The following is a 56,492-nucleotide window of genomic DNA, read 5'->3' on the forward strand; positions in this document are numbered from 1 at the left end:
GGTTTGAGGTGAAAACCGGTACCAGCCAGCAGAATCAGCACGCGTTTCGCCAGGCCAGATTCACGGCGAAGGGGGTTGAATGGGTTGCCGGGCTGTGGGCTGGCTATTTGCGACAGAAACAGGAGAGCCATGCGTGAAGGTATTACTGAAACCTTACCCCCAGAAGGAACTGGGGATCATTCTCTTCCGCCCAGCGCCGGATGCGCTGCAACTGTTCAGCGGGAAACGGCTATTGATCACCGACGAGCCCGCCGACTTGCAGAGCGCGCCCGACGGCCTTATTACTGGCGCACACCAGAAAGTCCTCGATAACCCGGTGATTAGTAATTTCCTTTCTTCGGATCTCGTTATCAGGCGCATGTTGGGCGGCTGGGAGGGGTTAACACGTTGGGTGAAACAGAACCGAGGTTGTCAGTGCGATGACCCCGGCTATCACCATCACGAAATGACCCATGCGCGGCGGGAGCGTGGCGTGGTTGCGCTTTGCTGGCACCACGACACTCAATACCGGGATAAAGCATCAGCTCAGCTGGACGCCGCCGCGCTGGCGAACACGTTGGAATATGTCTCGGAACGGATCCGGTACTGGTTGGGGGAACGGGAAGGGCATCAGATTACAGTAGCGGAAATTTGCTGGTTTGCAGTAGCCAGAGGATTTGTAGACAAACTTCCGCGCGTCATTCTTTATGACATTTTTGGCATTCGTAGCCAAGAGCACTTCGGCCAAACGAAGGAGTCGGATACAAACCCGTTTGAACGAAAGCCGGAAGACATTATCGCTGAGGGTCTTAAGCCTGTTCTTGCGCTGGCCATCGACCCTGAGACGCCAGAGTCTTATGCCCTGATCCCGAAGCGCCGCCGGTATGAGAACTCGAAATACACCCAATGGGTAAAGCGCCAGCCATGCTGTGCCTGCGGCAACGGTTCTGATGATCCGCACCACATCACCGGCAATGGGTTTGGCGGTATGGCAACAAAAGCGCATGACCTGTTTGTGATCCCGCTGTGCAGACGGTGTCACGACTCACTTCATGCGAATACCCAGGCTTGGGAAGAAGAACATGGTGATCAGATGTATCTGGTCATGAAGACATTAGACCGCGCGCTGGCGACGGGTGTTATCGCTACCGGCAAAGCAAAATAAGTGTGGAGAGAATAATGCGTGATATTCATGAGACTTTAGAACTTTGGGGGGCATGGGCTGCCAGCGACAATAGTGGTGTGGATTTTTCACCTATTGCAGCAGGCTTTAAGGGTCTATTGCCACAAACATCAAAGTCGCGGTCACAATGCAGCGATGACGTTGGTATCATGATAGATGGTTGTGTTGCCCGGCTTAAAAAGTACAGAATGGAGGAATATGAATTAGTGATATTGCATTACGTTTACGCTGTGTCTCTTAGGGCAATCGCGAAAAGACGTAAGTGCTCAGATGGAACAATCAGAAAGGATATGCAAACTGCGCAAGGTTTTGTACTTGGCTGCATGGCTATGGGAACAATGCTTTTGTAGATTAAAAGAGGTAATAGGCCATTAAGTAATGGTCTATTATCTTGTAGTGCTTTTCCCCAGATCGCTCAAAATCATGTTTAAACCAGAGATATTTCCAGGTAAAGGCCATTTTGAAATTATTTCACCAGAGTCAATGTGACTTACCAGCCAATATATGAATAGGATACTTGGTTGGTTGAATAAGTTATCATACTCGGCACGTTGAACAATAAACCGTTTAATAAATTTTTTCTTTTCAAATATTTCATGAATGTTCCGCATGGAACTATCATTGATAAATTCTTTGAATTCATCAAGAATTGCGTAATTCATATTTAAATCAATTTTAAGTAAATGGGAGCCTATTTCATTTTTAAAATATGAGGTAAGGTGTTCGAGAAAATCATTTCTTTCCCTGCTTGTTTCTTCAAGAAGTTCCATAGTCTTACAAAACAAGTCATCAGTTGTTTCCATAAGAGCCATGCTGCGAGCAATTTGCCTTTCAGCAGATTTAGGAACTTGTCCTACTGGTTTGTAAACACTGTCATGAACCAATTCTGCATATGCATGTTGCAAGAGTGTTCTTATTTGAACCTCGCAGCACATATTGCAAGTTAAGCTTTGGCCTTGAAACGTTATTTCTGATTTAGGGCGAACTTCATAGTGAATGGATTGATAATCGAAAATTTTAGGATTTGCGTCTCTTTCAGCCAAATAGTCTTTAGATAGCGACGACACCCAATGTTCACTATTTGTTACTATTTTACTAACTCGTTCAATATCAATAGACAATAGCACAACAAATCGGATGCCAACCAAATCAGTCATTTCTATAACGGGATTTTTATAGCCTTTTCTGCTGATCTTGCCTAACGCTGATTCGACTCCCTTCACCCTGGGTTTTGTATGGATTTTAACAAAAGAATCAGCTCTTTCTGCGCCGATTTCAGATATCAGAACTCTGTTAATCTCTTCTGTAACGTAAAGCCCCCAGGCAGCATATGCAGCCCGGGTTGAAAGAAGATATTCTCTGAATTCATTGATTTCCATCATTTTTGGCTTTGTAGCTTACCCTGAATCTTCAACATCGTGCTTTCATTGTCGTCTGTGGGTATGATTTCCACAAGATTTTTTAGCTGGTCTGGGGGGACTGACAGCCAAACATCACTAGAGAATACTAATTTATTTCTTTGCTTTAATTTTGCTTGAATATATCCATTATCTTTAGTGATTGCAGCGGTAGGGAATTTTTTTAGAGACATGAATTCAATATATGATGCTTGTAAATTAGGGGGAATATGTTCTTCAGAGAAATCCGCTGTGCTAATTGTTCTTTTTTGAGACCTCATTTCAGAGCGAAGGGCTTCAAATAGCTCAAATTTTTCAGACTCTTCGATTTGTGCGTTATTTATAAAGTCTCGAGTGTTCTCAAAGAAATCCTGTGTTAGTTTTTTTGAAGATTTATTGATATCCATCCCAAGAAAACGAAGGTAAAAATAACTAGCGGCATTTTTTGTTTCAGTGGATGTCATCAGGTGGTCGAACAAAAATGCCCTGTAATTGTTGCTATCATAATTCCCTTCGGCATCAGGTGGTAATGCTAATGTTTGAACTAAGAAGCCAATCTTATACAAACGCTGTGCTGGGGTTAATAGAAGTTCTGTAATAAAATCCATTGAAACTTGATCATCATCTTCACGTGCCCGAAATCCACTCTGAGTTTCGGCTTTTATAACTGCTAGAAATGGCAGCGAGTCATTACCTATAAAACCAGAGATTACCGCTAGAATTCCCCCTGGAGCAGCACTCCCATACTGTGCTTCAGTTAGTTTGTTGGCGAGACGATGTGTCGTATTTATAAAATGGGGCGTATCTCCGGCAAACGTTGATGCTGCAAGGTTTAGAAATGAATCATTCCCCATGCCAGTTATCGACATTTCAATGCCATGCGATTTGTTAGCTAATGCCTCTGTTATTCTCACTTGGAAAGCATCCAGAGCCTCATATCCAAATGGTAGTATTGCCTTACTTAATTTTGCCGGGGTCATCTGTTTATCCGGACTTCTAGGAAAAATTCTGTGTGCGATGATTTTATCAATCATCAAACCTTCAAAAATAAATTCTTCACTGGACATTTTTATCCTTTGCTCAGTTGAGTTGTTATGAGAACAGCATACGAAATAGCTAACGCGTACGCAAAAACTATCTTAATCTGTTAAGAGTGGTCACGTAGTCACAAAGCTTAGAGAATCTCAGAGCCTCGCTCCGGCGGGGTTTCGTCGTTTCTGGAGGATAGTAAAATGCACCACTAAACGGATAGACCGGAGGCGTCAGCCAATGCAGCAGTTATGATGCTGTCCCGAGTCCTACAGGGAGCCAGATGCAGGTCCGAACTGCAATATGCGCTGGTGAGGGTTATTAAAGAAGAAGGCATACCGGTAGAGCAGCGCGCCAGCCAAACGCGCACCGGTTATCAGCGGCGATGATGCGACAGCAACTCAAGGGCATGGGCGCGGCCACTGCGAAAAGTGGTGAATTAATTATTAAGCGTATGCATAATTCTTAGCCTGCTTAAGCCGCCATTGAGATATGGCTTTATAGATCAGACCGAGGGAATTATGAACGTCCGTCAATTTGCAGCAGCATTATTTTTTATTCCGCTTCTTTCAGTGGCAAATGTGTCCCCGATAGAAAACATTGTTGCCCCTGGAGGTAACATTGTATTTTACATCAATGGCACACCCGAAGATGTTAAAAACGGTGGCGGTGGCTCAGAAATTGAAATGAGAAATATGAAAACTTCTCAATCTGATATTTTGCTGAAAGCAACACCCAGCGATGAGCCAAAAGATAATTTATGGGGTTTTTCTCGCTTGAGGTTATCGCCAGACTCGAAAACTCTTTTCTTTCAATCAATTGCTTGGGCAACATCTGACGCAATACATTCTTTAGACATTGCCTCTAAGAAGACTCAATTCGTTACTGACGGCACTCTTGTTTGTATTGTGGGTGCGGGCGAGTATCAAGGGCACTTGATCGTGCAACAGCATCGGTATTTCGTTCAAGGCGGTGCTTACGATTTTTTATATTTATATGATGTAAATGGAAAGAAAGAAGGTCTGGTGGCTACAGATACTATTGAACAGGTGGATTTGTTAAAGCTTTGCCAATCCATGACCCTTTGAATGCACACCATTTGAAGCATAAAAGATAATTAATTCAGTTTAAAAATTTGAAAGGCTGCCAATTGGCAGCCTTTTTCCGTTTCGGCGGCCAGTCAATCAGCCAACCACTCCACTTTCGCAAAGTGACTGAGCCGCTAATTCCTTCTTTTATCACGACTACGCACCCAACCGGATGACCGGAGGGCGAGACCATGAAAATGAACCCACATTCTGACAACTTGACGGGCGGCGGGGCGCTGTTAACTCTGCTTTCTTCGATCGCTGGTTTTATAACTTTAGAACGTGTCTACATGGCGTCGGCTCTTGTGGGCATCGTAATCATGCTTCTTGGTTATCTTGATAAACGCAGCGCGATAAAGGCGGCGAAAAAAAACGACGCAGAACGCCTTAAGCTCGACAGAGAATTAACGCAGGCGACAATTGACTCACTGAAATATCGCACGGATACCCCAGCAGTCGCTAAATATCCGCAGATATCCGAGGGCATAAAAAGCGTTCTCGAAGCGGCTAAGGACGATTGACCATGGCAATTATCAAGAAAGCTGGTGCTACAGGTGGTATCTGCTCGGTAATGGCGATCATCGCCATTGTAGTTTCAAGCGGTCAGGTTCGAACAAACGAACAGGGACTTGAGATTATGGGTAACGCCGAAGCATGCCGCCGAGAACCGTATGTATGCCCTGCCGGATATCTGACGGACGGGATCGGCAACACTCACGATGTGAAACCCGGCACGCGAAAAACTGATCAGCAGATAGCCGCCGACTGGCAGAAAAATATTTTGGACGCGGAAAAATGCATAAACACGTATTTCCGTGGTCGGGACATGAACGATAACCAGTTCAGCGCCATGACATCCGCGGCGTTCAATATGGGGTGCTCCAGTTTGCGGACGTACTACAGCATCGCACGAAAGGCCCGTTTTGAAACATCAATCCACAAGTACGCGCAGGCCGGCAACTGGCCGATGATGTGCAATCACCTGCCTGACTTCGTGAATGGTGGCGGTAAAAAACTGCCTGGCCTGGTTATCCGACGCGATAAAGAAAAAGCGCTCTGTCTGGAGGGCTAATCATGATCAATTGGTTCCGCATCAGCGTAACCGCGTTTACAGCTGTTTTTATCGCGCTGATGATTTTTTTGGCATTTCATTTTTACGGGAAATCCGTAGAGGCAAAAGGGCAGGTGAGCCAGCTCCAGTCTGATAACGCCCTCCAGTCCGAAACCATTTCAACCCAGGCGTTTAATTTCCAGCGAGCAAATCAGATTGCCGGCGCCGCGCAGCTGTACGCGGTGCAAATCGTCGGAAAGAGCCAGGAGAGAGAAATTGAATACCGAACGATTATCAAAAGTGACCCGGCCAGCGGCAAGTGTGTTGATTCTTCTGTTGCTGACCGCCTGCTCGGGTACACGAAAAGTTTACGTACCAGCGCAATGCACTCCGATACCGGCCAGCCTTCTGCAGAAAGTAGCGCCACCACTTCCACCGGCTGCCGATTGACATACGGGCAGGTTGTTTACTGGATTGACCCGTTGCTAACGGCGATTGACCAGCTAAATAACCAGCTCGACGGCATTAAACAGGCAGAAGAGGCCAGACAGAAATGACAAAGCTAAAGAGCATATTTCTATGGCTAATCAGCTTCTTTTACACACCAGTCACTCAGACTGAAACCCAGACACAAGAGGAAAGTGCAATGTCCGATATCCCGGTAGTAGATGTAGCAACACAGACAGCAGCAGTTACCCTTCAGGCATCAGGTGACGTGACCATCACTTCCCCTGGATTGAGTGGCGCTGGAGTTCTACTGCAAACAGCCGCAACTGAAGCAAAAGTAGGTGTAGCTGACCTTGATGCAGCACTGAACTTTATCGAAAGCGGCGTTGCACAGTTGGGCGATGCAGCAAAAGACGAGCTGAAAACGCTGGCGAGGAAATACCTCTGATAAATACACATCCTGAAATATTTATTGCTGATTAGGTTGAAAAATGCTCTGAGAGCAACAATAGATTTTGTGCACCCAATTTTGAGTGCGCCGAACTTTTAAGGGATGAATATGAAAGACGGTATTTACTTTGTTGTATTCAGCAGCAATCAGAATGACGTGGGAAATGGGACCGTAGTTGTGAGGGATGGCTCCGTGAACGGTGGAGACTTTGGCTTTACCTACCAGGGTAAAGTTGATGGTGCAAAATTGGATCTACATGTTTTCCAGCACAACCCTAATGCCCAGAATATCTTTCATGGCGTTAAGGAGTACACCATCAATCTCAGTATTGCAGAAGTGTCTGGCGGGTACAGCCTATCCGGTTCTGTAAACGGTATTGCTGGTGCCATACTAACAGTGAAAGCCAAGAAAATTGGCGACCTGGTATAAAATATAAACCTCCTTCGGGAGGTTTTTTATTGGAGCCATTATGGCTGATATAAAAGACCTTTCTGCCAAGCTCCAGTCTCTGAAAAAGCAAATCCCGTTTGCAACAGCTAAGGCACTAACCAGCGTTGCCCGACAGATCGCCGCGGCAGAGAAAACTGCATTTCAGCGGAAATTGGAGAACCCAACGCCTTTTACTGTTAACTCGGTTGGTTCTGCGGGGGCACGCCGCGATAACCTGATCGCTAAAGTATTTGTTCGCGATATTGCTGCCGGGTATTTGGAGCCTTTGGAGTTTGGTGGTGTGCATAAACTTAACGGGCAGGCTCTGCTCAATCCTAAAAACGTCAAACTAAACAAGTACGGCAACCTGTCACGCAACAAACTCTCCCAACTCAAAGCCAAACCTGATGTGTTCATTGGTGATATCGATGGCATTAATGGGGTATGGCAGCGCGTGAAAGTGAAGAAGGGTAAAAAAGGCAAAAAGCGTCAGAAGCGTTCAGCTAATGGCACGCACCGCGCACGGGTGAAGAACCCAATGCCCAAACTCCTGATCCGGTTTGGTGATGCGCTCCCTGTTAAACCCACATTGGGATACATGGACAGAGCCGAGAAGATGGCGGCGGGTCTGATGCCCGGCGCGTTGAGTAAGGCGATCGACGAAGCACTCCGCACTGCACGATGATAATGGCTCCTAATAAAAAATGGGTCCTTCCCAGGACCTTTTTAATACACGGGCATTGCGCGCGGCACAGTTTCACCAGCTATAAATTTTTCATTTTGTGTCCCATGTCCCACGTGCATATTTATGCACTGACTATTGCCAGCCCTTACGCCCCGCGGCTTTGTTGATTTTTTATGTGGGACATTGGCGTGGGACATTTTGGTGGGACATAAAAAAATGTCCCATCTGAATGTCCCATTGTCCCATCGAGGAAAATGTCCCATGTCAACGATGACCCAAATTGAATATGCGAAGCACGCTGGCGTCGATCGCAAGACGATTGGCCGCTGGGTTAAAGCGGGAAAATATATCGTACTCGAGGGAAATCTCATTGATGTTGAAGCCAGTGATAAAGCGCTGGCGACTCTGCGCGATGGCAAAGATCCGCGTACTCAGAACGCGGCCAAAAAGAAAATACTCAAAGCAGAAACCGGATCACCTGACGAGACAACCACAGCCCAGGCGGTAAAAGAAATCATGCTGGCGACCGGCGCAGAAATGTCGCGGGAAGAAGCTAGCAGGGTGAAAGAAAACTATCTTGCACTACTGACAAAGCTCGAATTCGAGAAAGAGGATGGTCAACTGGTCGAGCTCTCTGTTGCTGAAGCTGTGCTCTTTGCTGCCTTTCGCCAACAGCGCGATGCCTGGATGAACTGGCCGTCAAGGGTGGCTCCCCTGATGGCGGCTGACCTGGACGTCCCAGCCGACAGAATGACCGAGGTGTTAATCGAACATGTCCATAAACACATCTCCGGACTCGGCGAGCCTGAATTTAACACAGACGAAACGTGAAAGACTGTTAAGCAGCATCAGGAAGGGGTGGACGCCGCCGCCGCGCATCAGCGTCCCAGACTGGGCAGACCAGTTCCGCAAGTTAGCGAAAGAAGCGGGCAGCACCTCGGGGAACTGGGAGACTGAAACGGTTGAAATCGCCCGCGGCCCGATGCTCGCCGCCACCGAATCAGGCGTTCATATCATTACAGTGATGTGCTGCACGCAGTTAATGAAGACGGCGCTGCTTGAAAACCTGTTTGGTTATTTTGCGCATCTCGATCCCTGTCCGATGTTGCTCCTCCAGCCAAAAGAAGATGCGGCCGAACAGTTTTCCAAAGAGCGCATCACGCCGATGGTGCGTGTTACCCCGGTGCTGCGCGACCTTATTGGCTGCAACAAGCAGAAGAATTCAAAAGAAACGCTGCTGTATAAATCGTTTACCGGCGGCTTTCTGGCGCTGGCTGGCGCGGGGAGTCCTGACAACCTTGCGCGCCGTCCTATCCGCGTGCTGCTGGCCGATGAGGTGGATAAATATCCCATCACCCGTGAAGGCGATCCGATCACTCTCGCCGAGGAGCGTACAGCAACCTTCGGGCTGAACTGGCTTTCTGTCCGTGCCTGTTCGCCAACTGTTGAAGACGAAAGCCGGATTGCAGCGAGCTATGAAGATTCCGATCAGCGCCGCGCGTCGGTGGCATGCCCGCACTGTGGCCACCGACAGTTTCCAGATTTTTTTAAGCACATTCACTGGCCGTCAGACGGCGATAAACACCATACCAAACAGGCCATGATCCACTGTGAAAGCTGCGGCACGGGATGGTCTGAGGGTGACAGGCTGCGGTCGCTGAGAACAATTCAGTGGCATCAGACAAAACCTTTTGAGTGCTGCGGCACCCGACACGTTCCGCTTAATCTCTACGAACAGGCATGGCACGCCGACGATGTTACCGCAGTCAGTAAGGTCTGGCAGTGGTCGGCATCCGAGCGGCACGCCGTTCACCGGATCGTTTGCCCGGACTGTGGAAAGTTAGGGGTCGATAATATCCACGCCGGTTTTCAGGCGTCGAAGTTATTCAGCCCGTGGCAAAAAGATAAGCCGGCGGATATCGCGGAAAAATATCTGAAAGCCAAAGGCGACCCCGATAAAGAGCTGGCCTGGTGGAATACCCAGATGGGCCTGCCTCACCGGCCTAATTATGGTAAGCGCCTTCCCGTTGATGTGCTGCTTGCGCGGCGCGAAGTATTCAACGCTGAGGTGCCGGACGGTGTAGCCGTTCTGACGGCGGGCATCGATACCCAGAATGACAGGCTCGAGGTCGAGGTGGTGGGGTGGGGTAAAGACGAGGAAAGCTGGTCTGTCGCGTTCGATGTGATTGAGGGCGACCTTGAAACGGCAGAACCCTGGCTGCGGCTTGACGCCTATCTCAAACAGGTATGGCGACGCGCCGACGGTCGGGGTTTTACCATCATGGCTGCTTGCCATGACTCAGGCGGTAACCATACGCAAAAAGTGTATGAGTTTTCACAGGAAAGACTGGGTCGCAGAATTTGGGCGATCAAAGGTGAATCGGCCACGGGGGGTAAACGTTCACCCATCTGGCCGAATAAGCGTCCGACGTCGAAAACCCGCGCGAAATTCCGTCCGATCATTCTTGGCGTCAACTCTGCAAAAGATTCCATTCGCTCCCGATTACACATAGAGCAGCCCGGTCCCGGTTACATGCACTTTTCAACCGATCGGGATATGGGGTATTTCACGCAGCTCACAGCGGAACGCTTAGTCATGAAAGAAGCCGCCGGCCAGCGCTACAGCGTGTGGGAGTTGCCGCCGGGCAAAGCTAACGAAGCGTTAGACTGTCGTGTTTACGCTTACTCCGCCCTATGCGGCTTGTTCCATGCAGGCCTTAAATTAAACGCAAAAGCGATAGCTCTGGAAAATAACCCTGACACGTTATTGCCTCCGGCCCCGGAGCCTGAAGAAAAACAGGATCTCCGGTTACCCGGCGTCATTATTACCGAACCTGAAAAACCTCAGCGCAGACCACTGCACAAACGCCTGGCTAATTAAAAAGGAATCCTATGTTCGATCCCAACTCCAGTTTATTGGCTGGTGCGCTGACCCGTGACCAATTGACGGCGGCGTTAACAACGGCCCAGCAGGCCTATCTTGAGCTGTCGTCCGGCGCCAAAGGTGTTTCATTCTCGTATGCGCAGGGCGACGGAACGCGGTCGGTGAGCTATCAGCAAACTGATATCGCTCAGCTCACCGCGCTTATTCAACTTCTGCAGGCCCAGCTGGGCATCGTGCCGCGTCCGCGCAGGACGTTAAGGTTCAGGTGGTGATGAAAACCGGAGAAGTCAGGATCCTTGGGCCTAATGGCCGACCATTACCTCCTTCAAACGGCCGAGCATCGATGCTGAATGGCTCAGGCAGCGTGCCTTATGACGCAGCGGATTCCTTCAGCGATTCTATGGCTAACTGGCAACCTGCACTCTGGTCGCCGGATAACGAAGTTAACATCTACCGTGACCGCATCGTTTCCCGCGTTCGCGACATGGCACGTAATGACGGATGGGCTTCCGGCAGCGTCACGCGAATTCTTGATAACGCCGTCGGCGCAAACTTTCGTCCGATTGCCAAAGTCGATTATCGCGCGCTGGCCATGCAAACCGGCATTAAAGCCTTTGATGCCAAATGGGCGGATGAATATGGGCGAGCGGTTGAGGCCGCCTGGCGCACTTGGGCAAAAGACCCTAACTGTTATTGCGACGTCGAAAGAAAAAAAACGGTGTCCCAGATGCTCCGTCTGGCGTTTCGCCACAAGTTAGTGGACGGGGATGCGCTGGCAGTCCTGCAATACCGAACCGACCGGCTCGGGCATGGTCGCGCGCGATATGCCACAACGGTGCAAATTGTTGATCCAGATCGCCTGAGCAACCCCCAGCAGGTTTTTGACATGCTGAAAATTCGCGGTGGCGTCGAAATTGATGATGACGGTGTGCCGGTGGCGTATCACATCCGAAAAGCCCACATGGGAGACTGGTGGAGCGCTGAAAAAACCATGACTTGGGAACGTATTAAGCGCGAAACAGCATGGGGGCGGCCAATAGTTGTTCATGATTTTGACAGTGAAAGAGCAGGTCAGCACCGCGGTACCAGCGTTTTCACGCCTATCGTTCAGCGTCTGAAAATGCTGATCAAATATGACGAGGTAGAACTTCAGGCATCCATCCTGAATGCCATATTTGGGGCATACATCACTTCACCATATGACCCAAGACTGTTTGAAGACGGACTCAAAACAGATGACGTTCTCGAATATCAGGATATGCGTACCGATTTTCATAAAGACAATCGTATTTCGCTGCAAAGCGGTGCACGTATGCCTATTTTGGCTCCTGGTGAAGAGGTTGCCACCGTTAATGCCGCTCGACCAACAAGCAATTTTGCAGCGTTCGAAAGCGCAGCATTACGCAACGTGGCCGCTGCACTGGGTATTTCCACCCAGCAGCTGACGCAGGACTGGTCTGATGTTAACTACAGCTCTGCCCGCTCCGCGATGCTGGAGGCGTGGAAAACCCTGACCCGCCGACGTGATGATTTTGCCAGCGGCTTTGCCCAGCCTATCTTCAGCAGCTTTATTGAAGAACTCCACGATCTCGGTGAGGTTCCTCTCCCTGCTGGCGCGCCGGAATTTCTGGCAGCCAAAGCGGCCTATTGCCGCGCGCAGTGGATGGGACCCGGTCGCGGCTGGGTTGACCCCGTTGCTGAGAAAAAAGGCGCGATCCTCGGTATGGATTCCGGCATGTCTACGCTGGAAATGGAGGTGTCAGAGAACGTCGGCGAAGACTGGGAAGAGCTTCTCGATCAGCGAGCGCGTGAAGTCGAGGCGTTCAAAGAGCGCGGTTTGCCCGTGCCCTCATGGGGACAGGCGGACACCTTTGCTCCTGAAACAATTAAAGACCCGGAGGCACAGTGAATTTACCCCATTTAGCGCAGCGCTTGTTTAACACCCCGCTGGCGCTGCACCCCCGCAAAGCTGAAGTCGTCATGGCCGCGCTGACTGACCGTTTCGGCCTGACGCGCATTCAGTCAATGTCGGACTGGGATGACGATGAAGACAGCGCATTCACCAGAAAGGCCCGTGATACGGGATATGACGTGGTAGAGGGTGTCGCGGTGATCCCCATTCAGGGCACGCTGGTGCAGAAGTTGGGCACGCTGCGACCCTACAGCGGCATGACCGGGTATGACGGCATCCGGGCCTGTTTCCTCCAGGCCTTGAACGACAGCGACGTTAAAGCCATTTGCCTTGATATTGACTCGCCGGGTGGTGAAGTAGCCGGGTGTTTTGATCTGGCCGACGTCATTTATGCCTCCCGTGGCAGTAAACCTATCTGGGCAATTTTATCGGAAAGCGCTTACTCAGCGGCCTATGCGCTGGCGAGTGCCGCAGACAAAATTATTGTTCCGCGCACCGGCGGCGTCGGTTCTGTGGGCGTCATCGTCATGCACGTTGACTGGTCTCAGAAGATTAAAAGTGACGGGCTGCAGGTCACGATCATCACCTACGGGGATCGCAAGGCTGAATCCAATCCGTATGAGCCATTAAGCGACACGGCGCGCAAAGCCATTCAGTCAGACATTGATGAAATGGGCCGCCTGTTCGTGAGCACCGTCTCCCGCAATCGCGGGATAGCAGAAAGAACTGTCCGTGATACCGAAGCCGCCTGTTTCCTTGGCGCCGACGGTGTGCAACTGGGACTGGCTGATCAGGTGTCCTCACCGGATGCGGCATTCCGCGATTTATTACAATTAGTTGGAGAATAATAATGTCAGTGAAAACAAAGAAAATTCGAGGTTTTGCACACCTTTTTGGTTTTTCCGCTAACGCTTCAGAAGAGGATGAAGACGAGAAAGAAAAATCCAAAAAGGCAAAAGCGCGTCGGGCTGAAGAAGAGGAAAAAGATAAAGAGGACAAAAAGGACAATTCTGAGGAAGACGACGATAAGAATAAGTCCAGGAAGTCCAAACGTGCCAAGGGCGATGATAATTCTGACGGCGGCGATGATGTCGAAGACGACAAGGAAAAGTCCAAAAAAGCCAAAGGCCGCAGCGCGGAAGACGATGACGACGACGCGGATGCTGATGAAGGCGACGACGATGACGGCGACGATGATGAAGACGATCGTGACGTCAAAAAAGGCCGCCGCGCCGAGCGTAACCGCATCTCCCGTATTCTCGGCAGTAAATATGCTGCGGGTAAAGGGCCGCTGGCGGTTTCTCTGGCCATCACCACCGGCATGAGTTCGGCCGCTGCTATCTGCGTGCTGGCAAGCTCTGGTCCGGTGCAGGCACCGCAGCAGTCTCGTCGTTTATCTCTGGACGAGCGCATGGCCAAAGTCGAAAACCATCAGTTGGGCAATGACGACGCGGGCCCATCAGGGAATGCAAACACAGTGGTCACCCGTGCGGCCGCTCTCTACAACCAGGTTAAGGGTAAAAAATAATGACTGTGAATTCAGTGGGGCAAAATGCCTGGGTGCCGGGCGTACAGCATGACAGCTTCATCCCGGATCAGTTGTTGTCCGGTCCTCTGCAGGTGGTATCCGATACGGTAACCATACTGACCGGTTCTACGGCAACCTATAAGCGCGGTACCGTACTGGGTGTGATCACTGCCTCCGGGAAATACACCCTGAGCGTGGCGACAGCAACCGACGGCAGCCAGGTTCCGCAAGCCATTCTGGCCGATGATGTGAATGCCACCGCAGCGGACACGTTAGCCGGCGTATATCTGATGGCCGAAATCAATAAAAACCGCATTACCTTTGATGCGAGCTGGACGCTGGCCGCGCTTAAAACGGCACTCCGCCCTTACGGTATTTTCCTGCGTGACAGTGTTCAGGCACCTGCCAGCTAAAACGTAGCTCCCCTTTAAATCGCCTTCTTCGCATGCCCTTTACCGGGTAGGGCGTTATGCATCCATTTTTTATCCCGGCCAGCAGGTCGGGACACAGAGAGAACACGCTATGTCTCAATCTATTTACGATACGGTGTCACTTGTCGGACTGGTGCCGAACCTGATGACGTCGCAAAACTTCATCCTCGACCGCTTTTTCCCGAACATCGTGACCAGTAACGATGAATATGTGGCGATCGATGTAGACGTCGGTCTACGTCGTATGGCGCCGTTTTGCTCGCCTTTAGTCGAAGGTAAGCTGGTTGAAAGCCGCCGTTATCAGACCGACAAGTTCAAGCCTGCTTACATCAAAGATAAACGTGCGCCTGATCTGCGTAAACCTATCCGCCGTCAGATTGGCGAGCGTATTGGCGGGGAATACACCGCCACTGAGCGTGAAATGCTGAACATTCAGTTCGAGATGAGTGACCAAATCGACATTCTTAACCGCCGTCTTGAATGGATGGGCTGCAGCGCAATTGCTACAGGCACTGTTACCATTAAAGGTGAAGGTTTCCCGACCACTGTTGTAGATTTTGGCCGTGACCCCTCCTTGACCATTGCTCTGAGCGGTTCAGATAAATGGCCGACCAGCGTAGCTGCTGGTGCGACCAATACTCAGCCAACGGATGATATTGAAACCTGGCAGGCATTGATTCTCCAAAAGTCCGGTGCGCAGGCGACGGATATTGTGTTCACCAACAAGTCATGGAAGGCATTCAAACTGGATACTTCGCTCAAAGGGGCGATTATCTTGCCAGCACAAAACCCGTCAGGGAACATCATTAACCCAGGCCCGCAGATTGTGAAGGGCGCTGTTTGTAAAGGTTTTTGGGGGCAATACACGCTCTGGCTTTACAACGACTGGTTCATTGACCCGGATACCGGCATTGAAACCCCGATGATTGCAGACGGTTCAGTTGTTATGTCAGGGCCAGATCTGATGGGCACCCGCGCTTTTGGTGCCATTATCGACCCAGAATTTAACTATGGGTCGATGGCTTATGCGCCCAAAAGCTGGATCCAACCGGACCCTGCGCAACGCTTTGTATTGATGCAGTCTTCCCCAATCGTTATCCCAAGCCGGGTTAACGCGGCCCTTTGTGCGACGGTGGTGTGATCATGGCAAAAGATAAAACAACCGAAGCGGCCTCAGAGGCCGCTGACCTGGTCAGCGTGGTTGTTCTCAAGGGAAAACATCTGCGGCATGACGGCGAGGATTACGCTCAGAATACGCGTGTCCAGTTATCCGAAGCGGATTCAAAGCGCCTCATTGCGCTGGGTTTCGTGAAGTCTCTGTCTGATTTGCAGCAGGAACTGGAAGGCGCTGGCCCGCAGGAAGTTTCTGTGACCCAGGCAGACAGTCAAACCAGCATTACCACCTCAGACCCGGTAAGCCCGCCACCTGAGAACGGAGCGGACTGATGGGCATCAACTGGGATCAGCATCTGCTCAGGCCGTTACAGGGGGTGTTTGGTGACCCGGTTGATTTCCGGCCCGCGGGTGGTGCGGCTTATACCATCAGCGGGATTTTCGACCGCGCCTACACGCAGGAGGTTGAACCTCTGGACGACGGCAGCACGATAAACACGACGTCCCCCGTCCTGGGTGTGCTGGACAGTGAGTTCAGCGTTCTACCGAAGAAGGGGGACCGGGTGTTTATCGGCACGGTCGGCGGCGAGACGGTGAACACGTTGTTCACCATCGCCGATATCCAGCCGGACAGCCACGGCGGCTCAAAGCTTATTCTTAACAGGGTGAAGGTATGAATGCAGCAACTTTGCGGGGGCTGGTTATCAGCGCGCTTGCGGGGAAGACAGATGCTCTTGAACGGGTCTATTCCCCGCGCGACTGGCCCACGTCTGAGGATATGTATCCCGCAATTCTCGTGCAAACCCCTTTCGATGTGAAAAACTCCCTAGGACGTAACGTACCGCAGTTTACGACCGTGACCACCGTCCGGATTACCGGCCGCCTGCAGGAACTCGATGACCTTGATCAGGACAACGGGGCGGTCAAAGCGGAAGAGGCGCTGGAGCAGTTGCGCGAACAAATCGAGCGGGCGGTGATCAACAGTTATGACCTGACCCGACAGATTCAGCAGTTTTTGCAGCTGCGTTCCACGATTGATATCAGCGCGGCCGGCGAAGGGCATACCGCTCAGTTACTGATGGATCTGGATATCGAGTATTACCAGGGGCCGGAAGAATTTTACCCCATCGAAGCGGATCCGCTTCAGGGGATCGTCGTCACCCTTATCGAGCCTGACGGCACGCCGGAAGTCGGCGTCACCATCGACCTGCCTCAATAACATTCTGGAGTATCCCATGTTTGTAAAACCCGCAGCCGGGCGCACAGTGCGTGACCCGGTTAAAGGCACCTTTTTGCCCGAAGAAGGGGCAGAGGTCGCTGAAAGTATGTTCTGGAACCGCCGGCTCCGCGACGGGGATGTGATCACCGTTGACACCTCCGCGCCTGCAGCGAAATCGCCGGCGTCCGCAAAGGGCGTAGACGCGACGGCCACCACTGATAAGTCAACCGCTTCAACGGACACCGGGAGTGCGAGCTAATGAACTTTCAAAATATCCCCAGCAATCTGCGGCCACCGCTTTTCTATGCAGAGTTTGACAACTCGCAGGCGAACACTGCAACGGCTACTCAGCGCACGCTGATCATCGGTCAGATGCTGACGAACGCCGCGATAAATCCCAATACCCCGGTTATTGAATCGTCAGCATCGAATACTGCCGGTATTTATGGTGCCGGTTCGATGTTGCATAACCAGATGGCGGCGTATCTTGCCAACGACATTGCCGGTGAAATTTATCTGCTGCCGCTGGTTGATGGAACATCGATGGCGGCGGCGACCGGCACCATTACGCTGACCACGGCGCCGAGTGAAACCGGTGTAATTTCACTGTATGTCGCGGGCCAGCGCGTGCAGACCACGGTGTTGAGCACCGACACAGTGACTTCAATGGCCACAGCGCTGACGGCGGCGATTAATGCCACCATTGCGTTGCCGGTAACGGCTGCAGCGGCCGCCGGCGTCATTACTCTGACGGCAAAAAACAAAGGCACGCACGGCAACAGCATTGATTTGCGGCTGAATTATCTGGGCAGCGCGGGCGGGGAAGCCACGCCTGATGGCCTGGGTATTACGCTTACCGCCATCACCGGCGGGGCTGGCGCACCGGACATGACGACGGCGCTGGCAAACCTCGGCGACCGGACCTTTGATTTTATTGTTACTCCTTATACCGACACGACCTCTCTCGATGCGCTGAAGAATTTGCTTTCGGACAACACCGGTCGCTGGAGCTACGCTTCACAGCTTTACGGCCACGTCTTTGGGGCCGTGTCTGGCACCTATGGACAACTGACCACGCTCGGCGAAGCCCGCAACGATCAGCATGCCACTTTGCTGGGGGTATATGACTCGCCAACGCCGGCTTATGTCTGGGCCGCGGCTGCAACGGGCGCGGTAGCGGGTAGCCTGCGCAATGATCCTGGGCGCCCCCTGCAAACGCTCTCGATTGCCGGCGTGCTGGCACCGCCACTGGCTTCACGTTTCGAGTTGACCGAGCGCAACAACCTGCTTTACAGCGGCATTTCGACCTTCACGGTGGCTGATGACAGTACTGTGCAGGTGGAAAATCTGATCACCACGTATCAGACCAATAAATACGGGGATGCGGACGATAGCTATCTGCAGGTGGAAACGTTATTCCTGCTGATGTTCGTCACCCGCTTTATCCGCACGCAGATCACGTCGAAATTTGCGCGCATGAAGCTCGCCGCTGACGGTACTCGCTTTGCGCCGGGATCCGCGATTGTGACGCCAAATATTATCCGTGCAGAGCTGATCGCCCAGTACACACAGCTGGAATACAACGGCTATGTGCAAGATTCCAAAGCCTTCGCCGCCGGTCTGATTGTGACGAAAAGCACGACCAACCCGAACCGCGTAGACGTGTTATGGGACGGTGTGCTGATCAACCAGCTGCGCGTATTTGCACTTCTTAACCAGTTCCGCCTGCAAGCCGCGGCGTAAGGAATAACAATGGGTGATACCTCCAACCGCCTGGCAGGCACCGCGTCGGTGACGACCAATGGCGTCACAATCATGGTCGCCGGGCAGTTCAAATACAGTCCTTCAACCGTAAAACGTGAAACCCTGACCGGGATGGATCGCGTTCATGGCTATAAAGAAAAGCCTTCCGCGCCGTATATCTCCTGTCAGGTCCGCGACAGCGGTGGCACCACGGTGGCGGACTTTAACGACATGACCGATGTCACCGTGGTGGCTGAACTCGCCAACGGTAAAACGATTATCGGCACCGGGATGTGGACGGTCGAATCGCAGGAAGTGGACAGTGAAGACGCCGTGTTCGATGTTCGCTGGGAAAGCTTCTCAGTCGTGGAGAGCTGATCATGGAAGAGCAGGAAAAAAGTATCGTTATTCCTCTGGATAAACCGCTGACGGATGCCAGCGGTAAACTGGTCTGGGAAAGCATTCCACTGCATGAACCTGCGCTCATCGAAGTGAATCAGTTTTTTGATAAGCAGAAGGCGGACGGTGCGCTGGCCGCGATGGGGCTCCTTATCTCGCTGTTATCGGGGATCCCGCCGCAGGTTGTCAGGCGCATGCCGTTTACCACTTTCAAACAGTGTGAGGGTTTTCTTCTTACCTTCTTAAATTACCTCCCCGAACCCGTCACGACGGTTGAAAGCAGCACGGTGATCGTGCTGCCAAAAGCCCTTCAGGATGGCAAAGGGGAGCAAAACTGGGCGGGTATCGATCTTGGTGAACCCTGTCTTGACCAGGTTGACCAGTTTTATAAAACCCAGACAGTGAAAGGCGGTCTGGCGGCGATGTCGGCGCTTATCGCTGAAATCTCCGGCATTCCGACTCAGGTCATTAACCGCCTGCCGTTTACGGACTACAAACGCTGCGAGGGTTACATGCTGGGTTTTTTAAACTTCTCCCCGACGGCGGGAGGTGGCGTGAACGCATCGCCGATGTGACGTATTACTACGGCTGGGGGCCAGGTCAGGGCTGGGGAATGACGTGGTCGAAGCTCAACTGGTGGCGGGATCAGGCATTGCGCATCAATAAGTTAAAGGAACGCGATTATGGCTAATGTGTTTGATTTCCAGCTAAAAGCGGACGATCAGGTTTCACAGTCTATTCAGAACATCGATGATGCGGTGAAGAAACTGACGCCCCAGCTCAATGATGCGCAAAAAGTTGTGCAGCTTGGCGGTCGCCGTTCTGCAGAAGGTCTTGATGAAGTCAGTGGACGCCTCGAGAAGCTGGCAAAAAATGCGCGGGATGGCGTGCAGTTTGTCGGGGATCTTGTTCCCCCGCTGAAAATGGTGGGCGGCCTGACTTTAGGACTGGGTGGGCTGGCCACTGTCATAAACGGTGTCAAAACGGGGATCAAAGAGTATGCGGATTCCGGGTATAAAATTGATACTACAGCCAAAAACATCAGCGCAACGACCCGGGCCTATCAGGAACTGACCGGTGCCATGATTGAAAACGGGGCAACGCGGGATTCTGCGGAGAGCTCTGTTACCGGTCTTTACCAGCGTGCCAACGATGCGCTTAACGGTCGGGATGATCCTTTTAACGCACTTCTGGCGCAGATGGGCGTCAAAATTAGCAAAACCAGGGAGGGCATGGCTGACGTTGTAAAACTGATGGATGACCTGAATAAGGCCATGCTTCAGCAATCCCCCGCCCGACAGGCCGTGATTGCGCAGGTTGGGCAGTTCTCACCCGAACTTCTGAATTACCTGCGGCAAAGCACCGAGCAGGTCCAGCGCCTTAAAGATCAGGCGCAGCGTGACGGTCTGATTTTCTCTGATAAAGATGTGCAGAATGCGCTGGCATTTCGCAACCAGGTCAACCAGATATCAGCATCGTGGGATGGCATGCTGATGAAGGGGCAGGCGTGGCTTGGACAGGCTCCGATAGTTCAGAAAAGTTTTGATGATGCCTCGCAGATCATGCAACACGGGTTCGATGCCGCTACGGTGGGCTCCCTGATGACGTGGAACAGCGGGGGGAAGCAGGCCGACCGGCTGCGCGATGCTCAAAAAAATGACGCGTTTAAGAAAACGTTGTCGTGGGATGAAAAACTGGATCTTCGCTTAGGTTATGCCTCCGGCGATCTGGTCAAAAAACTGAACAGTTTCTATGGCCCGACGGACAAGGCCCGTCAGTTACAAAAGGATGTGCAAGGGCTGTATGTGCAGGGGCCGTCTTCTGTTGAACCCCCATTATCGTTCAATCAGCCGGGAAGCGGGAATGCACGGGGGATCCGGAACAATAATCCTGGGAACTTGCGCGCGGCGCCCAATGCAGTGGGCAACGACGGCAGTTTCCCTATTTTCAGCAGCGCAAATGATGGGCTTGCCGCCATGAGCAGGCAGCTGCAACTGTACGGGGGCAGGGGGAATAACACGCCTTACGGCATTATTCACACGTATGCCCCGAGCAGCGAAAATAACACGCATGCGTATATCAATGCGGTGACGAAAGATACCGGCTTCGGAACGCACGATAAACTGAATTTGAGTGACCCCGCGGTGCTTAAGCGCCTGATGACTGCCATGATCCGCCATGAAAATGGCAGCCAACCCTACAGCGAGGCTGATATTGATAGCGGCATCAATACCTCGATGACCGATCCGCGCTGGATGGTGCCGCAGAGCGCTTTACAAAGTGCTGGAATTAATCAACCAGGCAAGGGGGCTGAGCCCAATATCAACGCACCTTCACCAGCCAGCGCAGGCGCGTCCGGCGGCGGTATCGATGTCAAACAAGTTGCTGACGTCTTATCTAAGGTGCTGAAAGACAATAAGAACGAAATTGAGCTGACGCTGATTAATGGACGAACCGGGGAACGTAAAAAAATTTCCGGTGCCGGCGGCAAAGTGACCACGGCAATGCCCATGCCCTGACATATCAACCTGACCCGCTTGGGCGGGTTTTCTCTTTCTGGAGGACAGGATGCCACTGTTACAAAATGCGCTGTCTTCGCTGTTAGGATTTTCGGGCGACAGATGGAACTGGCAGGATCATATTCATCCGGCGTCATTTCGCGGCGTGCCCTTTGCAATTATTGATGCGGATGGCAATTTTGGCCGCCGGCAGGCCGTCCATGAATACCCCTATCGCGATACGGTCTGGGTCGAAGATTTGGGGCGTTCTACCCGTCGTCTGACCTTAAACGGATTCATTATCCAGTCCAGCCTGATCTACAGCGCCGCGGATGTCATGACACAACGGGATAATCTCATCGCCGCCTGTGAAAGCGCGGGCGCTGGCACGCTGGTGCATCCTACGTTGGGCGAGTTGACGGTCAGTATCCCTGACGGCGGGCTGAAACTGCGGGAAAACAAAGATTCAGAACGCGTCTTCGAATTCTCTCTCACTGTCATTGAGTCCGGTCTTCGGGTTTTTGCTGTGACCGGCGCGGTCTCAGCCGCTTCAACGGTTCAGACGTCCTGGCTGGCGCTGGCGGCGAAAACGGCAGCCACGTTTATTGCGGAGGTTAATTCCGATTTACGCACGGTGACGCAGGCAATAAAAACGCTTAAAAGTACGGTTTCATTCTGGACCAGCATGGTGACCCGCACGGCAAATGAGGCGACAAATCTCAGCAATACGCTTAAATCCACGTTCGGCAGCACCCGTTACGGGCGTTACAACACGGGGGATGTTGGCGGAAATGCCTCGGGCGCGACAAATACCACGACGACGACGGCGGACACGGATAATTACGACCTTCTGGTTTCGCAAAAAATGGCGGCATCAGTCGAAAACCGGGCAGAAGTTCAGGATGTAACGGCCAACCTTCTGGCGTCAGTAAGCGTCGCGGCATATGCCAGCGGCGCGCAGGATGTGATCAATGCATTACTGTCGAGTGAGGCCAAAGGGTTAGACCTGGTTCGTCTGTTTGAAACGCTGGCGACGTTCACGGATACCACTTACCGGCCGGACAGCAGCGACAGCAGCATTGCCTGGGCGTCACAAATTTACCTCATCACGCTAAGTGCTGGCGCAATGGCCTATGCAGCGTCTCTTTATGAGCCCGTAAGCTATGACGATTCTGCTGAACTTCTTCAGCGCGTGGTCAGCGTAATCGATACGGTGTCACTGGCGGCGGCTGATGCCGGTTATGACGATGTCTTCAGCGAAATGTCCGATCTTAAAACAACGGTCAAAGCGACGCTTCAGGAGAAAGGAGCGCAGCTGGCGAACGTGTCCACCGTGACATTCAACGCGGCACTTCCCGCACTTAATCTGGCAAACCGGTTGTATCAGGACGCAGGCCGGACGGAAGGGCTGATAAAAATGGCCGATCCTGTCCACCCGGCATTTATGCCGCTTTCTTTCAGGGCGCTTTCTTCATGAACGATGAAATGACGTTAACCGTTGGTGGCAAGGTGCTTTCCGGCTGGGACTCTGTCCGCGTAACCCGAAGCATCGACCACCTTCCCAGCGATTTTGACCTTTCGCTGATGGATGAATTTCCCGGCAGTGATGGTCAGCAACTGGTCAAAGAAGGCGATGCCTGTGTGGTAAAGCTTGGGAGCGATACGGTCATTACCGGCTACATCGACCGGTGGGCGCCGATGATTTCCGCCTCGAGGCACGAAGTCCGGGCAACGGGGCGCAGCAAGTGCGAAGACCTGGTGGACTGCTCTGCCAAATGGGACAACAACGTGATCACCGGCGCTACCCCGTTGCAAATTGCGCAGCGGCTGGCGGCGCCCTATGGGATCACCGTGTCGAGCGACGTGACTGATATGCAAAATGTCCCTCAGTTCACGCTGAACTGGGGAGAAAGCTCGCAGGAAATCATTGACCGCATCACGCGCTGGGCGGCGCTTCTCTACTATGACCTGCCGGACGGCAGTCTCTACCTGACCCGCGTCGGTACCCGAAAAGCCGCCAGCGGCGTGGCGCAGGGTATCAATATTGAAGCGGCGGCCTACGAGGCCTCGATGGACGAGCGATTTTCCGAATACACCGGAGTCTCAATGACGGTTAACCCGCTGGTCGATGACAGCGGTTATGGTGCCGTGACCAAAGCCACCGCGAATGATCCGGATGTTGCCAAAATGCGATACCGAAACCGGATCATCATTGTCGAAAGCACGATGAACACTACCGAGCTGGCGCAGCAGGCGATTGACTGGGAAATGAACCGGCGTTATGGCCGCTCTAAGGTTCTGCAGGTCACCATTGATAACTGGCGCGACAGCGCTGGCAAGCTGTGGGAGCCCAACACTCTGATCCCCGTTAATATCCCCAAGATGGGCATCAATGACGTGCTATGGCTGCTGGCGGAAGTCACTTTTATCAAAGATGACCAGGGAACGGTGGCGCAGATGGTACTGATGCCGCCTGCGGCATTCTCGGTTCAGCCATATCGTTTCTACAACGTCATTCAGGAGCTGAACAGATGACAATGCTCAACACGATTTACCGCCGGGCGATGATGATGCTTGGCGTGGGCAGCGTATCACTGACGAATGATGATGGTGGGATCCAGAAGGTGCAGTATCAGACGCCGCTTGAAGTGCGCAGCGATACGCCGCGCCTGATGGAATTCGGTTTCTCCTCTTCATTGCCGGATGGTGCCGATGTGCTGATCGCCTACCTTTCGGGCGACCGGTCGAACGCGGTGGTGATTGCCTCCGGTCATAAGGGCAGCCGCAAAACAGGCCTGAGTCCGGGTGAAACCATCATTTATGACCAGTGGGGGCAGCACATCAAACTCACTGAAACGGGGATAGAAATTGATGCAAACGGCCAGCCTGTAAAGGTCATTAATTCAACCACCGTCACCATCGTTGCCTCAGAAGAGATTCTTGCGGATACGCCCGTTCTGAAATGTTCCGGGGACATCATTGATAACGCGGGGAGTAACTCCACCACTCTAAAAAACTTGCGCGATACCTACAACGATCACGATCACATGGTGAAAAACGTGCAGAGCGGCAGCTCATCACCGACCAGTGACAAACCGGGGGAGCAGGTTCAATGACGGACATCACAACACTCTGGAATGCTGAAGAATCCATCGGCGACTGGGCTGGGGCATCCGGAGACCTGCAGTCGGGCGGCGACCTCGAGACGGCCATTTTAATCAGCCTCTTTACTGACCGGCTGGCGCGGGAAGATGACGAATACGATGGCGATAACCGCCGCGGGTGGTGGGGCGATCAGGATCAGGATTATCCCATTGGGTCACGCCTCTGGTTGTTGCGCCGTCAGAAACTGACGTTGGTTGTTGCAAATAAAGCGCAGGACTTTGCCGCCGAGGCGCTGAAGTGGCTCACCGATGACGGTGTGGTCTCCAGTATTTCGCCCGTCACACAAATCGTGCATCCGAACCGCCTTAACCTTTTTATCACCTACCAAAAGCCAGGACAGGACGCTGTGTCAAAGCGTTATTTCTGGGTCTGGGAGTCTTAACCAATGCCATATAATCGGCCAACGCTCACCGAGCTGCGCGCGCGTAACCTTGCTGCGATTGAATCAGAATTAAAAGGAACAGGAACGCCGTTACGGTTTTCAAATCTTAACATTATCGGAACGGCAGATGCGGGCCTGGCTTATCTCCATTACGGCTATCTTGACTGGATAGCGAAGCAGTCAGTGCCGTGGAGCGCAACGGATGAAAATCTTGCAGGGTGGGCTGCTTTAAAAAGCGTGACGCAAAAACCTGCCAATGCCGGGACCAACAACGCCACCACTTTCACCGGCACGTCTGGGGCAACTCTTCGGGCGGGGACCGTATTAAACCGGGGTGATGGTTACCAGTACACGACTGATGTGGAGATTGAGATTGGTGCGGCAGGCACCGCAACTGGCGCAATCACCGCGGTGCTGCCCGACCCCAATGACGACCCGACGGGTGGCGGCGATGCGGGGAATACTCCGGCCGGTACCCAACTGACGCTGGATGTCAGCATTTCAGGCGTCGATTCTACGGCGACTATCAGCACGGCCATCACCGACGGTGCGAATATAGAAACCGAAGATGCCTTCCGCTCCAGGATGTTGCTGGCTTATCAGAATACGCCGCAGGGTGGAAATGATGAGGATTATGAAACCTGGGCACTTGCTGTCTCCGGTGTGACACGTGCATGGACGGTTCGTCGCCTGATGGGGGCAGGAACTGTAGGGGTGTACATCATGATCGATGGCAGCGACACGTCAAACCATGGTTTTCCGGTTGGGTCGGATGGGATTTCACAACTTGAAAACTGGTCAGCTGTGAAGGCAACTGGCGATCAGGGAAGGGTGGCTGATGCCATCTACCCGCAGCAACCCGTCACTTCACTGGTATACGTTTGCTCACCAATACAACACGTTATTAACTTCACTATCAGCGGAATTTCAGCCGCAGACAGCACGACAACCACCGCGATAGCGGCGGCGATTGATGGTGTTTTGTTTGAATCCGGAAACCCGCAGGGCACTACGATATTACTGTCAGATCTTCTGATCGCCATCAGTAATGTCAGCGGTACCAGTGGCTTTATCCTGACATCACCCGCTGCGAATATCACGACGGCGGCGGGTGAACTCCCGGTAAGGGGAACGGTGATTTACACATGAGCCGGTTCAGCACAGAAGATTACACGACTGCGCTGCAGAACCTGATGCCAACGGGTTTGGTCTGGCCCCGCAAAACTGACAGCGTACAGTCAGCGGTATTTCGGGCGCTGGCGCAATCCTATCAACAATCAGACGATGCGGCAGAGGGGTTGCTGGTGGGCGCATTCCCGGCCACGGCAACAATCATGCTTGCAGACTGGGAAAAAACGCTCGGACTTCCTGACGACTGCGCAATTGGCGAGAACGACAGTATTGCGTTAAGGCAAAAAGCCGTTGTCGCGAGACTGTTCAGCATGGGAGGTCAGTCCGCCGCCTATTTTATTGGCGTTGCAAAAGCGCTCGGGTATGACGTGACAGTCACTGTGTACAGGCAGGCACGGGCAGGTTTCTCAGTATGCGGAGACGCGTTAAACGGGGAAAACTGGCCTTTCACCTGGCTGGTAACCGCGCCGGAGACGACCATTGCCTACGCGCAGGCGGGGATATCATACTGTGGAGACCCGCTACGTTCATGGGGGAATAAACGCCTCGAGTGCAGACTGACGGCGCTGGCGCCCTCTCACACCATTGTTAAGTTTGGCTATTCCTCTTAATTAATTCTTCAATCGATTTTAAGCGCCTTCACTGGCGAGGGTTTTTTTATGCAAAAAATTGGGAATATAACGTCAACGGCGGATGCTAATGGCGAATGGACAAACGGGAATGTGGCAGCCGGGACCGCACCAACAATATTAGACGCCGCGTGGCTGAATACGGTCCAACGCGAATTAGCCAATGTTGTCTTGGCAGCCGGTTTAACGCTGGATCCTACAAACGATGCACAGTTGCTTGCTGGATTAAAATTACTGACAGGCCCAGGGCGATTGCTAAATATCCAAGATTTCTCAGCGAGTGGAACGTATACCCCATTCCCTGGTACGAAATTTATCATTGTTGAGGTGACTGCTGGCGGAGGGCCGGGCGGCTCAACGCCGGCGACAGGAGCGACTCAAGTTGCAGCCGGTGCTGGCGGTGGTGCGGGGGGCACTGCAATTTCAAAGCTTTTAATTTCGGCAATTACATCTACAGTCGCGGTAACGGTTGGGGTGGGAGGGGTAGCAAATACCTCGACAACAGGAACATCAGGAGGCGCGAGTAGTTTTGGTTCCTATCTATCAGCCTCCGGCGGAGCATTCAGCGCGAACGCAACAGTCGTCACTCAGGGTGATAACCAACTTACCTATAACGGCGGCGGTGGTGACGGGACAAGCGGGAACATGGACAACATTCGGGGGGGATGCGGTGTGGCCGGATTTGTCCTGAAGTATGGCTATGAATCTGGAGAGGGTGGACGTTCTTATCACTGTGCGGGTGGGCCATCGATAATCACACTAGGTTCAAATACCCCGGGTATCGCTGGTCGACGTGGTTCTGGCGGCAGCGGAGCATTCGCAGGAAATAATGCTTCAGCGCTACTTGGTGGTAATGGTGGAGCTGGGTTTGTACGTATCTGGGAGTATGCATAATGGGTAGCTACGCACTAATTAAAGACGGCGTTGTTGAAAATACCGTGGCCTGGGACGGCACGGGAGATATTTTTGATGATTTCATCACCTACGAAATGAAAGAGGGGGATATTGTCGGCATTGGTTATTCAGCCAGCCAGGACAGCAACGGGAACTGGGCGTTTGCCGCACCGGTGATCGTGGTGACGCCCGAAGAGCAGGCAGCGATAAATCTTCAGAAAGCGCAATCTGAGTACGACCGGGCTTCTGCAAAAATTACCGCATTGCAACAGCAGATAGATGATGAAGATTATTCAGGGACAGATACCGAAGCATCGGTTGCTGCAACAAAATCTATCTGGACAAACTACCGCAAAGCTTTAAGGACTTACATAACTGCCGGTAAGGGCAGTCTAGATCTCCCGGCGATGCCTGCTATTTAAATAACTTTCTTTGCCTATCAACAATCTAAAAATTTTATCGAGAACCGATCTTCACACCTGCCAAATACAATGATTATACTGTATGCATATACAGTTAATTGGTGGGGTGTTATGCCAAGAAGATACGAGATTGATGCTGCATTTAAGTGTGCCATCAAAATGAGCGAGAAGGGGCGTAGAACCGTTACTACTGAGGATTTTGTGGCGGAACTGGCGAAGAGAAACTGGCACTGGGATTTGAGAGAAGCGAACCATTGGATCGAAATCTACGTAAATACGTTTCACGACGTGTCAGAAGTAGAAGGCGATGCCAGGACGTTTGCTCTCTTCAACCCAAACGGAGGGCGTTGATATGGGATTTCCATCACCGGCAGGGGATTACGTTGAAAAGTCCGTAACGCCGAATGAAGCCTGCAAGTGGTTTAGCCGCCCAAGCCAGTATCTGATGCGTGCTGGCGATATAAGTTGGCGCGCCGGTATTAAAAAAGATGCGATTCTGGTGGTGGACGCGGCTCGTAAACCGCAGGAAGGCAGCATCGTCATTGCGACAGTTTGCGGTGAGTTCTGCATGAAGCGCATGAGGTTTTACCCAACGCTGTCATTGCAGTCGCTGGATCAGCCAGACATGGAAACACTGATCGAAGGTGGCGATCTTGAAGGGGAGGAAACGATAATTGTCGGTGTAGTCACCCACATCATCAATGATGCAACGACGGATGAATTTGATGATATCCCGTGCATTTAATTCTGTGGGGCATGTATGGGGCATAGTATTTTCATTGAGGTGCATGTTAGCGCAGAGCGTAGCCGGAGCTAAATATATAACTCATTGAAATAACGCGTATATGCATAGATGTGCAGACTTAAAGAAAAAGGCTCAATACCGAATATACGTACTGAGCTTTTTTTTGTTTATTTTTGAGTCAAAAACCCTTCTGCAAAACTAAATTTTATCCTTTGAAATACATAGGAATGCGCCGCGCATTTTACTCACCATAACTATGAGTAATTACATATTAAATTCATTTAAAACATGCATTTAAACTCCCTTCAATTGCCTACCACTGGTACAGCCGCAGTCAGGCGCTGACCATCGGCAAGGCACTGGAAAAACTGAATTTCGCGTGGTTCGAAGAGCCGATGGAAGAAGAGAGCATGGCGTCCTACGCGTGGCTGGCGGAAAACCTGTCAATCGATGTGATCGGCCCGGAAAGCCTGGGCGGCAAACACCACAGCCGTGCGGACTGGGTGAAAGCGGGCGCGTGCGACATCCTGCGCGCCGGTGCAAACGGCGTCGGCGGCATTTCGCCGTGCATGAAAGTTGCCAGCCTGGCTGAAGCGTTCGGCATGGATTGCGAAGTTCACGGCAACGGCGCGGCCAGCCTGGCGGTGGTCGGTGCGATCCGCAACTGTCGCTGGTACGAACGCGGCCTGTTGCATCCGTTTCTTGAATATGACGAACCCGCCGCCTACCTGAACAGCATCGTTGACCCGATGGATGAACAGGGTTTTGTGCATCTGTCTGACCGCCCCGGCCTCGGAGAGGACATCAATTTTGAATATATAGAGACCCATACCGTCAGCCGCGACTGACCTGCGGGCAGAAAAAAATAATAAACCTCTGACTCTACCCGGAAGGTACATCATGAACTCTGGCACACCCCTCAGGGCGTGGTTTTTCGCGCTTCTGTTGTCGGTGAGCTGCTGGCCGGCGCTGGCGAAAACGCCGCCCGACCAGCTGATCATCGGCATGAACATGAATAACCTGCTGACGCTCGATCCCGCAGCGATGACCGGCAACGACATTGTCGGCATCGTGGTGAATCTTTATGACCCGCTGATTGAGCTTGATCCGCAACAACTGACCAACGTGCGTCCGGCGCTGGCGACCTCGTGGGAGGTCAACGATGCCGGAAATCTGATTACGTTTCACCTGCGCGAAGGCGTGAAATTTCACTCCGGCAATCCGGTCACCGCGGACGATGTGGTCTGGTCGATGCGCCGCATTCTGCACCTGAATCTGGCGCAGGCGTCGGTGTGGAAGTCTTACGGATTTACTAAAAAGAACGTCGATGAAATGGTGCGTGCGCCGTCGCCCAATACCGTTGAAATCCGGCTGCCTAAACCGAACGACCCGAAACTGGTGATTTACTCGCTGGCCGCTCTCGGCAGCGTGGTGGCGCTCGACAGCAAAACCGTGCAGGCGCACGAAGTGAACGGCGACTGGGGCAACCGCTGGCTGACCACTAACGAAGCGGGTTCCGGCCCGTTCCGCCTCGACAGCTGGCAGGCGAAAGATGTGCTGAACATGAGCCGTAATGCACAGTACTGGCGGGGCGAACCGCGGCTTTCCCGCGTGGTGTTCCGCCATTTTCAGGAATCCCAGACCCTGCGCCTGATGATTGAAAAAGGCGACCTGGATATTGCCAATAATATGGCGGTGTCCGACGTGACCGCGCTCAGCCATGATCCGGCGATGGTTGTGGATCAGGTGAAAAAAGGCACCATTTATTACGTGGCGATGAGCATGAAAGAGCCGCACTTTGCTAACCCCAAAGTGCGCGAAGCGGTGCGCTATCTGATTGATTATCAGGGCATCGGTAAAGCGCTCATGACCGGTTACGGTATTGTGCATCAGCGTCCGATTCAGGTCGGCATGCCCGCCACGCTGCCGGATCCGGACTACAAACTCGACATTCCGCGAGCCAGAGCCTTGCTGGCGGAAGCCGGATATCCGGACGGTTTTGACACTACGCTGCGGGTGCTGGCCGACCAGCCATTCCTTAATATCGCGATTGCCGTGCAGTCCACGCTGATGCAGGCGGGCATTCGCGCCAAAATCGTCACCGGCACCGGCAACCAGATTTACGGTGCGATGCGTGAACGTAAGTTCGCCATGCTGGTCGGACGCGGCGGCAGCGGCGTGGAACCGCATCCGCATTCCAGCCTGCGTTCGCTGGTCTATAACCCCGACAACAGCGATGCGGCGCGCCTCACCAATTTTCAGGGCTGGCGCACCGGTTTCTACGACAAACAGCTGAATACGGATATCGATCAGGCGCTGCTCGAACGCGACCCTGAAAAGCAAAAGCAGGATTACTTCGCGATACAGGAACGTTACGACGCGCTGATCCCGGCGCTGGTGCCGGTTTCGCAAATGGTCGATTCCATCGTGGTGCGCACGGATGTGAAAAATTATCTGCCGCACCCGTCTGCAACCACTTTCCTGCGCGACGTCTACAAAGAGGACGCCGCTGACGCACAACCGGCGGGAGGTAAAGGGTTATGACAACGCAAACTCAGCCAACGCAAACTCATACTACGCAAAAACAGCCCACACAAACCCGGACCTGGCATTCCGGCATTCCCGCCGGACGCATCGGCAAACGGCTGATTCAGGTGGCGGTCACGCTGTTCGGCCTGCTGCTGCTGACGTTTTTCATTGGCCGCGTGATGCCGGTGGATCCGGTGCTGGCAATTGTCGGGCCGGACGCCGACCACAGCACTTATCAGCAGGTTTATCATCAGCTTGGTTTTGATAAGCCACTGTGGACGCAGTTTGGCATCTACCTTTCCGGGCTGGCGCACGGGGATTTAGGCAACGCGCTGCTGACCGGCAAACCGGTGACGCAGGACATTCTGCGCGTATTCCCGGCCACCATGGAACTGGCGACGCTGGCGATCATTCTCGGCGCGGGCGTCGGCATTCCGCTGGGCGTTCTGGCGGCGGCAAAACGCAACAGCATTGCCGATTATATGGTGCGCGTCATCAGCCTGGCCGGATATTCCACGCCGATATTTTGGGTCGGCATGATGGGATTACTGGTGTTTTACGCCTGGCTCGGTTGGGTCGGCGGTGCGGGGCGTGTGGATTTCAGCCTCGACGGGCAGGTTACGCGTCACAGCGGTTTTATGCTGATCGACGCGCTGATCGCCGGAAATGGGGAAGTGTTCCGCAACGCGCTGAACCACCTGATCCTGCCCGCGTCGCTGCTCGGTTTTCACTCGCTGGCCTACATCAGCCGCATGACCCGCAGCTTTATGCTGGCTCAGCTCTCGCAGGAATTCATCATCACCGCCCGCGTCAAAGGGCTGAGCGAATGGGATGTGCTGTGGAACCACGCGTTCCGCAACATTCTGGTTCAGCTGCTGACCGTGGTCGCGCTGGCCTACGGCTCACTGCTGGAAGGCGCGGTGCTGATCGAAACCGTCTTCTCCTGGCCGGGCTTCGGTTCCTATCTCACCAGCAGCCTGATGCTCGGCGACATGAACGCCGTGATGGGCTGCGTGCTGGTGGTCGGTATGATTTTCGTGGTGCTGAACCTGCTCTCTGACCTGCTGTATCAGGTCTTTGACCCGAGGACAAAAGTATGACGATTTCCCTCGATTCTGTGGTGCTCAGCGCGGGCGACGAAAAACGCCAGCGCGTGAAACGGGCGTTTGGCCGCGTCGGGCATTTTCTCTGGCAGATGGCGTGCAATCCGCTGACCGCCATCGGTGGCGCGATTGTTCTGGTGTTAATGATTGTGGCGCTGTTCGCTCCGTGGATTGCGCCGTTCCATCCGCTGGTGCAGGACTTAAATAACGCGCTCAGCCCGCCGTCGGCGGCGCACTGGTTTGGCACCGACGAGTTTGGCCGCGATATCTTCAGCCGTCTGGTTTACGGTTCGCGGATCACGCTCTACATCGTGCTGCTGGTGTCTGTTACCGTCGGGCCGCTCGGGTTATTACTCGGCGTGACTGCCGGATATTTTGGCGGCAAAACCGACATGGTGCTGATGCGCGTCACCGATATCTTCATCTCCTTTCCGAGTCTGGTGCTGGCGCTGGCGTTTGTCGCCGCACTCGGACCGGGGCTGGAACACGTGGTGATTGCCATTACGCTCACCGCCTGGCCGCCGATTGCGCGTCTGGCGCGTGCCGAAACGCTCTCGCTGCGTCAGGCTGATTTTATCTCGGCGGTGCGTTTGCAGGGCGCGTCTCCGGTGCGGGTGTTGTGGCGTCACATTGTGCCGCTGTGCCTGCCGTCGGTGATCATCCGCATCACCATGAATATGGCCGGTATTATCCTCACCGCCGCCGGACTTGGCTTCCTCGGATTAGGCGCACAGCCGCCGGATCCGGAGTGGGGCGCGATGATTTCCAGCGGCCGTACTTACATGATGGAGTGCTGGTGGGTGGCGACGATCCCGGGTCTGGCGATCCTGATTAACAGCCTGGCGTTCAACTTCTTAGGAGATGGCCTACGTGACATCCTCGATCCCCGAAATGACTGACGTTCCGGCGTTACTTGACGTGCGCGACCTTAACGTCAGCTTTGTGAATAGCCGTCAGGTGACGCACGCGGTGCGCGGCGTTTCCTTCCAGCTCGGACGCGAAAAACTGGCGATCGTCGGCGAATCCGGCTCCGGAAAATCCACCGTCGGACGCGCGTTGCTGCACCTTCATCCGTCGAAAGCGCAGATTACGGCCAGCAAAATGCAGTTCGCCGATGTGGATTTGCGCAACGCTACCGCGAAACAAATGCGGCAGGTGCGCGGCAAACGTATCTCGATGATTATGCAGGATCCGAAATACTCGCTGAACCCGGTGCTGTGCGTCGGCGACCAGATTGCCGAGGCATGGCGTTCGCACCATAAATGCTCGTATAAAGACGCCAAAAGCAAAGTGCTGAACATGCTCGATGTGGTGCGGATCCGTGACCCGGAACGCGTGTATGGCCTGTATCCGCACGAGATTTCCGGCGGGCAGGGGCAGCGCATCATGATTGCGATGATGCTGATCACCGATCCGGAAATGGTGATTGCCGACGAACCGACCTCCGCGCTTGACGTTTCGGTGCGTTTACAGGTGCTGGCGCTGCTCGACGACCTGGTGAAAACGCGTGGTCTGGGGCTGATTTTTATCAGTCACGACATCAATCTGGTGCGCAGTTTCTGCGACCGCGTTCTGGTGATGTACGCCGGACGCATTGTGGAATCCATCGCTGCCACCGATCTGGATAACGCGCAGCATCCGTACACGCGCGGCCTGCTGAATGCGCTGCCGGACATGGATAACCGCCGTTACCCGCTGCCGGTGATGCAGCGTCAGGCCAGCTGGCTAACCGATTAAGGAAACTGAAATGTCCCAAAAAACCATGATCGACGTCCGCAACCTGAACCTCACGTTTGGCGAAGGCGCGAAAACCACGCAGGTGCTGACGGATGTGAATATCGCCGTGCGTGAAGGGGAAATTTTCGGGCTGGTCGGCGAATCCGGCTCAGGAAAAACCACCGTGCTGAAATGCCTGGCGGGGCTGTTTACCCACTGGAAAGGGGCGCTGGAAATCGACGGGCAGCAACTCGAACACCGGATTGGCCGCGACCGTTGCCGTCTGGTGCAGATGGTGTTTCAGGATCCATACGGTTCGCTGCATCCGCGCCATACCATCGGCGATATTCTGGAAGAGCCGCTGCAAATTCACCGCATCGATCAGCGCGATGCGCGCATCAACGCTATCCTGGAAAAAGTCGGTCTGAACCGCGCCTTCCGCAGCCGCTATCCGCACCAGCTTTCCGGCGGACAGCGCCAGCGCGTGGCGATTGCCCGCGCGCTGATCCTCAAACCGCGGGTGTTACTGCTCGACGAACCGACCTCCGCGCTGGATGTTTCCGTGCAGGCTGAAATCCTCAATTTGCTGTTCGATCTTCAGAAAGAGGAAGGGCTGACATACCTGATGGTCACGCACGATCTCGGCGTTATCGCGCATCTCTGCCAGCGCGTGGCGGTGATGAAATACGGCAAAATCCTCGAAACGCTGGAAACCGATGCACTGCTGCGCGGCGACATTCAGGACGACTACACCCGCGTTCTGGTTGACGCCAGCCGCGATTACAGCCGCGAAATGGCGGCGAAAGTGATGTTGTGAAAAAGCACTGACTTTTCTTTTATACGGCTATCAGCCGTATAATGTTGACGTTTCAGGCAGGTACGCGTACAGTGCTGCATACGGCTGATAGCCGTATCTTAATCGAGAGGTCATCATGTCTAAAGAAGTGGTATTCCCTTCTGACGCAAGAAATATAAAGAGTGCGCGTGTTGAGCTGAAGACCAGTCCGGACCTGAAAGAGTTGTTGCGCGAAGCTGCGGCGGCTGCGGGGCTGGATCTGAGTGCATTTATCCTCAACGCGGCTATCGAGCGGGCTGAAAACGTACTGGAGAATCAGCGTCGTCGTGAGCTTTCGTCACAAGGCTGGCAGCAAATTAATCAGCTTCTGGCGGAACCGGCTGCACCAACGCTGGCATTGCAGGCGTTAATGCGGAGAAAGAAAAATGGTAAATCTGCAGAGTAAGCAAACCGGCGTGATGGTATGCAGCTACCAGTCTGACATTACGTATCCTGGCAATAAGCACTTTGATTGCGGGCATCCGGTGCTCAATGCCTTTGTGCGCAACTCCCTGAAAAAAAGTGTCAGGGATGGGAACTGCGCCGCCAAAGCGGTGATTGATGCACAGACCGGAGAGTTGTTCGGTGTGTGTACTTTCTCTGCTTACTGGCTTGAGCGCGGGAAATTAGCAGGCGTGGTGAGCGGTTCATTGCCTCTGGAAGTCGGCGTTGTACGCCTCATTATGCTAGGCGTCGCCACGAAAGAGCAAAATAAAGGGTACGGGCAGGATTTGCTGTTGGCATTTTTTGAACAAATAAAAGTTATTCATGACGCGCTGCCAATCAAAGGGGTATATCTGGATGCAGATCCCGCCGCGATTAATTTCTATGCCCGGTTGGGATTTGCCCAACTGGATGCACCGCCAAATGCATTCGGGGCAGTGCCCATGTTCCTCGGCATTCAGCATATTCTTGCCGCCTGAAATCGCGGGGGGATTAACCCCGCCGTTTCGCAATCCATCCGCGCAAAATCCCTTCGGCGCTGACGGTCACAATCCCCAACATAATCAATATCGCACCGAGGATGAAATTCACTTTCAGCGGTTCGTGCAGCAATACTACGCCCGCGATGATGCCGAAGACCGGCGTCATGAAGGACAAAATGCCCAGACGCGACGCCTGATAACGGCGCATCAGGCTGAACCACGCGAGGTAGCTGGCGAAGGTTACGATGACGGTTTGGAAAAGCATACTGCTGACGGAAACCGGGCTGAGGCGGAAATGCGTTTGTCCGGTCAGCAGGGCCAGCCCGCCGAGCAGCACGAACGCGCCTGCCAGCTGATAGAACAGCGTCATAGTTGCGCTGCCGGACGATAATTTACTGCGACGCACGACGATAGTGGTCATGCCCCAGAACATGCCGGCCAGCAGACCGAAAAAATCCCCGAGCAGCATATTGCTAGCCTGCGGTGCGGTGGCGGCGTGCCCGCCAAACAAAAACGCCACAATCACGCCGATAAACGTGATGCCTACTCCCGACCACTGCAGCGCGCTCAGCCGTTCTTCCGGCACCAGAAAATGCAGCCCCAGTGCGGCAAAAATCGGCGCGGTATACAGAAATACCGCCATGTGCGCCGCCGTGGTGAAGCGTAATCCTTCGGCGACAAACATAAATTCGATGGAAAACAGCAGGCCGACCAGCAAACCGGGGCGCAGGGTTTCACGGCTGAACGGAATTTTCCGCTGGCGCACCAGCATCAGGATCAGCACCGCCAGCCCGGCAATTCCCGAACGCAGCGCGACCTGCAACAACGGCGTTATATCAGCCGCCGCGCTTTTGATCGCCACCTGCTGCACGCCCCAAATCACACACAATCCTACCATCACGCTGGTAGCCATTCCGTCCAGCGGTTTACGCGCTTCCATTTCCATTCATCCGGTAAAAACTCAGGCCGACAGCTTATCGCGAAACGAATGATTCAGATAACGCTCAGTGTGCGGTGGCGCGCTTTTTCCACCGCAAACCGCTGAGCGTGACGGCCATGACGGAAAGCACGGCCAGCGCGGCAGCAGGGGCGAAAACGCTCCACCATGCGCGCTCGATATAGGGCATGCCTTCGGCCAGTACACGCCCCCATTCCGGCACCGGCGGCGGTGCACCCAGCCCGAGAAATCCGAGTGACGCCAGCGCCAGCGCGATCCCCGGTAAACGTAACATCGCGTGGCGCAGCAGCGGGCCACACAGCGCGGGCAGCACGTAAAACACCGTGCGACGGATGGCGCCCACGCCGACGACCGGCAGCATTTTCATGTACGGGCGTGCCTGAATTTCACTGACCAGCGCAGCGGTATGCGCCGCGAGCGGTGCCCAGCTTACGGCGGTGACAGCAATCGCCGCGCCGGTCGCAGTCGGGCCATTGACGGCGGCGACAACTAATCCGGCAATCACCGGTGGCAGCGCGTTGGTGACTTCAATCGGTCCGGTCATCGCGCGGGGAAATGCCCCCATCAGCAGACCGGCGGCGAGACAAATCAGTGACACCGCCAGCGCCTGCAAACAGGTGTTGAGCGTGCCGTGCGCGACACGGGCGAGCAGGTCGCGTCCCATCGCATCGGCCCCGAAAGGCAGCGACAGCGACGGCGGTTGTAAGCGCAGATATTCCGACGTCAGCGGGTCTCGCGGCAAACCGGCGAGCACCATTATCAGCAGTATTCCCAGACACAGCAGCGGGATCCACGCCCGCTGTTTTTCCGGCTGAGCCGTCTGCGCCGGAACCGGCACCGCGCCTAGTTGCAGCGCACGGCCCAGCAATAAACGGCGTCCACCGCCCGCCAGCATTCCAGTCAGCGACGCCAGCAACAGCAGGATCAGCACGCCCGTCTGCAAGGCCGGTAAATCACCGGCAGCCGCCGCGCCCAGCGTGGCGCGTCCGAGTCCGGGAATGGCAAAAACTTTTTCAACCGCGATGGCGCCGCCGGTCAGCGAAACCAGCACCAGACCGGTTAGCGGCATAACGCCCGGCAGCGAACGGGCGATCACCGCCAGCGCGGTGTGGCGACGTGAGATGCCCAGCACGCTCCAGGTGGTCAGCCAGTTTTCGCCAAAGGTTCCGGCCAGTGCATCGGAATACAGCCTGCCCAGATAACCGCCCGCAGGCAGCCCCAGCGCCAGCGAGGGCAAAACCGCGTATTGCCAGCCGAGCCAGCCGTAAGGCGGGAAGAATTGCAGCCAGACCGCGCCGGTGATCAGCAAAAACGACGCCAGCAAAAACTCCGGCAATGCGGTCAGCAGGGCAGCGAAAAAGCCCGCCGGGTGTGGCGTATGGCCGCGTAATCCGCGAATCATGGTGCCAGCACACAACAGCAACGCGAGCACCAGCGCCACCAGCGCCGACGACGCCATTAACGTCAGCGAAACACCGGTCGCCCGCAGCATGCCCGGCAACACTGGCAATCCTGAAACCCACGAAACGCCCGCATCGCCGTGCAGCAAACCGCCGAGCCAGCGGGCCAGCGCGTGCCACGGGCCCTGATCTAAGCCGAGCGACAGCCGGATAGCGTTCAGCGTTTCGGCCGTTGCTTCCTGCTCACCGGAACGTGCGCGCAGCAATGACAGCGCCGGATCCGTGCCGGAAAGCCACGGCAGCAGGCCGATCAGCACCACAATGGCGGTCAGCGTCAGCACGCGTGAAATCAAGGGTACCCGTGTGGGCGGCGTGCGCTGGCGTAACCGGCTGACGCCCGCGCAGGTCCGGCAATAAATCGATTCGCTCATCAGTCGGCCTGAGAATTGCGCTGTGTGGCGGCGTTGATCAGCGTGCGTTCACGCGGGTCACGCAGCGCATCGCGGACGTTCGCCGCTTCGCCCTGGATCACGCGCTCATGCAGCATCGGAATGGCGGCGTCGGTGGCGAGGATCTGATTTTCAGCCAGCATTATGGCCTTGCGTCGCGCTTCTCCGGCGGGAATGGCGGAGGCGTGTTGCAGCGCTTCATCGATTTCCGGGCGGCAAAGTTGCGCGATGTTAAATGACCCTTTGCAGGAGAAATCGCTGTAGAGATACGCCACCGGATCGCCGGAATCCAGCACCGTCGCGCGGGATAAAATAAAGGCATCGAATTTACCCGCCAGCGCATCGGTTTCAATTTGCGAATACTCGCGCACCACCTGTTTGACGGTAAATCCGGCGGCGGTCAGCTGTTGCGCCAGATACACCGCCACTTCCGGGAGTTCGTCGCGGTCGCTGAAGGTCGCCAGCGTGATGGTTTCACCGGCTGGTTTACGCGCCGCCGCCGGATGCGCGACCGGCTGGCGTAACTGCGCCGCCCACGGCAACGCGGGGCCGAGCAGACCTTGCGCCACATCGGCGCGTTTTTCATAAACGTTATCCACCAGTTGCTGACGGTTGATGGCTTCGCGTACCGCCGCCCGCAGCGCCGGATCCTGCATCACGCCGAGCCGCGTGTTGAGATACAGCGTATTGGTGCGCGGCATCGGCACTTCGTGGATTAAGCGCTGGTCGAGCAAAGGTGCCTGAGAAACCGGGATGGCTTCGACGATGTCTGCCGTACCGGTGCGTAATGCCGCGCCACGCGCCGTGCCGTCCGGCACAAAACTGACGTCGATGCCGCTGGCTTTGGCTTTTTCGCCCCAGTAGCCGTCAAAGCGCTCGAGCCTGGCACTGCTGGTGCCGTCCACCTGCACCAGTTCAAACGGGCCGGAACCGGTGTGGCGCGGGTCAACCACGCCGCTGGCGCTGTAGGCTTTTTGCGACAAAATCGCCAGCTGCGGGCTGGATAGACGCTGCGGCAGCAGAGGATCGGGCTGCGCCGTGGTGATAATCACCGCGTGTTCGCCGTCAGCTACGGCGGTGAGCTGAACGCCGTCGAGAATGCGCGGCTTCGGTGCTGCACGGGCGGCAACAGTCAGGGAATTTACGACCGCCGCCGCATCCAGCGCCGTGCCGTCGTGGAATTTCACATCATGGCGCAGCTCGAGACGCCAGGTGTTTTCGCCGGTTTGCTGCCATTTTGTCGCCAGCGCCGGTTGAGCTTCGCCGAGCTTATCGAGCACCACCAGCGTTTCCGCCGTGCTCCAGCGCGAGAGCTTAAACGCATCGTCGCTGAGCGGCGTCAGGCCGGAACGCGGCGGTTGCAACATTGCCAGCCGCAGACGGGAATCTGCGCTGTTTTCGGTGGTTTTATCGGCTTCATTAAAGCAACCGGTCAGTAAAAGTGCAGCAGAAAGCAGCCCGGCCAGCGGGCTTAAACGTAACGCAGACATCAGAAGTTCCTTGTCAGATTGCAGGAGGAGGCAGCTGGCGGCAGATTCGCCACATCGCCAGCGCGCTTAAAAACGGAACGGCGGCCAGCGCCAGCCAGGGGATCACGGCGCCGGGCGACGGCACCAGTGCGCCATCGAGCAACCCGCCGAGCAGGAAATTTCCCGCCAATACGGCGATGCCGCCCATCGAAGAGAGCGCCCCGTAATGCGCGCCAAGATTGTGCTGCCCGGCAAAACGCGGAATTAAATCCATCCCTACCGGCACAATCAGCATCTGCCCGACGGTCAGCAATGTGATCAGCAAAACAGACGGCAGCAGGCGCAGCCAGCCTTCCGGCGGCACCGTCCAGGCAAACATCGCCACGGCGGCGAAGGCGGAAGCAAGCAGCAGAAAACCGGCGGGCAAAATGATCCGCGCGCCAATACGGCGGGAAAACCGCGCCAGCGGCATTTGCAGTACGATCACCAGAACCGATGCCAGTACAAACAGCGGCCCGAGATCTTGCTCACCGCCGCCGGAGCGACGCAGTTCCACCGGCAGCGCCAGATACAGCTGGTTGTAGCTGAACAGATACGCGCTGTAAGCCACGATAAATGCCACGAAACGCGGCTGACGAAAGGTCTCCCACCACGGCACAATTTTCAGTTCGGCAGCGCGTTTCGGCGCAGCGGGCAGGGTGAAAAACAACACCACCAGCGCAACCATAAATAAGCCGGAACCGGCCAGTGCCACCGGCTGAAAACCGTAGCCGGAAAGCAGCGAACCGAGCAGCGGCCCGAGCACTGCGCCGAGTTCCGCACAAACGGCTGACAGCGCAAACCACTCGGCGCGGCTGCGTTTTCCGGCTTTCTCGCTGTGCGTTCCTGCCTGCGCCAGCAGGGCTTCAATCGATGGCGAAAACAGCGCGCCGCCGATACCGGTCAGGCAGGCACCGAGTATCACCGGCGTCAGCGTGTTGGAAAGGCCGAGCAAAAGGTATCCGGCGATGCGCACCACGCAGCCGCAGAGGATAACCACCCGCGCACCGAAGCGGTCGGACAACGCGCCGCCGAGCAAAAACATCCCTTGTTGCGAGAAGGTGCGCAGGCCGAGCACCAGCCCGATCGACCAGCCGGAAAGCAACATGTCATCGCGCAGAAACAGGGCGAGAAACGGCACCACGGCGTAAAAACCAATGTTAAAGACCAGATTGCTGCCCAGTAGCAGCGGAGGCCAGGGCGCAGACGTGCGGGTTTGAGAGCGGGTGAACATCGGGTTATCCGTTAACGATCAAAGGTAAATGAGGAACAGCCGCCAGCAGCTGGCGGGTATGCGGGTGGCGCGGAGCAAGCAGCGCGTCCTGCGTCGGGCTGTCTTCGATAATTTCGCCATCGTGCATGATCAGCAGGCGTTCGCACAGCCCGGCCACCATCGAAATATCGTGCGTCACCATCAGCAGCCCCATGCCGTTTTGCTGCGTGACCTGTTGTAACAGCTGTTTGATTTGCTCACGCAGCGGTAAATCCAGCCCGCTGACCGGCTCATCGGCAATCAGAAATTCCGGGCGGATCGCCAGTGCGCGGGCAATCGCCACGCGCTGTGCCTGCCCGCCGGACAGCGCACCCGCCGCACGATGCATCAGCATTTCCGGCAGACCAGTCTGCGCCATCACCTGTGTCACGCGGGCTTTTATCCCGCCCTGAAAACCCAGACGCTTCAGCGGCTCAGCGATAATCTGCCCGACATTCTGATTGGGCGGCAGTGAACCAGCCGGATCTTGCGGAATGTATTGCACCCGCTGGCGGTATTCCCGCAGCGAACGGGCAGAACCGGGGCGGACAGATTTTCCGTCGCAAAACACATCGCCGCTGTCCGGCGCGTCCATCGCCAGCAAAATTCTCAGGAGTGAGGATTTTCCGCAGCCGGAAACGCCCACCAGCCCGACGCGCTCGTGGCGGCCAATACGTAAGGATAAGTGTGAAAACAGCGGCGCGGATCCTTGTTTTTTCTGCCAGAAAAACCCCGGAACGGCCAGATTCCGGCTGACGCTGTGAAGGTGCAAAAACGGTTCGGTGACGAGTTGCAGTGAAGGATTCATCAGACGGCCACCGCGCTTAACGTGGAGGCATTCCGGTGCAGCGCCGCGCTGTGTTTTGCCGCCGCGACCAGCCGTCTGGTGTAGGCGTGTTGCGGATTATCCAGCAGCTGCGCCATCGGGGCGGATTCCACCACACGCCCGTTTTCCATCACCAGCGCCCGCCCGCAAAGTTGCGCCGCAACGGCGATGTCGTGCGTGATAAACAACAGGGCGCGGGGTTGTTGTGCATTTTCGCAAGCATCACGCATTACCTGCAAAACCCGTTGCTGTGTGAGCACGTCGAGCGCGGTGGTCGGCTCATCGGCCACCAGCAACGCGGAAGATGACTGCATTGCCAGCGCGATACATAAGCGCTGCCGCTGGCCGCCGGAAAGTTCTGCCGGATACCGTGCCGTAAAGTTGGGGATTTCACCCAGCCCGACCCGTTCAAGCATTTTGGCGAGTTCGTCCGCGCTGGCCGCAGGCAGGGCGAGATTCAGCTGTTTGCCGAGCGTCATCAGGGGATTGAGCGCTGTAGAGGAATCCTGGAATACCGTCGCCACGCGGCTTTGCGCGCAACGCGCCACCGGATGTTGACCGCAGACTTCAATGCCGTTTACGCGAATGCTGCCGCTGAGCTTTGCGCCCGCAGGCGGCGTACCGGTGATGGTTTTCGCGGTCAGCGATTTGCCCGAGCCGGAAGCGCCGATCAGGCAAACCCGCTCGCCCGCGCTCACTGAAAAGCACAGATCTGCGACACGCTGTTCTCCGGCGATTTCCAGCGTCAGCCCTTTAACCTCAAGGACCGGTTCGACATTTTTTACCCTGTCAGCAGTCATTCCCTTCAACCTGTTCATCGCGGAGGTGTATTTGATATGTGATAACATAACAAAATGTGTCAATTTGATGCAAAAGGTTTTGTGAGTTTTTATCCACTGATTGTTGTTTCATGTCCTGCACTTTTTTGCCCACCCCGAAAACAACAGGGCAAAAAAGTCCTCCACCTGCACAACCCTGAGCAACGCCCCGGCTGGCTGCCAATGTTAGGTTAAAGGCATCTTTTTACGGCCGGGATTTGCACGCCGGTCATCTGAGCAAGGTAGTTGAAACAATGGCGAATCCGTTTTTCTCCAGCCCGCGCGTATATTTCGGCGACGGGGCGTTAACCGCGTTAAACACCCTCAATGATAAAAAGGTCGCGATAGTCACCGATGCTTTTATGGTGAGCTCGGGAAAGGCCGCTTCCCTGAGTGCGCATATGCCGCGCGCGACGGTCTCGGTTTACGGTGACGTCAGGCCGGACCCGGATATCGACATTCTGAAAGAGGGCGCGGCGCAATTTAAAACCTTCAGACCGGACGTGATTATTGCGCTGGGCGGTGGCTCCTCGCTCGACGCGGCAAAGGGCATAAAAGTGACGCTGGAAGAGCACTATCAGCAGCACCGGATTGAGCTGATTGCGATCCCGACCACCAGTGGTTCGGGTTCCGAAGTGACGTCATACGCTATTATTTCCGACCCGCAGAATGGCCGTAAATATCCGCTGGTGTCGCAGGCGCTGGTGCCGGATATCGCGATCCTGGATCCGCAATTGGTGCTGAGCGTGCCGCGCCATATTGCCGTCGATACCGGTATGGACGTGCTGACACACGCCATCGAAGCGCTGGTTTCAACCGGTGCGAATGATTTCAGCGATGCGCTGGCAGAAAAAGCCATTGCGTTGGTTTGGCGTTATTTGCCGCAGGTCTACAGCAACGAGCAGGACATCTGCGCCCGTACGCATATGCACAACGCCTCATGTATGGCAGGCATGGCGTTTAACTCCGCCGGGCTGGGGCTGGTTCACGGAATGGCGCACGCCCTCGGCGGAATGCTGCATATTCCGCACGGTAAAATTAACGCCATGTTGCTGCCGCTGCTGATTGAATTCAACAGCGAACAGGCCAGCGCGCAGACCACGGAACGCTACGTGAAACTCGGGAAAATCCTGGGAATTGAACAGGGCAGTGCGCCGCAAATTATCGCGCAGACCGTGGCGAAAATTCGCGCGTTAAATCAGCACTTTGGTATTCCGGCAACCTTAAAAGCGCTCGGCACCGACAGCGCTACGTTTGAGCCGCTGCGCCAGCCGCTTGTTGACGCCACGCTGGCGGACGGATGTACAGCGTCGAACCCGCGTCAGCCCACTGGACAGGATATCGACCGGCTGCTCACGCAGATCGCCGGATAATCTCATTTTCTTACTTACCGATCAGGGTCTTTTACGTCATGAATTACAGCCAGCAACAAGCGCAGTGGATCACACAACAAATCGTGCAGGAAATGGCGGCCGGAGGAAAATTGCCGCAGCCGGCTACCGCCGGAAATGTCCCGCATCTGCAAGTGCCGGTCGGCGTTTCAAACCGCCATATTCATCTGTGCCGCGAAGACATGGATTTGTTGTTTGGCGCAGGTTCCACGCTGACGCGCATGAAAGCGGTAAAACAGCCCGGCCAGTTTGCGGCGGAGGAAACGGTGACGTTGCGCGGCAAAAAAGGCGACATCAGTAATGTGCGCATTCTCGGGCCGCTGCGCAGCACCACGCAGATTGAGATTTCGGTGGCCGACAGCTTTGTGCTCGGGGTGAAAGCACCGGTGCGCATGTCAGGCGATCTGCTCGATTCGCCGGGGCTGGAAATTATCGGCCCGCGCGGGCAGGTGGTGAAACCGCATGGTGCGATTGTCGCCTGGCGGCATATCCATATTTCGCCGCAGGAAGCCGAGCTGCACGGGTTGCGCGACGGAATGGAAATCAATCTTGCAGCCGGAGGGCAACGTGCTGGCGTGCTCAGCCACGTCGTGGTGCGCGTCAGTGCCGATGCGGTGCTGGAGCTGCATATTGATGTGGAAGAAGCTAACGGCTTTGGCCTGCGCAACGGCGATTTCGTCAGCCGTTATACCGGATAGTCATTCACCGGACAGAAAGAGGAAAACCATGGAAAGTCAGGCGCTGTCCCGGTGGCTGGATACGGTTATCGCCAACCTGCTGGCAGAAAAAAAGCAGACAGTGAAAACCGTGCGCGTGGTGATCACAGGCAGCGATGTGACCACGTTGCCGGTGACGCTGCGCGGCATGCGGGCACTTGAACACGCGGGTTACCGGCTTCAGGTCGCGTTTTCTCACAGCGCGAACCTCGGTGGTCTAAAAGCCGCATTGCTCGCTGAAATGACGGCTGGCGTGGTTGTAGATGACAAAAGTGCTGACGAGCAGCTTGCGGACGGAGAGGATTACGACAGTCTGTATCTGCCCGCGCTTTCGGGCAACAGCCTGACCAAAATTGCGCTCGGCATTCGTGACAACCTCGCCACCAGCTGGGTTTTCCATGCGCTGCAAAAGCAAAAAAACGTGATTGCGACCCTGCCGCCCGAACTGCTTAACCCGGCTGATAGTGGATTTCCACCGCCGTTGATGGTGCGTCTCGCCGGGTATGCGGATGTGCTCAGGCAATACGGTATTGCGGTGACGGGCATAAATTCGGATGTTCAGGTCAGCACAGAAATAACCGGTAAAAAACGGCTGATCACCCTCAGTGATATCCGCCAGCACCGTACCACGCAGCGGTTACGTATCGACAGCAACACGCTGATCACGCCTGCTGCGCAGGATGAAATTCGCCGACAGAACATCACCGTGATCCGGTGAACCGGGAGGGAATATGTATCTGGCAAAAGTCACCGGCGCGCTGGTTTCCACGACCAAGCACGCCTCACTTAACGGCACAAAATTACTGATGGTCGCCCGGCTCGATGAACATTATCAGCCGACCGGCAGCGCGCAGGTCGCCGTGGATTTCGTCGGTGCGGGCAATGGCGAGATCGTCATTATCACCACCGGCAGCTCGGCGCGCATGAGTAACACCAAAGAACATTCCGTGATTGATGCCGCGGTGGTGGGCATCGTGGATCCGCAGGAACTGTCGTGAGGAACTGCCATGTCTGCACGCGATGAAATGCAACTCGACGGCTGGATCCACTCGGCCATTTCTGCCCAAAAACTGCAATCCCGGCGGGCGATGAGTCTGGAGGACTGCGCGGCAATGGCGCAGTTTGCGGCGTTGGAAGCGCAGGCCATCGGTATTCCGATGGTATTCAGCCTGGCCGGTGCCAGCGGACATCAGCGTTATTTTTTCAGCATGGAGGAGGCGCTGCTGGTCAGCCACCGGCTGGCTGCGGAAAAGGCCTGGACCGCCGTTGCGCTGAAAATGGCCACGCATGAACTCGCCGTGCAGGTACAACCCAGTGCGGAACTTTACGGCCTGCAACAGGAAAGCGGAATTTGCTGCATAGGCGGAGGATTGCCGTGCTGGTCAGACGGCGTGCTGCTGGGCGCGATTGGCATAAGCGGGGGTACGGTGGAACAGGATTTAACCGTGGCGCGCAATACGCTCAGGCGTTTCAGTGCCGCACGCTACGTGATTACGCCCACCCGCTGACAAAAATCTTCTTAAACCGGTAATGATTAACAGGGGTCATCATGTCCTTCGCTTCACTGATTTTGGTTATTAACTGCGGGTCATCCTCGCTGAAATTTTCGCTGATCCCGGTCGGGGACGGCGCGCCGGTGCTCTCGGGGATGGCGGAAAGGCTCGGGCTGGACAATGCGACGATGACGCTCAAAGACCTGACCGGTCAGAAATCTACGCTGGCGCTGAGCGAGGCAAGTCATGTTTGTGCGCTGAAAGCGTTATTCGCCGAACTGGCGGAGCGCCAGTGGCTGCGCGGTGTACATGCCATCGGCCATCGCGTGGCGCACGGCGGCAGCGAATTCAAACATTCCGTGCTGATCAGCCCGGATGTTATTGAAAAGATCCGTGCCCTTTCCGCACTGGCACCGCTACATAATCCGGCCAATCTGATCGGTATCGAAGCGGCAATCGCACTTTTGCCGGAGGTGGTACAAGTCGCCGTGTTCGACACGGCGTTCCACCAGACGCTGCCACCAGCGGCTTATACCTACGCCATCCCGCTGGAATATCAGGAACGTTATCAGGTGCGGCGCTACGGCTTTCACGGCACGTCTCACCGGTATATTGCCGCGCAGGCGGTGTCAGTGCTGGGTCTGGATCCTGACGACCACGGCATTCTGATTGCGCATCTGGGTAACGGTTCTTCGGTGTGTGCGGTGCAGAACGGAGAAAGTGTGGATACGTCGATGGGCATGACCCCGCTGGAAGGGCTGGTGATGGGGACGCGTTGCGGCGATCTGGATTTTGGTGCGGCAGCGCATATCGCGGCCTGTACCGGGCAGACGATGGATACACTGTATAAAATGGTGAATAACCAGTCCGGCCTGTTCGGATTGTCCGGAATATCCAGCGATTGCCGGACGTTGCAGGAGGCGCGCAGTAATGGCGACCCGCGTGCCACACTGGCAATCGACGTGATGGTTCACCGGCTGGCGCGCCATCTGGGCGGGCATCTCACTTCGCTTAAACGCCTGGACGCTCTGATTTTCACCGGCGGTATCGGCGAGAATTCTGCGCTGGTACGGGAACTGACCATTGCGCGCCTGGGTATTTTTGGTCTGAGGCTGGACGCTCAGAAAAATCAGGAAACCTGTGGTGGCTGCTTCGGGCTGATTTCAAAACCTGATACGCCGAAGATTGCCGTGATCCCGACTAATGAAGAAAAAATGATTGCCCGTGATGCACAGGCTATTTCCGCCGGCAGGTGAGTCCGGATTCTGATTATTAATTTCTGTGCATTAAAGAATAAATAAAACTGAGATCTGAATAACAATTTCCCTTATTCATGGGCGGGTTTCGTGCGTACCGGTTTCAGCGTTTTTATTTATTCAGCGCGATTTAATGCAGATGGATTTTATTGTCCGGTAGTTTACCGGAATAACAAGATAGTCCGGCTGGCGGGCAAAACATTTTGTCCCTAAATCCTTACTATCATCGTGCGTGAAGTGTTTACGTGCAGGATGAAAACACCGCGACAGTTGCTTTATTGGCTTTCGCGTTTACCGATATTCCCACTCAATATCAGAGGTCGTTATGCAACAAGAAGCATTAGGTATGGTTGAAACTAAAGGGCTGGTTTCTGCAATTGAAGCGGCAGATACCATGGTCAAATCCGCCAATGTCACGCTGGTCGGTTATGAAAAAATCGGTTCCGGTCTGGTCACTGTGATGGTGCGCGGCGACGTCGGCGCAGTAAAAGCGGCCACTGACGCCGGTTCTGCGGCAGCCCTGAAAGTGGGTGAACTGGTTTCTGTCCACGTTATTCCGCGCCCGCATATCGAAGTGGAAAAAATTCTGCCAAAAGCCGTCGGTTAATAACGCCAGAGGATACTGACCATGAGAGATAATCTTGTTGAGCAGATTATATCTGAAGTAGTGAATAAACAGACTGATGAAAATGGCAGGGGCAAAACAGCCGCCAGCATTGCCGGTTGTGGTCTGACAGAATTTGTCGGCACCGCCCTCGGCCATACTATTGGTCTGGTCATTGCCAATGTCGATCATCAATTGCATGACGTCATGAATATCGACAAGAAATATCGCTCTATCGGTATTCTGGGTGCGCGCACCGGCGCAGGCCCGCATATTTTCGCAGCGGACGAAGCCGTGAAAGCGACCAACAGCGAAGTGATCTCGATTGAACTGGCGCGTGATACAGAAGGTGGCGGCGGACACGGATGTTTAATCATCTTCGGCGCGGCCGATGTGTCGGATGTCCGTCGCGCCATTGAAGTGGCGTTGTCAGAAATTGAACGCACTATGGGTGACGTTTATGGTTCACCGGCGGGACATCTCGAATTTCAATATACCGCCCGCGCCAGTTTCGCCCTTAACAAGGCATTCGGCGCGCCGATCGGTAAATCTTTCGGCATGACCTGTGCCTCTCCGGCTGCGATTGGCGTGGTGATTGCTGACGTCGCAGCGAAATCTGCGGTCATCGAACCGGTCGGTTATGCCAGCCCGTCTCAGGGAACCAGCTTCAGCAATGAAGTCATCTTCACGTTTGCCGGTGATTCCGGTGCCGTCCGCCAGGCGGTGATTGCAGCGCGCGAAGTGGGGCTGAAACTGCTCGCTACGCTCGACCCGGCGCCCATCAACTCCACCACCAAACCTTACATCTGAAGGTTCACCGTGCGAAGCGATGCGAAGTAAGGAACTGACAGCATGAATGATATTGAAATTGCTCAGGCGGTATCGAACGTTCTGAGCCGGTACACCAAAATTGCACCGGAAGCGGCACCGCAGGCCGCGCCAGTGCAGGCGGTTCAAAACACTGATTCACTGGATGCCATTGTTGCCCGTGCGCTGGCACAACAACCAGTGGCCGCACCACAGACGGCGACCTACGACGCGGGCAACGGCGCATTTGATTCGATGGACGAAGCGATTTCTGCCGCCGTGCTGGCGCAGGTTCAGTATCGCCATTGTTCAATGCAGGATCGCGCCACGTTTATTCAGGGCATCCGTGACGTATTTTTGCAGGAAAGCACCTTGCAGGAAATTTCCCGTCTGGCGGTTGAAGAAACCGGCATGGGGAATTACGCCGATAAACTGACGAAAAACCGCGTCGCGGCGCAGAAAACGCCGGGGCTGGAAGATCTGACGACCGGCGCGCTGAGTGGCGACAACGGCCTGACGCTGACGGAGTTTTCGGCCTACGGCGTGATTGGGTCGATTACGCCGACCACCAATCCGACCGAAACCATCATCAACAACAGCATCGGGATGCTGGCCGCGGGCAACACCGTGGTTTTCAGCCCGCATCCGCGTTCCCGCAACGTTTCGCTGATGACGGTGGCGCTGATTAACCAGAAGCTGGCGAGCCTTGGCGCACCGGCCAATCTTGTGGTCACGGTCACGCAGCCTTCACTCGATAACACCAGTGCATTAATCAAAGACCCGCGTATCAATATGCTGGTGGCAACCGGCGGGCCGTCAATTGTGAAAACAGTGATGTCTTCCGGCAAAAAAGCCATCGGTGCGGGAGCAGGAAATCCGCCCGCCGTGGTCGATGAAACCGCAGATATTGAAAAAGCCGCCCGCGATATTATACGCGGATGCAGTTTCGACAATAACCTGCCGTGCGTCGCTGAAAAAGAGGTCATCGTGGTCAATCAGGTGGCGGACTATCTGATTCACTGTATGAAGAAAAGCGGCGGGTATCTGCTGTGTGACCCAAAACTCATACGGCAACTTCAGGCGCTGGTGATGAACGAAAAAGGTACCGGGCCGGACACCGCGTTTGTTGGCAAAGATGCGCGCTACATCCTGCAACAACTGGGCGTGAACGCACCGGAAGACACCAAAGTGATCCTGGTGGAAACCGAAAGAACGCATCCTTTTGTGATCCATGAACTGATGATGCCGCTGCTGCCGGTGGTGCGTGTGGAAAACGTTGATGAAGCCATTGAACTGGCGGTGAAAGTGGAACATGGCAACCGTCACACGGCCATCATGCACTCTACCAACGTCGACAAACTTACCAAAATGGCCCGTCAGATCCAGACCACTATTTTCGTGAAAAACGGGCCTTCCTATGCCGGATTAGGCGTCGGCGGTGAAGGACATGCGACCTTTACGATTGCCGGGCCAACCGGAGAGGGGCTGACGTCAGCGAAGTCATTCGCCCGGATCCGCCGCTGCGTGATGGTCGAGGCCCTTAACGTCAGATAAGGGGCGGTGATGAAAAAACGCATCATAAACGCACCGACGCCAGACATCGTGGCCATGATAAAACGCAGGATGCCTGGCGAATTCCGTTCACGACTGGATCTCATCCGTATCGATGCGATTGGCATGATTATGTTGCCGGTGCCGGATCTTTATTTCTACGCTGATGCCGCCAGTAAAAGTGCAAATGTGGTGGTCTCGGAAATATTTGGCAGCTGCCCGCAACATATTACGACGCTGGCCATATTTGGTGAGGTCGCTGCGGTGAATGAGGCCATGCGAATAATAGAAGACGATAATAATACCGCGTTCTGATTATCCGCCGATGAAAAAACAAATTACTGCCGCAAGGTTAAATAATTAATTTCGGGAGTTATTCTATGTTAGAGAAAGGTTTTTCTAATCCGACCGAACGTGTTGTCAGACTCAAGAATATGATCCTGCATGCCAGACCGTATGTGGAATCTGAGCGCGCCGTCCTGGCAACGAATGCCTATAAAGAAAATGAACATCTGCCGGCTATTATGCGCAGGGCGAAAGTCGTCGAGAAAATATTCAATGAGCTGCCGGTGACTATTCGTCCTGATGAGCTGATCGTCGGCGCGGTCACTATTAATCCCCGCTCGACTGAAATCTGCCCTGAATTCTCTTATGACTGGGTGGAAAAAGAATTTAATACCATGGAACACCGGGTGGCCGACCCGTTTATTATTCCTAAAAAAACCGCAGACGAATTGCACGAAGCGTTTAAATACTGGCCGGGTAAAACCACCAGTTCGCTGGCGGCATCTTATATGTCCGACGGTACCAAGGAAAGTATGGCCAGCGGCGTTTTCACCGTCGGGAACTACTTTTTCGGCGGCGTTGGCCATGTCAGTGTGGATTACGGCAAAATCCTGAAAATCGGTTTCCGTGGCATCATTAACGACGTTACCCGCGCGCTGGAAAATCTGGATCGCCGCGAACCGGGCTATATCAAAAAAGAGCAATTCTATAACGCTGTGATCATCAGCTATCAGGCGGCGATTAATTTTGCTCATCGTTATGCGCAGGAGGCCACACGTCTGGCGCAGCTGGAAAGCAATCCGGCGCGTAAACGTGAGCTGGAACAAATCGCGCAAAACTGTACCCGCGTACCGGAAAACGGTGCGAGCACGTTCTGGGAAGCGTGCCAGACCTTCTGGTTCCTGCAAAGCATGTTGCAGATTGAGTCCAGCGGCCATTCCATCTCTCCGGGGCGTTTCGACCAGTACATGTATCCGCATCTGGCGGCGGACAAATCCATTTCTAAAGAATTTGCCCAGGAACTGGTGGATTGCTGCTGGATTAAGCTCAACGACATCAACAAAACGCGCGATGAAATTTCAGCGCAGGCGTTTGCCGGTTATGCGGTTTTCCAGAACCTGTGTGTGGGTGGACAAACGGAAGATGGCCGCGACGCAACTAACCCGCTGACCTACATGTGTATGGAAGCCACGGCGCATGTGCGTCTGCCGCAGCCGTCGTTCTCCATTCGCGTCTGGCAGGGCACGCCGGATGAATTCCTGTTCCGCGCTTGTGAGCTGGTGCGCATGGGGCTGGGCGTCCCGGCAATGTACAACGACGAAGTAATTATTCCTGCGCTGCAAAACCGTGGCGTGTCGCTGCATGACGCCCGCGATTACTGCATCATCGGCTGCGTGGAACCGCAGGCACCGCACCGCACGGAAGGCTGGCATGATGCCGCTTTCTTCAACGTGGCAAAAGTGCTCGAAATCACCCTTAATAATGGCCGCGCAGGCAACAAACAGCTGGGGCCGGTGACCGGTGAAATGACGCAGTACACCGGCATCGACGATTTCTTTAGCGCGTTTAAGAAACAGATGGCGCACTTTGTTCATCAGCTGGTGGAAGCCTGCAACAGCGTGGATATTGCGCACGGCGAGCGCTGCCCGCTGCCATTCCTGTCTGCGCTGGTGGATGACTGTATCGGGCGCGGCAAATCGCTTCAGGAAGGCGGCGCTATTTACAACTTCACCGGCCCGCAGGCGTTCGGGATTGCCGACACCGGGGATTCCGTCTACGCGATTCAGAAACAGGTATTCGAAGACCGCAAACTGACGCTGAATGAACTGAAAAGCGCGCTGGACGCCAACTTCGGCCACGCCGTCGGTGGCACACCGGACGCTGCCGCCGGGAAATCTTCGCTAGGCGAGCAGGAAATTCACGAGATGGTGAAACGCATCATCGAAACGCACGGTGCTCTGGATGCGGCAGCGATCAAAGCGGAAGTCTATCGCCAGCTTGCCAGCAATACGGCGGCACCGGCGGGCAACGGTTCCCGTTTTGAGGAAATTCGCCATATTCTGGAAAATACGCCGTGCTTTGGTAATGACATCGACGAAGTGGATCTGGTGGCGCGTCAGTGTGCGTTGATTTACTGCCAGGAAGTCGAGAAATATACCAACCCGCGCGGCGGCCAGTTCCAGGCCGGTATCTATCCGGTGTCGGCTAACGTGTTGTTTGGTAAAGATGTTGCCGCATTGCCGGACGGACGCATGGCGAAAGAACCGCTGGCTGACGGTGTTTCTCCGCGTCAGGGGAAAGACACGAAGGGCCCAACCGCTGCGGCGAACTCCGTGGCAAAACTCGACCACTTCATTGCCTCAAACGGGACGCTGTATAACCAGAAATTCCTGCCGTCTTCACTGGCCGGGGAACAAGGTTTGCGCCACTTCAGCGGGCTGGTCAGAAACTACTTCGATAAGAAAGGGATGCACGTTCAGTTTAACGTCATCGACCGCAAAACCCTGGTTGAAGCGCAGAACAATCCTCAGCAACATCAGGATCTGGTTGTGCGTGTGGCCGGATACAGTGCCCAGTTCGTGGTGCTGGCGAAAGAAGTGCAGGATGACATTATCAGCCGTACTGAACAGCAGTTCTGATTATTCAGTTTCACCGGCGGGCCATGTATTACAGCATGGCCCTTTTTAAAATAACCTGTGGCACTGATGTGAGCGAAGTCATGAATAAAGTCGATTACGAAATGGAAGGCGTGCTGTTTAATATTCAGCGCTATTCTCTGCATGACGGTCCGGGTATTCGTACAATTCCTTTTTTTAAAGGATGCCCGCTTTCGTGTAAATGGTGTAGTAATCCGGAATCACAACGTCCTCAGCCGGAATTAATATTTAAAAAGAATGACTGTATCCGCTGCGGTAAATGTATTGAAGTCTGCAAACAACAGGCGCTGTCGGTAAATAATGCTTTCTTTGTCGATCGCGAGCGTTGTATTCAGTGCGGCGAATGTACACAGGTCTGCCCGACGCAGGCGCTGGAAATGAAAGGCAAACGCATGACGATTGCCGAAGTGATGCGGGAATTGCAGAAAGAAGAAAATCTTTATCGCCGCTCCGGGGGCGGGATCACGCTTTCCGGTGGTGAACCGCTGGCGCAACCGGCGTTTGCCCGCGAACTGCTGAAAGCCTGCAAAGAAAAGGGCTGGCACACGGCGATTGAAACCACCGGATTTACCACGCCGGAAGTCATAGCCGACGTTTTCCCTTACGTTGATCTGGCGCTGACTGACATCAAAGCCATCAATCCGGCCGTGCATCTGGCGAACACCGGAATGGGCAACACGCAGATTCTGGAAAACCTGCTGCGCATTTCATTCCTGACCAAAGTGATTGTCCGTATTCCGGTGATCCCCGGCGTCAATGATAACGTCGATGAGATCCACCAGATAGCCGGATTTGCCCGCCTGATGTCCAATGTCGATACGATTCACTTATTGCCGTATCACGAATATGGCGAAAATAAATATGGCTTGCTGGGGCGTATTTATCCGATGGGTGATCCGGAACGTACCGGCGAATCAAAAATGGAAATATTAAAAAAAGAAGTGGAGTCATTAGGATTTAATTGCCATATAGGCGGGTGATGTTCCGGCCAGGAATATCAAAATAACAATAATCAACACCAGGGTTATTATATGAATGATTCAGTCAAAACGCAGTGCCTTGCGGAGTTTCTCGGTACCGGATTATTTCTATTTTTTGGCATCAGTTGTCTTGCCGCAGTGAAAGTCGCGGGGGCCAGTTTCGGGTTATGGGAAATCTGTATTGTGTGGGGGCTGGGAATTTCGCTGGCGGTGTATCTCACCGCCGGGATTTCCGGTGCGCATCTGAACCCGGCAATTACCATCGCACTGTGGTTATTCGCCAGCTTTCCCGGCCGGAAAGTGGTGCCGTACATTATCGCTCAGGTTGCCGGGGCGTTTGGCGGCGCACTGCTGACGTATCTGCTTTATCACAATCTGTTCACGGAATTCGAAAGTGCTCATCAGATGGTGCGCGGCAGCGTGGAAAGCCTGCAACTGGCCAGCATTTTCAGCACGTATCCGGCGGCGGCGATCAGCGTCTGGCAGGCGGCTTTTGTGGAAATTGTCATTACCTCGATTCTGATGGGGCTGATCATGGCGCTGACCGATGATGGTAACGGCGTGCCACGCGGCCCGCTCGGGCCGTTGTTAATCGGGATCCTGGTGGCGGTGATTGGCGCATCAACCGGGCCGCTGACCGGATTTGCCATGAATCCGGCACGCGATTTTGGCCCGAAATTATTTACCTTCTTTGCTGGCTGGGGTGAAATGTCGATGACCGGGGGGCGCGATATTCCTTACTTCCTTGTGCCCGTTATTGCGCCGGTGATCGGTGCATGTCTGGGCGCGGCGGTTTACCGTTTCTGCATCAGCAAAAATTTACCGGGAAACGTCACCGCGTAAAAAGAATTCCCGTCTTAAAGTTCCCGAATATGAAGCAATAAAAACGGCAGTGAAGGTGAGGGGCTGATGATTATTGCCCCGACCCCCACTGCCGTTTTGCTGTTTTGTTATTCTGCGTTTTACGCTTTTTTATTCCCCCGGCCAGAGGTTGTTTTTTTGGTATTCACCGCTGCCGGTTGCGGTTTTTTATCTTCTGCCGTTTCTGAAGTGACCGGTTCCGTGACGGGTTTAGCCACAGATGCTAATTCCATGCAGGATGTTTGCGGTATTTCTTCGACATTCACGACTGCAATGATTGATGGTTGTATTGTTGGTGATGGTGGCAACGCTTCAGGTTCCGGTTCGGCAAGCGTGATGCCGTTTGTTTCGGCAGAGTAAATCAGATTTTCAATGTATTGCGCAGTGCGCGCGATGACTTTGTGGGCGTAAACGATACCTACTTTGCGCGCGGCGATGACGCCGGCAGCGACGGCGGCGTTGACCGCGCCGACTTCGCCTTCGAGCTTGATCGTGACCATTCCGCCACCTTTGGTCAGCTCATAACCGACCAGCGTGACATGTGCGGATTTCATGGCAGCATCCGCGGCTTCAACCGCCGCCGCCAGCCCGACGGTTTCTATTAATCCCAAACTTTGCCCGGACATAAATTTCTCCTGTTGATGGATTCATTGTGGCGCGCGGTGACCGCCGCCTTTGCGTATTCAGGTGTCGTCGCGCAGTGCCTGCGTCTTGTCCGTTTTTTCCCAGGGGAAAAT

64 protein-coding genes and 2 pseudogenes (2 of these 66 running past the window's edge) are annotated in these 56,492 nt (G+C 54.5%); 56 read left to right on the forward strand and 10 right to left on the reverse strand.

Going from position 1 to position 56,492, the window contains the following annotated elements; translation table 11 throughout:
- The 3 genes in view from KWG64_RS07390 to KWG64_RS07400 are tightly spaced (at most 14 nt apart) and all read left to right on the forward strand, a layout consistent with a single transcriptional unit that may run on beyond the window.
- Positions 1–137 carry the final stretch of a phage antirepressor KilAC domain-containing protein gene (locus KWG64_RS07390; RefSeq protein WP_218521438.1) on the forward strand. Its footprint begins 559 nt before the window's first position, so the window shows 137 of its 696 coding nt (coding positions 560–696); the start codon falls outside the window, past its left edge; the stop codon is at positions 135–137.
- Positions 134–1,144 (forward strand): DUF968 domain-containing protein, encoded by a 1,011-nt coding sequence (locus KWG64_RS07395; protein WP_218521439.1) that lies wholly within the window; start codon positions 134–136, stop codon positions 1,142–1,144. The genes KWG64_RS07390 and KWG64_RS07395 overlap by 4 nt, the downstream gene beginning before the upstream one ends.
- Before the next feature lie 14 nt (positions 1,145–1,158).
- On the forward strand, positions 1,159–1,512 hold the full coding sequence (locus KWG64_RS07400; protein WP_218521440.1) for an antiterminator Q family protein: 354 nt from the start codon (positions 1,159–1,161) through the stop codon (positions 1,510–1,512).
- 36 nt (positions 1,513–1,548) lie between these two features.
- Here KWG64_RS07400 and KWG64_RS07405 read toward each other — a convergent pair whose 3' ends face one another.
- Positions 1,549–2,544, reverse strand: a complete 996-nt coding sequence (locus tag KWG64_RS07405; protein ID WP_255562113.1) for a GTP pyrophosphokinase family protein — start codon at positions 2,542–2,544, stop codon at positions 1,549–1,551.
- Positions 2,541–3,626 carry a nucleoid-associated protein gene (locus tag KWG64_RS07410; RefSeq protein WP_218521441.1) on the reverse strand — a complete coding sequence of 362 codons (1,086 nt, stop codon included), beginning with the start codon at positions 3,624–3,626 and terminating at the stop codon, positions 2,541–2,543. The genes KWG64_RS07405 and KWG64_RS07410 overlap by 4 nt, the downstream gene beginning before the upstream one ends.
- Before the next feature lie 483 nt (positions 3,627–4,109).
- Here KWG64_RS07410 and KWG64_RS07415 point away from each other — a divergent pair, with 483 nt between their 5' ends.
- The 40 genes and pseudogenes from KWG64_RS07415 to KWG64_RS07610 all read left to right on the forward strand — a co-directional run bounded on the left by KWG64_RS07415 (position 4,110) and on the right by KWG64_RS07610 (position 35,940).
- Positions 4,110–4,676 carry a hypothetical protein gene (locus KWG64_RS07415; protein ID WP_218521442.1) on the forward strand — a complete coding sequence of 189 codons (567 nt, stop codon included), beginning with the start codon at positions 4,110–4,112 and terminating at the stop codon, positions 4,674–4,676.
- A gap of 191 nt (positions 4,677–4,867) precedes the next feature.
- Positions 4,868–5,197 carry a hypothetical protein gene (locus tag KWG64_RS07420; protein WP_218521443.1) on the forward strand — a complete coding sequence of 110 codons (330 nt, stop codon included), beginning with the start codon at positions 4,868–4,870 and terminating at the stop codon, positions 5,195–5,197.
- Between the two features lie 2 nt (positions 5,198–5,199).
- Positions 5,200–5,748: a lysozyme gene (locus tag KWG64_RS07425; protein ID WP_218521444.1), complete on the forward strand. Its 549-nt coding sequence runs from the start codon at positions 5,200–5,202 to the stop codon at positions 5,746–5,748.
- Between the two features lie 2 nt (positions 5,749–5,750).
- Positions 5,751–6,284 carry a hypothetical protein gene (locus KWG64_RS07430; protein ID WP_218521445.1) on the forward strand — a complete coding sequence of 178 codons (534 nt, stop codon included), beginning with the start codon at positions 5,751–5,753 and terminating at the stop codon, positions 6,282–6,284.
- A gap of 89 nt (positions 6,285–6,373) precedes the next feature.
- The gene (locus KWG64_RS07435; protein ID WP_218521446.1) at positions 6,374–6,622 is read left to right on the forward strand and encodes a hypothetical protein; all 249 of its coding nucleotides are present in this window, start codon (positions 6,374–6,376) and stop codon (positions 6,620–6,622) included.
- Between the two features lie 111 nt (positions 6,623–6,733).
- Entirely contained in the window at positions 6,734–7,054 is a 321-nt protein-coding gene (locus tag KWG64_RS07440) for a GrlR family regulatory protein (RefSeq protein WP_218521447.1), read from the forward strand.
- A 40-nt stretch (positions 7,055–7,094) separates the two neighbouring features.
- Positions 7,095–7,739, forward strand: a complete 645-nt coding sequence (locus tag KWG64_RS07445) for a hypothetical protein (RefSeq protein WP_218521448.1) — start codon at positions 7,095–7,097, stop codon at positions 7,737–7,739.
- Between the two features lie 261 nt (positions 7,740–8,000).
- Positions 8,001–8,570 carry a hypothetical protein gene (locus KWG64_RS07450; protein ID WP_218521449.1) on the forward strand — a complete coding sequence of 190 codons (570 nt, stop codon included), beginning with the start codon at positions 8,001–8,003 and terminating at the stop codon, positions 8,568–8,570.
- Entirely contained in the window at positions 8,512–10,620 is a 2,109-nt protein-coding gene (locus tag KWG64_RS07455; protein WP_218521450.1) for a phage terminase large subunit family protein, read from the forward strand. Before KWG64_RS07450 ends, KWG64_RS07455 begins: the two co-directional genes overlap by 59 nt.
- 11 nt (positions 10,621–10,631) lie before the next feature.
- Entirely contained in the window at positions 10,632–10,895 is a 264-nt protein-coding gene (locus tag KWG64_RS07460) for a gpW family protein (protein WP_218521451.1), read from the forward strand.
- A 71-nt stretch (positions 10,896–10,966) separates the two neighbouring features.
- On the forward strand, positions 10,967–12,532 hold the full coding sequence (locus KWG64_RS07465; RefSeq protein WP_255562114.1) for a phage portal protein: 1,566 nt from the start codon (positions 10,967–10,969) through the stop codon (positions 12,530–12,532).
- Positions 12,529–13,383, forward strand: coding sequence for a S49 family peptidase (locus tag KWG64_RS07470; protein WP_218521453.1), 855 nt, complete (start codon positions 12,529–12,531; stop codon positions 13,381–13,383). The genes KWG64_RS07465 and KWG64_RS07470 overlap by 4 nt, the downstream gene beginning before the upstream one ends.
- 2 nt (positions 13,384–13,385) lie before the next feature.
- Complete coding sequence (locus tag KWG64_RS07475; protein ID WP_218521454.1) at positions 13,386–14,063, forward strand: DNA primase; 678 nt, start codon at positions 13,386–13,388, stop codon at positions 14,061–14,063.
- Positions 14,063–14,476, forward strand: coding sequence for a head decoration protein (locus tag KWG64_RS07480; RefSeq protein WP_305080197.1), 414 nt, complete (start codon positions 14,063–14,065; stop codon positions 14,474–14,476). Before KWG64_RS07475 ends, KWG64_RS07480 begins: the two co-directional genes overlap by 1 nt.
- A gap of 109 nt (positions 14,477–14,585) precedes the next feature.
- Positions 14,586–15,635, forward strand: coding sequence for a major capsid protein (locus KWG64_RS07485; protein ID WP_218521455.1), 1,050 nt, complete (start codon positions 14,586–14,588; stop codon positions 15,633–15,635).
- A 2-nt stretch (positions 15,636–15,637) separates the two neighbouring features.
- Positions 15,638–15,940 (forward strand): hypothetical protein, encoded by a 303-nt coding sequence (locus tag KWG64_RS07490; protein ID WP_218521456.1) that lies wholly within the window; start codon positions 15,638–15,640, stop codon positions 15,938–15,940.
- On the forward strand, positions 15,940–16,284 hold the full coding sequence (locus tag KWG64_RS07495) for a hypothetical protein (RefSeq protein ID WP_218521457.1): 345 nt from the start codon (positions 15,940–15,942) through the stop codon (positions 16,282–16,284). Before KWG64_RS07490 ends, KWG64_RS07495 begins: the two co-directional genes overlap by 1 nt.
- Positions 16,281–16,826 (forward strand): ATP-binding protein, encoded by a 546-nt coding sequence (locus tag KWG64_RS07500; protein WP_218521458.1) that lies wholly within the window; start codon positions 16,281–16,283, stop codon positions 16,824–16,826. The genes KWG64_RS07495 and KWG64_RS07500 overlap by 4 nt, the downstream gene beginning before the upstream one ends.
- A gap of 16 nt (positions 16,827–16,842) precedes the next feature.
- Positions 16,843–16,998: pseudogene (locus KWG64_RS25625) on the forward strand (DUF2635 domain-containing protein); the annotation flags it as partial.
- A gap of 86 nt (positions 16,999–17,084) precedes the next feature.
- Positions 17,085–18,569, forward strand: a complete 1,485-nt coding sequence (locus tag KWG64_RS07510) for a phage tail sheath subtilisin-like domain-containing protein (protein WP_218521460.1) — start codon at positions 17,085–17,087, stop codon at positions 18,567–18,569.
- A gap of 9 nt (positions 18,570–18,578) precedes the next feature.
- Positions 18,579–18,947, forward strand: coding sequence for a phage tail tube protein (locus KWG64_RS07515; RefSeq protein WP_095921538.1), 369 nt, complete (start codon positions 18,579–18,581; stop codon positions 18,945–18,947).
- A 2-nt stretch (positions 18,948–18,949) separates the two neighbouring features.
- On the forward strand, positions 18,950–19,543 hold the full coding sequence (locus KWG64_RS07520) for a phage tail assembly protein (protein WP_218521461.1): 594 nt from the start codon (positions 18,950–18,952) through the stop codon (positions 19,541–19,543).
- Between the two features lie 183 nt (positions 19,544–19,726).
- Entirely contained in the window at positions 19,727–21,487 is a 1,761-nt protein-coding gene (locus tag KWG64_RS07525) for a hypothetical protein (RefSeq protein ID WP_218521462.1), read from the forward strand.
- Between the two features lie 49 nt (positions 21,488–21,536).
- Entirely contained in the window at positions 21,537–22,943 is a 1,407-nt protein-coding gene (locus tag KWG64_RS07530; protein WP_218521463.1) for a DNA circularization protein, read from the forward strand.
- Complete coding sequence (locus KWG64_RS07535) at positions 22,940–24,001, forward strand: phage baseplate assembly protein (RefSeq protein WP_218521464.1); 1,062 nt, start codon at positions 22,940–22,942, stop codon at positions 23,999–24,001. Before KWG64_RS07530 ends, KWG64_RS07535 begins: the two co-directional genes overlap by 4 nt.
- Entirely contained in the window at positions 23,998–24,582 is a 585-nt protein-coding gene (locus tag KWG64_RS07540; RefSeq protein ID WP_255562115.1) for a phage baseplate assembly protein, read from the forward strand. Before KWG64_RS07535 ends, KWG64_RS07540 begins: the two co-directional genes overlap by 4 nt.
- Complete coding sequence (locus tag KWG64_RS07545) at positions 24,579–25,013, forward strand: phage GP46 family protein (RefSeq protein WP_218521465.1); 435 nt, start codon at positions 24,579–24,581, stop codon at positions 25,011–25,013. The genes KWG64_RS07540 and KWG64_RS07545 overlap by 4 nt, the downstream gene beginning before the upstream one ends.
- Positions 25,014–25,016: 3 nt before the next feature.
- Complete coding sequence (locus tag KWG64_RS07550; protein ID WP_218521466.1) at positions 25,017–26,162, forward strand: baseplate J/gp47 family protein; 1,146 nt, start codon at positions 25,017–25,019, stop codon at positions 26,160–26,162.
- Positions 26,159–26,755 carry a YmfQ family protein gene (locus tag KWG64_RS07555; protein ID WP_218521467.1) on the forward strand — a complete coding sequence of 199 codons (597 nt, stop codon included), beginning with the start codon at positions 26,159–26,161 and terminating at the stop codon, positions 26,753–26,755. Before KWG64_RS07550 ends, KWG64_RS07555 begins: the two co-directional genes overlap by 4 nt.
- A 48-nt stretch (positions 26,756–26,803) precedes the next feature.
- Positions 26,804–27,667 carry a phage tail protein gene (locus KWG64_RS07560; RefSeq protein WP_218521468.1) on the forward strand — a complete coding sequence of 288 codons (864 nt, stop codon included), beginning with the start codon at positions 26,804–26,806 and terminating at the stop codon, positions 27,665–27,667.
- Positions 27,667–28,089, forward strand: coding sequence for a flagellar export protein FliJ (locus KWG64_RS07565; RefSeq protein WP_218521469.1), 423 nt, complete (start codon positions 27,667–27,669; stop codon positions 28,087–28,089). Before KWG64_RS07560 ends, KWG64_RS07565 begins: the two co-directional genes overlap by 1 nt.
- Before the next feature lie 352 nt (positions 28,090–28,441).
- Positions 28,442–28,834: a S24 family peptidase gene (locus KWG64_RS07570; RefSeq protein ID WP_218521470.1), complete on the forward strand. Its 393-nt coding sequence runs from the start codon at positions 28,442–28,444 to the stop codon at positions 28,832–28,834.
- A gap of 314 nt (positions 28,835–29,148) precedes the next feature.
- Positions 29,149–29,682: pseudogene (locus KWG64_RS07575) on the forward strand (enolase C-terminal domain-like protein); the annotation flags it as partial.
- Positions 29,683–29,839: 157 nt separating this feature from the next.
- On the forward strand, positions 29,840–31,378 hold the full coding sequence (locus KWG64_RS07580; protein ID WP_255562134.1) for an ABC transporter substrate-binding protein: 1,539 nt from the start codon (positions 29,840–29,842) through the stop codon (positions 31,376–31,378).
- A complete protein-coding gene (locus KWG64_RS07585; RefSeq protein WP_255562117.1) occupies positions 31,375–32,463 on the forward strand; it encodes an ABC transporter permease in 1,089 nt (362 codons plus the stop codon). The genes KWG64_RS07580 and KWG64_RS07585 overlap by 4 nt, the downstream gene beginning before the upstream one ends.
- On the forward strand, positions 32,460–33,365 hold the full coding sequence (locus KWG64_RS07590) for an ABC transporter permease (protein WP_101078017.1): 906 nt from the start codon (positions 32,460–32,462) through the stop codon (positions 33,363–33,365). Before KWG64_RS07585 ends, KWG64_RS07590 begins: the two co-directional genes overlap by 4 nt.
- Positions 33,337–34,203, forward strand: a complete 867-nt coding sequence (locus KWG64_RS07595; protein ID WP_218521472.1) for an ABC transporter ATP-binding protein — start codon at positions 33,337–33,339, stop codon at positions 34,201–34,203. Before KWG64_RS07590 ends, KWG64_RS07595 begins: the two co-directional genes overlap by 29 nt.
- Positions 34,204–34,228: 25 nt before the next feature.
- Positions 34,229–34,999 (forward strand): ABC transporter ATP-binding protein, encoded by a 771-nt coding sequence (locus KWG64_RS07600; protein ID WP_218521721.1) that lies wholly within the window; start codon positions 34,229–34,231, stop codon positions 34,997–34,999.
- 115 nt (positions 35,000–35,114) lie between these two features.
- Positions 35,115–35,423: a DUF1778 domain-containing protein gene (locus KWG64_RS07605; RefSeq protein ID WP_218521473.1), complete on the forward strand. Its 309-nt coding sequence runs from the start codon at positions 35,115–35,117 to the stop codon at positions 35,421–35,423.
- Complete coding sequence (locus KWG64_RS07610; protein WP_218521474.1) at positions 35,404–35,940, forward strand: GNAT family N-acetyltransferase; 537 nt, start codon at positions 35,404–35,406, stop codon at positions 35,938–35,940. Before KWG64_RS07605 ends, KWG64_RS07610 begins: the two co-directional genes overlap by 20 nt.
- A 13-nt stretch (positions 35,941–35,953) precedes the next feature.
- Here the strand turns inward: KWG64_RS07610 and KWG64_RS07615 are convergent, their stop codons facing one another.
- The 6 genes from KWG64_RS07615 to KWG64_RS07640 all read right to left on the reverse strand — a co-directional run bounded on the left by KWG64_RS07615 (position 35,954) and on the right by KWG64_RS07640 (position 43,136).
- Entirely contained in the window at positions 35,954–36,883 is a 930-nt protein-coding gene (locus tag KWG64_RS07615; protein WP_218521475.1) for a DMT family transporter, read from the reverse strand.
- 64 nt (positions 36,884–36,947) lie between these two features.
- Positions 36,948–38,732 carry an ABC transporter permease subunit gene (locus KWG64_RS07620; RefSeq protein ID WP_218521476.1) on the reverse strand — a complete coding sequence of 595 codons (1,785 nt, stop codon included), beginning with the start codon at positions 38,730–38,732 and terminating at the stop codon, positions 36,948–36,950.
- Positions 38,732–40,240, reverse strand: coding sequence for an ABC transporter substrate-binding protein (locus tag KWG64_RS07625; RefSeq protein ID WP_218521477.1), 1,509 nt, complete (start codon positions 40,238–40,240; stop codon positions 38,732–38,734). The genes KWG64_RS07620 and KWG64_RS07625 overlap by 1 nt, the downstream gene beginning before the upstream one ends.
- Before the next feature lie 13 nt (positions 40,241–40,253).
- On the reverse strand, positions 40,254–41,492 hold the full coding sequence (locus KWG64_RS07630; RefSeq protein WP_218521478.1) for an MFS transporter: 1,239 nt from the start codon (positions 41,490–41,492) through the stop codon (positions 40,254–40,256).
- Positions 41,493–41,496: 4 nt separating this feature from the next.
- A complete protein-coding gene (locus KWG64_RS07635) occupies positions 41,497–42,318 on the reverse strand; it encodes an ABC transporter ATP-binding protein (protein WP_218521479.1) in 822 nt (273 codons plus the stop codon).
- Positions 42,318–43,136: an ATP-binding cassette domain-containing protein gene (locus tag KWG64_RS07640; RefSeq protein ID WP_218521480.1), complete on the reverse strand. Its 819-nt coding sequence runs from the start codon at positions 43,134–43,136 to the stop codon at positions 42,318–42,320. Before KWG64_RS07640 ends, KWG64_RS07635 begins: the two co-directional genes overlap by 1 nt.
- 272 nt (positions 43,137–43,408) lie before the next feature.
- Between KWG64_RS07640 and KWG64_RS07645 the strand changes: the two genes are divergently transcribed.
- The 13 genes from KWG64_RS07645 to pduF all read left to right on the forward strand — a co-directional run bounded on the left by KWG64_RS07645 (position 43,409) and on the right by pduF (position 55,737).
- Complete coding sequence (locus tag KWG64_RS07645) at positions 43,409–44,527, forward strand: 1-propanol dehydrogenase PduQ (protein WP_218521481.1); 1,119 nt, start codon at positions 43,409–43,411, stop codon at positions 44,525–44,527.
- A gap of 38 nt (positions 44,528–44,565) precedes the next feature.
- Positions 44,566–45,243: a phosphate propanoyltransferase gene (gene pduL / locus KWG64_RS07650; protein ID WP_218521482.1), complete on the forward strand. Its 678-nt coding sequence runs from the start codon at positions 44,566–44,568 to the stop codon at positions 45,241–45,243.
- A gap of 28 nt (positions 45,244–45,271) precedes the next feature.
- A complete protein-coding gene (locus KWG64_RS07655) occupies positions 45,272–45,979 on the forward strand; it encodes a flavoprotein (protein ID WP_218521483.1) in 708 nt (235 codons plus the stop codon).
- A gap of 13 nt (positions 45,980–45,992) precedes the next feature.
- Entirely contained in the window at positions 45,993–46,259 is a 267-nt protein-coding gene (locus tag KWG64_RS07660; protein WP_218521484.1) for a EutN/CcmL family microcompartment protein, read from the forward strand.
- Positions 46,260–46,268: 9 nt separating this feature from the next.
- Complete coding sequence (locus KWG64_RS07665) at positions 46,269–46,769, forward strand: heme-binding protein (protein ID WP_218521485.1); 501 nt, start codon at positions 46,269–46,271, stop codon at positions 46,767–46,769.
- Positions 46,770–46,810: 41 nt separating this feature from the next.
- A complete protein-coding gene (tdcD, locus tag KWG64_RS07670) occupies positions 46,811–48,010 on the forward strand; it encodes a propionate kinase (RefSeq protein WP_218521486.1) in 1,200 nt (399 codons plus the stop codon).
- A gap of 325 nt (positions 48,011–48,335) precedes the next feature.
- A complete protein-coding gene (gene grpH, locus KWG64_RS07675) occupies positions 48,336–48,617 on the forward strand; it encodes a propanediol utilization system shell hexameric protein GrpH (protein WP_095925478.1) in 282 nt (93 codons plus the stop codon).
- Between the two features lie 21 nt (positions 48,618–48,638).
- Positions 48,639–49,424 (forward strand): propanediol utilization microcompartment protein PduB, encoded by a 786-nt coding sequence (pduB, locus tag KWG64_RS07680; RefSeq protein WP_101078003.1) that lies wholly within the window; start codon positions 48,639–48,641, stop codon positions 49,422–49,424.
- Between the two features lie 42 nt (positions 49,425–49,466).
- Positions 49,467–50,975 carry an aldehyde dehydrogenase family protein gene (locus KWG64_RS07685; RefSeq protein ID WP_218521487.1) on the forward strand — a complete coding sequence of 503 codons (1,509 nt, stop codon included), beginning with the start codon at positions 49,467–49,469 and terminating at the stop codon, positions 50,973–50,975.
- Between the two features lie 9 nt (positions 50,976–50,984).
- A complete protein-coding gene (locus KWG64_RS07690) occupies positions 50,985–51,287 on the forward strand; it encodes a BMC domain-containing protein (RefSeq protein ID WP_101078001.1) in 303 nt (100 codons plus the stop codon).
- 65 nt (positions 51,288–51,352) lie between these two features.
- Positions 51,353–53,896 (forward strand): glycyl radical diol dehydratase GrpM, encoded by a 2,544-nt coding sequence (gene grpM, locus KWG64_RS07695; RefSeq protein ID WP_218521488.1) that lies wholly within the window; start codon positions 51,353–51,355, stop codon positions 53,894–53,896.
- A gap of 80 nt (positions 53,897–53,976) precedes the next feature.
- Positions 53,977–54,894 carry a glycyl-radical enzyme activating protein gene (locus KWG64_RS07700; RefSeq protein ID WP_218521722.1) on the forward strand — a complete coding sequence of 306 codons (918 nt, stop codon included), beginning with the start codon at positions 53,977–53,979 and terminating at the stop codon, positions 54,892–54,894.
- Positions 54,895–54,945: 51 nt separating this feature from the next.
- Complete coding sequence (gene pduF / locus KWG64_RS07705) at positions 54,946–55,737, forward strand: propanediol diffusion facilitator PduF (RefSeq protein WP_218521489.1); 792 nt, start codon at positions 54,946–54,948, stop codon at positions 55,735–55,737.
- 119 nt (positions 55,738–55,856) lie between these two features.
- Here the strand turns inward: pduF and KWG64_RS25810 are convergent, their stop codons facing one another.
- On the reverse strand, positions 55,857–56,381 hold the full coding sequence (locus KWG64_RS25810; protein ID WP_218521490.1) for a BMC domain-containing protein: 525 nt from the start codon (positions 56,379–56,381) through the stop codon (positions 55,857–55,859).
- A 57-nt stretch (positions 56,382–56,438) separates the two neighbouring features.
- Positions 56,439–56,492, reverse strand: partial view of a methionine adenosyltransferase gene (metK, locus tag KWG64_RS07715; RefSeq protein ID WP_218521491.1) — the 3' portion only. It continues 1,092 nt past the right edge of the window; the window shows 54 of its 1,146 coding nt (coding positions 1,093–1,146); the start codon falls outside the window, past its right edge; the stop codon is at positions 56,439–56,441.

Source organism: Rahnella sp. PD12R, from assembly GCF_019200965.1.
GTDB classification, from domain to species: Bacteria; Pseudomonadota; Gammaproteobacteria; order Enterobacterales; family Enterobacteriaceae; genus Rahnella; species Rahnella laticis.

Coding starts and splice junctions, on each gene's coding strand:
- KWG64_RS07400 (WP_218521440.1), top strand. CDS start 1,159: ATGCGTGATATTCATGAGACTTTAGAACTTTGGGGGGCATGGGCTGCC.
- KWG64_RS07405 (WP_255562113.1), bottom strand. CDS start 2,544: ATGATGGAAATCAATGAATTCAGAGAATATCTTCTTTCAACCCGGGCT.
- KWG64_RS07410 (WP_218521441.1), bottom strand. CDS start 3,626: ATGTCCAGTGAAGAATTTATTTTTGAAGGTTTGATGATTGATAAAATC.
- KWG64_RS07415 (WP_218521442.1), top strand. CDS start 4,110: ATGAACGTCCGTCAATTTGCAGCAGCATTATTTTTTATTCCGCTTCTT.
- KWG64_RS07420 (WP_218521443.1), top strand. CDS start 4,868: ATGAAAATGAACCCACATTCTGACAACTTGACGGGCGGCGGGGCGCTG.
- KWG64_RS07425 (WP_218521444.1), top strand. CDS start 5,200: ATGGCAATTATCAAGAAAGCTGGTGCTACAGGTGGTATCTGCTCGGTA.
- KWG64_RS07430 (WP_218521445.1), top strand. CDS start 5,751: ATGATCAATTGGTTCCGCATCAGCGTAACCGCGTTTACAGCTGTTTTT.
- KWG64_RS07435 (WP_218521446.1), top strand. CDS start 6,374: ATGTCCGATATCCCGGTAGTAGATGTAGCAACACAGACAGCAGCAGTT.
- KWG64_RS07440 (WP_218521447.1), top strand. CDS start 6,734: ATGAAAGACGGTATTTACTTTGTTGTATTCAGCAGCAATCAGAATGAC.
- KWG64_RS07445 (WP_218521448.1), top strand. CDS start 7,095: ATGGCTGATATAAAAGACCTTTCTGCCAAGCTCCAGTCTCTGAAAAAG.
- KWG64_RS07450 (WP_218521449.1), top strand. CDS start 8,001: ATGTCAACGATGACCCAAATTGAATATGCGAAGCACGCTGGCGTCGAT.
- KWG64_RS07455 (WP_218521450.1), top strand. CDS start 8,512: ATGTCCATAAACACATCTCCGGACTCGGCGAGCCTGAATTTAACACAG.
- KWG64_RS07460 (WP_218521451.1), top strand. CDS start 10,632: ATGTTCGATCCCAACTCCAGTTTATTGGCTGGTGCGCTGACCCGTGAC.
- KWG64_RS07465 (WP_255562114.1), top strand. CDS start 10,967: ATGCTGAATGGCTCAGGCAGCGTGCCTTATGACGCAGCGGATTCCTTC.
- KWG64_RS07475 (WP_218521454.1), top strand. CDS start 13,386: ATGTCAGTGAAAACAAAGAAAATTCGAGGTTTTGCACACCTTTTTGGT.
- KWG64_RS07480 (WP_305080197.1), top strand. CDS start 14,063: ATGACTGTGAATTCAGTGGGGCAAAATGCCTGGGTGCCGGGCGTACAG.
- KWG64_RS07485 (WP_218521455.1), top strand. CDS start 14,586: ATGTCTCAATCTATTTACGATACGGTGTCACTTGTCGGACTGGTGCCG.
- KWG64_RS07490 (WP_218521456.1), top strand. CDS start 15,638: ATGGCAAAAGATAAAACAACCGAAGCGGCCTCAGAGGCCGCTGACCTG.
- KWG64_RS07495 (WP_218521457.1), top strand. CDS start 15,940: ATGGGCATCAACTGGGATCAGCATCTGCTCAGGCCGTTACAGGGGGTG.
- KWG64_RS07500 (WP_218521458.1), top strand. CDS start 16,281: ATGAATGCAGCAACTTTGCGGGGGCTGGTTATCAGCGCGCTTGCGGGG.
- KWG64_RS07510 (WP_218521460.1), top strand. CDS start 17,085: ATGAACTTTCAAAATATCCCCAGCAATCTGCGGCCACCGCTTTTCTAT.
- KWG64_RS07515 (WP_095921538.1), top strand. CDS start 18,579: ATGGGTGATACCTCCAACCGCCTGGCAGGCACCGCGTCGGTGACGACC.
- KWG64_RS07520 (WP_218521461.1), top strand. CDS start 18,950: ATGGAAGAGCAGGAAAAAAGTATCGTTATTCCTCTGGATAAACCGCTG.
- KWG64_RS07530 (WP_218521463.1), top strand. CDS start 21,537: ATGCCACTGTTACAAAATGCGCTGTCTTCGCTGTTAGGATTTTCGGGC.
- KWG64_RS07535 (WP_218521464.1), top strand. CDS start 22,940: ATGAACGATGAAATGACGTTAACCGTTGGTGGCAAGGTGCTTTCCGGC.
- KWG64_RS07540 (WP_255562115.1), top strand. CDS start 23,998: ATGACAATGCTCAACACGATTTACCGCCGGGCGATGATGATGCTTGGC.
- KWG64_RS07545 (WP_218521465.1), top strand. CDS start 24,579: ATGACGGACATCACAACACTCTGGAATGCTGAAGAATCCATCGGCGAC.
- KWG64_RS07550 (WP_218521466.1), top strand. CDS start 25,017: ATGCCATATAATCGGCCAACGCTCACCGAGCTGCGCGCGCGTAACCTT.
- KWG64_RS07555 (WP_218521467.1), top strand. CDS start 26,159: ATGAGCCGGTTCAGCACAGAAGATTACACGACTGCGCTGCAGAACCTG.
- KWG64_RS07560 (WP_218521468.1), top strand. CDS start 26,804: ATGCAAAAAATTGGGAATATAACGTCAACGGCGGATGCTAATGGCGAA.
- KWG64_RS07565 (WP_218521469.1), top strand. CDS start 27,667: ATGGGTAGCTACGCACTAATTAAAGACGGCGTTGTTGAAAATACCGTG.
- KWG64_RS07570 (WP_218521470.1), top strand. CDS start 28,442: ATGGGATTTCCATCACCGGCAGGGGATTACGTTGAAAAGTCCGTAACG.
- KWG64_RS07580 (WP_255562134.1), top strand. CDS start 29,840: ATGAACATGAATAACCTGCTGACGCTCGATCCCGCAGCGATGACCGGC.
- KWG64_RS07585 (WP_255562117.1), top strand. CDS start 31,375: ATGACAACGCAAACTCAGCCAACGCAAACTCATACTACGCAAAAACAG.
- KWG64_RS07590 (WP_101078017.1), top strand. CDS start 32,460: ATGACGATTTCCCTCGATTCTGTGGTGCTCAGCGCGGGCGACGAAAAA.
- KWG64_RS07600 (WP_218521721.1), top strand. CDS start 34,229: ATGATCGACGTCCGCAACCTGAACCTCACGTTTGGCGAAGGCGCGAAA.
- KWG64_RS07605 (WP_218521473.1), top strand. CDS start 35,115: ATGTCTAAAGAAGTGGTATTCCCTTCTGACGCAAGAAATATAAAGAGT.
- KWG64_RS07610 (WP_218521474.1), top strand. CDS start 35,404: ATGGTAAATCTGCAGAGTAAGCAAACCGGCGTGATGGTATGCAGCTAC.
- KWG64_RS07615 (WP_218521475.1), bottom strand. CDS start 36,883: ATGGAAGCGCGTAAACCGCTGGACGGAATGGCTACCAGCGTGATGGTA.
- KWG64_RS07620 (WP_218521476.1), bottom strand. CDS start 38,732: ATGAGCGAATCGATTTATTGCCGGACCTGCGCGGGCGTCAGCCGGTTA.
- KWG64_RS07625 (WP_218521477.1), bottom strand. CDS start 40,240: ATGTCTGCGTTACGTTTAAGCCCGCTGGCCGGGCTGCTTTCTGCTGCA.
- KWG64_RS07630 (WP_218521478.1), bottom strand. CDS start 41,492: ATGTTCACCCGCTCTCAAACCCGCACGTCTGCGCCCTGGCCTCCGCTG.
- KWG64_RS07635 (WP_218521479.1), bottom strand. CDS start 42,318: ATGAATCCTTCACTGCAACTCGTCACCGAACCGTTTTTGCACCTTCAC.
- KWG64_RS07640 (WP_218521480.1), bottom strand. CDS start 43,136: ATGACTGCTGACAGGGTAAAAAATGTCGAACCGGTCCTTGAGGTTAAA.
- KWG64_RS07645 (WP_218521481.1), top strand. CDS start 43,409: ATGGCGAATCCGTTTTTCTCCAGCCCGCGCGTATATTTCGGCGACGGG.
- pduL (WP_218521482.1), top strand. CDS start 44,566: ATGAATTACAGCCAGCAACAAGCGCAGTGGATCACACAACAAATCGTG.
- KWG64_RS07655 (WP_218521483.1), top strand. CDS start 45,272: ATGGAAAGTCAGGCGCTGTCCCGGTGGCTGGATACGGTTATCGCCAAC.
- KWG64_RS07660 (WP_218521484.1), top strand. CDS start 45,993: ATGTATCTGGCAAAAGTCACCGGCGCGCTGGTTTCCACGACCAAGCAC.
- KWG64_RS07665 (WP_218521485.1), top strand. CDS start 46,269: ATGTCTGCACGCGATGAAATGCAACTCGACGGCTGGATCCACTCGGCC.
- tdcD (WP_218521486.1), top strand. CDS start 46,811: ATGTCCTTCGCTTCACTGATTTTGGTTATTAACTGCGGGTCATCCTCG.
- grpH (WP_095925478.1), top strand. CDS start 48,336: ATGCAACAAGAAGCATTAGGTATGGTTGAAACTAAAGGGCTGGTTTCT.
- pduB (WP_101078003.1), top strand. CDS start 48,639: ATGAGAGATAATCTTGTTGAGCAGATTATATCTGAAGTAGTGAATAAA.
- KWG64_RS07685 (WP_218521487.1), top strand. CDS start 49,467: ATGAATGATATTGAAATTGCTCAGGCGGTATCGAACGTTCTGAGCCGG.
- KWG64_RS07690 (WP_101078001.1), top strand. CDS start 50,985: ATGAAAAAACGCATCATAAACGCACCGACGCCAGACATCGTGGCCATG.
- grpM (WP_218521488.1), top strand. CDS start 51,353: ATGTTAGAGAAAGGTTTTTCTAATCCGACCGAACGTGTTGTCAGACTC.
- KWG64_RS07700 (WP_218521722.1), top strand. CDS start 53,977: ATGAATAAAGTCGATTACGAAATGGAAGGCGTGCTGTTTAATATTCAG.
- pduF (WP_218521489.1), top strand. CDS start 54,946: ATGAATGATTCAGTCAAAACGCAGTGCCTTGCGGAGTTTCTCGGTACC.
- KWG64_RS25810 (WP_218521490.1), bottom strand. CDS start 56,381: ATGTCCGGGCAAAGTTTGGGATTAATAGAAACCGTCGGGCTGGCGGCG.